Annotated in this window: 54 protein-coding genes and 1 riboswitch (2 of these 55 running past the window's edge); of the genes, 22 read left to right on the top strand and 32 right to left on the bottom strand. The window is 60.8% G+C overall.

What is annotated here, in order from left to right:
• Both ACOYO3_RS03385 and ACOYO3_RS03380 read left to right on the top strand, forming a co-directional pair.
• Positions 1-277: the 3' portion of an acetyl/propionyl/methylcrotonyl-CoA carboxylase subunit alpha gene (locus ACOYO3_RS03385; RefSeq protein ID WP_002525676.1), read on the top strand. It extends 1,493 nt beyond the left edge of the window; the window shows 277 of its 1,770 coding nt (coding positions 1,494-1,770); the start codon falls outside the window, past its left edge; its stop codon occupies positions 275-277.
• Positions 278-333: 56 nt separating this feature from the next.
• Positions 334-1,056 carry a hypothetical protein gene (locus ACOYO3_RS03380; RefSeq protein WP_002519601.1) on the top strand — a complete coding sequence of 241 codons (723 nt, stop codon included), beginning with the start codon at positions 334-336 and terminating at the stop codon, positions 1,054-1,056.
• A gap of 38 nt (positions 1,057-1,094) precedes the next feature.
• On the opposite strand, the gene ACOYO3_RS03375 is transcribed toward ACOYO3_RS03380, so the two are convergent.
• Positions 1,095-2,474, bottom strand: a complete 1,380-nt coding sequence (locus ACOYO3_RS03375; protein WP_002525116.1) for an NAD(P)H-quinone dehydrogenase — start codon at positions 2,472-2,474, stop codon at positions 1,095-1,097.
• A gap of 188 nt (positions 2,475-2,662) precedes the next feature.
• Between ACOYO3_RS03375 and ACOYO3_RS03370 the strand changes: the two genes are divergently transcribed.
• Complete coding sequence (locus tag ACOYO3_RS03370; protein WP_002519602.1) at positions 2,663-3,475, top strand: purine-nucleoside phosphorylase; 813 nt, start codon at positions 2,663-2,665, stop codon at positions 3,473-3,475.
• Positions 3,476-3,501: 26 nt separating this feature from the next.
• A complete protein-coding gene (locus ACOYO3_RS03365) occupies positions 3,502-5,178 on the top strand; it encodes a phospho-sugar mutase (RefSeq protein ID WP_002516528.1) in 1,677 nt (558 codons plus the stop codon).
• Positions 5,179-5,209: 31 nt separating this feature from the next.
• Here ACOYO3_RS03365 and ACOYO3_RS03360 read toward each other — a convergent pair whose 3' ends face one another.
• The gene (locus ACOYO3_RS03360; RefSeq protein ID WP_002519603.1) at positions 5,210-7,033 is read right to left on the bottom strand and encodes a class I adenylate-forming enzyme family protein; all 1,824 of its coding nucleotides are present in this window, start codon (positions 7,031-7,033) and stop codon (positions 5,210-5,212) included.
• Positions 7,034-7,068: 35 nt separating this feature from the next.
• On the opposite strand from ACOYO3_RS03360, the gene ACOYO3_RS03355 reads away from it, so the two are divergent.
• The 3 genes from ACOYO3_RS03355 (at position 7,069) to ACOYO3_RS03345 (ending at position 10,374) form a co-directional block, all read left to right on the top strand.
• Positions 7,069-7,719 (top strand): uridine kinase family protein, encoded by a 651-nt coding sequence (locus ACOYO3_RS03355; protein WP_002519604.1) that lies wholly within the window; start codon positions 7,069-7,071, stop codon positions 7,717-7,719.
• 80 nt (positions 7,720-7,799) lie between these two features.
• Positions 7,800-9,452, top strand: coding sequence for an MFS transporter (locus ACOYO3_RS03350; protein ID WP_002525118.1), 1,653 nt, complete (start codon positions 7,800-7,802; stop codon positions 9,450-9,452).
• A gap of 289 nt (positions 9,453-9,741) precedes the next feature.
• Positions 9,742-10,374 carry a 3'-5' exonuclease gene (locus ACOYO3_RS03345; RefSeq protein ID WP_002516003.1) on the top strand — a complete coding sequence of 211 codons (633 nt, stop codon included), beginning with the start codon at positions 9,742-9,744 and terminating at the stop codon, positions 10,372-10,374.
• Between the two features lies 1 nt (position 10,375).
• Here ACOYO3_RS03345 and metG read toward each other — a convergent pair whose 3' ends face one another.
• From metG to ACOYO3_RS03310, 7 genes are all read right to left on the bottom strand, one after another.
• Positions 10,376-12,181: a methionine--tRNA ligase gene (gene metG, locus ACOYO3_RS03340; RefSeq protein WP_002516002.1), complete on the bottom strand. Its 1,806-nt coding sequence runs from the start codon at positions 12,179-12,181 to the stop codon at positions 10,376-10,378.
• A gap of 82 nt (positions 12,182-12,263) precedes the next feature.
• The gene (locus ACOYO3_RS03335) at positions 12,264-13,166 is read right to left on the bottom strand and encodes an RNase H family protein (RefSeq protein ID WP_002515996.1); all 903 of its coding nucleotides are present in this window, start codon (positions 13,164-13,166) and stop codon (positions 12,264-12,266) included.
• Positions 13,163-13,576 carry a cytidine deaminase gene (locus ACOYO3_RS03330; RefSeq protein WP_002514731.1) on the bottom strand — a complete coding sequence of 138 codons (414 nt, stop codon included), beginning with the start codon at positions 13,574-13,576 and terminating at the stop codon, positions 13,163-13,165. Before ACOYO3_RS03330 ends, ACOYO3_RS03335 begins: the two co-directional genes overlap by 4 nt.
• Position 13,577: 1 nt before the next feature.
• Positions 13,578-14,936: an ABC transporter permease gene (locus tag ACOYO3_RS03325; protein ID WP_002517660.1), complete on the bottom strand. Its 1,359-nt coding sequence runs from the start codon at positions 14,934-14,936 to the stop codon at positions 13,578-13,580.
• Positions 14,933-16,204, bottom strand: a complete 1,272-nt coding sequence (locus ACOYO3_RS03320; RefSeq protein WP_002516083.1) for an ABC transporter permease — start codon at positions 16,202-16,204, stop codon at positions 14,933-14,935. Before ACOYO3_RS03320 ends, ACOYO3_RS03325 begins: the two co-directional genes overlap by 4 nt.
• Positions 16,201-17,790 (bottom strand): ABC transporter ATP-binding protein, encoded by a 1,590-nt coding sequence (locus ACOYO3_RS03315; RefSeq protein ID WP_002516055.1) that lies wholly within the window; start codon positions 17,788-17,790, stop codon positions 16,201-16,203. The genes ACOYO3_RS03320 and ACOYO3_RS03315 overlap by 4 nt, the downstream gene beginning before the upstream one ends.
• A gap of 135 nt (positions 17,791-17,925) precedes the next feature.
• Positions 17,926-18,996, bottom strand: a complete 1,071-nt coding sequence (locus tag ACOYO3_RS03310) for a BMP family lipoprotein (protein WP_156197726.1) — start codon at positions 18,994-18,996, stop codon at positions 17,926-17,928.
• Here ACOYO3_RS03310 and ACOYO3_RS03305 point away from each other — a divergent pair.
• On the top strand, positions 18,905-19,126 hold the full coding sequence (locus tag ACOYO3_RS03305) for a hypothetical protein (RefSeq protein ID WP_002519606.1): 222 nt from the start codon (positions 18,905-18,907) through the stop codon (positions 19,124-19,126). The two genes, ACOYO3_RS03310 and ACOYO3_RS03305, sit on opposite strands and share 92 nt — an antisense overlap.
• Before the next feature lie 125 nt (positions 19,127-19,251).
• Here ACOYO3_RS03305 and ACOYO3_RS03300 read toward each other — a convergent pair whose 3' ends face one another.
• The 4 genes from ACOYO3_RS03300 to ACOYO3_RS03285 form a co-directional block, all read right to left on the bottom strand.
• A complete protein-coding gene (locus ACOYO3_RS03300; RefSeq protein WP_002516046.1) occupies positions 19,252-20,493 on the bottom strand; it encodes an aminoglycoside phosphotransferase family protein in 1,242 nt (413 codons plus the stop codon).
• Complete coding sequence (locus ACOYO3_RS03295; RefSeq protein WP_002515997.1) at positions 20,490-21,896, bottom strand: hemolysin family protein; 1,407 nt, start codon at positions 21,894-21,896, stop codon at positions 20,490-20,492. Before ACOYO3_RS03295 ends, ACOYO3_RS03300 begins: the two co-directional genes overlap by 4 nt.
• A gap of 127 nt (positions 21,897-22,023) precedes the next feature.
• A complete protein-coding gene (locus ACOYO3_RS03290; RefSeq protein WP_002519607.1) occupies positions 22,024-23,172 on the bottom strand; it encodes a hypothetical protein in 1,149 nt (382 codons plus the stop codon).
• Positions 23,169-25,373: an NADP-dependent isocitrate dehydrogenase gene (locus ACOYO3_RS03285; RefSeq protein ID WP_002515976.1), complete on the bottom strand. Its 2,205-nt coding sequence runs from the start codon at positions 25,371-25,373 to the stop codon at positions 23,169-23,171. The genes ACOYO3_RS03290 and ACOYO3_RS03285 overlap by 4 nt, the downstream gene beginning before the upstream one ends.
• 195 nt (positions 25,374-25,568) lie before the next feature.
• Here ACOYO3_RS03285 and ACOYO3_RS03280 point away from each other — a divergent pair, with 195 nt between their 5' ends.
• Complete coding sequence (locus ACOYO3_RS03280; RefSeq protein ID WP_002516034.1) at positions 25,569-26,420, top strand: formyltetrahydrofolate deformylase; 852 nt, start codon at positions 25,569-25,571, stop codon at positions 26,418-26,420.
• On the opposite strand, the gene ACOYO3_RS03275 is transcribed toward ACOYO3_RS03280, so the two are convergent.
• Positions 26,407-26,568 carry a hypothetical protein gene (locus ACOYO3_RS03275; RefSeq protein ID WP_154708484.1) on the bottom strand — a complete coding sequence of 54 codons (162 nt, stop codon included), beginning with the start codon at positions 26,566-26,568 and terminating at the stop codon, positions 26,407-26,409. The two genes, ACOYO3_RS03280 and ACOYO3_RS03275, sit on opposite strands and share 14 nt — an antisense overlap.
• Positions 26,569-26,598: 30 nt before the next feature.
• Between ACOYO3_RS03275 and ACOYO3_RS03270 the strand changes: the two genes are divergently transcribed.
• Together ACOYO3_RS03270 and ACOYO3_RS03265 are read left to right on the top strand one after the other, a co-directional pair.
• Positions 26,599-27,582: a malate dehydrogenase gene (locus ACOYO3_RS03270; RefSeq protein ID WP_002516051.1), complete on the top strand. Its 984-nt coding sequence runs from the start codon at positions 26,599-26,601 to the stop codon at positions 27,580-27,582.
• A 427-nt stretch (positions 27,583-28,009) separates the two neighbouring features.
• Positions 28,010-29,353 carry an aldehyde dehydrogenase EutE gene (locus ACOYO3_RS03265; RefSeq protein ID WP_002516030.1) on the top strand — a complete coding sequence of 448 codons (1,344 nt, stop codon included), beginning with the start codon at positions 28,010-28,012 and terminating at the stop codon, positions 29,351-29,353.
• A gap of 74 nt (positions 29,354-29,427) precedes the next feature.
• On the opposite strand, the gene ACOYO3_RS03260 is transcribed toward ACOYO3_RS03265, so the two are convergent.
• The 4 genes from ACOYO3_RS03260 to ACOYO3_RS03245 are packed head-to-tail and all read right to left on the bottom strand — an operon-like array spanning position 29,428 to position 31,837.
• Positions 29,428-29,766, bottom strand: coding sequence for a DUF3017 domain-containing protein (locus tag ACOYO3_RS03260; protein ID WP_002550377.1), 339 nt, complete (start codon positions 29,764-29,766; stop codon positions 29,428-29,430).
• A complete protein-coding gene (locus ACOYO3_RS03255) occupies positions 29,763-30,626 on the bottom strand; it encodes a bifunctional methylenetetrahydrofolate dehydrogenase/methenyltetrahydrofolate cyclohydrolase (protein ID WP_002517677.1) in 864 nt (287 codons plus the stop codon). The genes ACOYO3_RS03260 and ACOYO3_RS03255 overlap by 4 nt, the downstream gene beginning before the upstream one ends.
• 14 nt (positions 30,627-30,640) lie before the next feature.
• On the bottom strand, positions 30,641-31,606 hold the full coding sequence (locus ACOYO3_RS03250) for a hypothetical protein (protein ID WP_002519611.1): 966 nt from the start codon (positions 31,604-31,606) through the stop codon (positions 30,641-30,643).
• Positions 31,607-31,657: 51 nt separating this feature from the next.
• Positions 31,658-31,837 carry a hypothetical protein gene (locus tag ACOYO3_RS03245; protein WP_002517670.1) on the bottom strand — a complete coding sequence of 60 codons (180 nt, stop codon included), beginning with the start codon at positions 31,835-31,837 and terminating at the stop codon, positions 31,658-31,660.
• Here ACOYO3_RS03245 and ACOYO3_RS03240 point away from each other — a divergent pair.
• Complete coding sequence (locus ACOYO3_RS03240) at positions 31,836-34,262, top strand: alkaline phosphatase family protein (RefSeq protein ID WP_002515998.1); 2,427 nt, start codon at positions 31,836-31,838, stop codon at positions 34,260-34,262. The two genes, ACOYO3_RS03245 and ACOYO3_RS03240, sit on opposite strands and share 2 nt — an antisense overlap.
• 317 nt (positions 34,263-34,579) lie before the next feature.
• Complete coding sequence (locus ACOYO3_RS03235) at positions 34,580-34,900, top strand: hypothetical protein (protein ID WP_002520628.1); 321 nt, start codon at positions 34,580-34,582, stop codon at positions 34,898-34,900.
• A 77-nt stretch (positions 34,901-34,977) separates the two neighbouring features.
• On the opposite strand, the gene purH is transcribed toward ACOYO3_RS03235, so the two are convergent.
• From purH to sucC, 9 genes are all read right to left on the bottom strand, one after another.
• Positions 34,978-36,528, bottom strand: a complete 1,551-nt coding sequence (purH, locus tag ACOYO3_RS03230) for a bifunctional phosphoribosylaminoimidazolecarboxamide formyltransferase/IMP cyclohydrolase (protein ID WP_002516039.1) — start codon at positions 36,526-36,528, stop codon at positions 34,978-34,980.
• On the bottom strand, positions 36,525-37,148 hold the full coding sequence (gene purN, locus ACOYO3_RS03225; protein ID WP_002515979.1) for a phosphoribosylglycinamide formyltransferase: 624 nt from the start codon (positions 37,146-37,148) through the stop codon (positions 36,525-36,527). Before purN ends, purH begins: the two co-directional genes overlap by 4 nt.
• A gap of 24 nt (positions 37,149-37,172) precedes the next feature.
• A complete protein-coding gene (gene ribH / locus ACOYO3_RS03220; protein ID WP_002516069.1) occupies positions 37,173-37,673 on the bottom strand; it encodes a 6,7-dimethyl-8-ribityllumazine synthase in 501 nt (166 codons plus the stop codon).
• Positions 37,670-38,986, bottom strand: a complete 1,317-nt coding sequence (gene ribB, locus ACOYO3_RS03215) for a 3,4-dihydroxy-2-butanone-4-phosphate synthase (protein WP_002515974.1) — start codon at positions 38,984-38,986, stop codon at positions 37,670-37,672. Before ribB ends, ribH begins: the two co-directional genes overlap by 4 nt.
• Positions 38,980-39,594, bottom strand: coding sequence for a riboflavin synthase (locus ACOYO3_RS03210; RefSeq protein WP_002525122.1), 615 nt, complete (start codon positions 39,592-39,594; stop codon positions 38,980-38,982). Before ACOYO3_RS03210 ends, ribB begins: the two co-directional genes overlap by 7 nt.
• Positions 39,587-40,582: a bifunctional diaminohydroxyphosphoribosylaminopyrimidine deaminase/5-amino-6-(5-phosphoribosylamino)uracil reductase RibD gene (gene ribD, locus ACOYO3_RS03205; RefSeq protein WP_002517645.1), complete on the bottom strand. Its 996-nt coding sequence runs from the start codon at positions 40,580-40,582 to the stop codon at positions 39,587-39,589. The genes ACOYO3_RS03210 and ribD overlap by 8 nt, the downstream gene beginning before the upstream one ends.
• Positions 40,583-40,655: 73 nt before the next feature.
• Positions 40,656-40,790: riboswitch (FMN riboswitch) on the bottom strand.
• Positions 40,791-40,867: 77 nt separating this feature from the next.
• Positions 40,868-42,361: a cell division protein PerM gene (locus tag ACOYO3_RS03200; protein ID WP_002520626.1), complete on the bottom strand. Its 1,494-nt coding sequence runs from the start codon at positions 42,359-42,361 to the stop codon at positions 40,868-40,870.
• A gap of 149 nt (positions 42,362-42,510) precedes the next feature.
• Positions 42,511-43,404, bottom strand: coding sequence for a succinate--CoA ligase subunit alpha (gene sucD, locus ACOYO3_RS03195; RefSeq protein WP_002517641.1), 894 nt, complete (start codon positions 43,402-43,404; stop codon positions 42,511-42,513).
• Between the two features lie 3 nt (positions 43,405-43,407).
• Positions 43,408-44,583, bottom strand: a complete 1,176-nt coding sequence (gene sucC, locus ACOYO3_RS03190) for an ADP-forming succinate--CoA ligase subunit beta (protein WP_002516025.1) — start codon at positions 44,581-44,583, stop codon at positions 43,408-43,410.
• Here sucC and ACOYO3_RS03185 point away from each other — a divergent pair.
• The gene (locus tag ACOYO3_RS03185) at positions 44,563-44,853 is read left to right on the top strand and encodes a hypothetical protein (protein ID WP_002515987.1); all 291 of its coding nucleotides are present in this window, start codon (positions 44,563-44,565) and stop codon (positions 44,851-44,853) included. The genes sucC and ACOYO3_RS03185 overlap by 21 nt on opposite strands.
• Here ACOYO3_RS03185 and pcrA read toward each other — a convergent pair.
• On the bottom strand, positions 44,810-47,242 hold the full coding sequence (gene pcrA, locus ACOYO3_RS03180; protein ID WP_002516056.1) for a DNA helicase PcrA: 2,433 nt from the start codon (positions 47,240-47,242) through the stop codon (positions 44,810-44,812). The two genes, ACOYO3_RS03185 and pcrA, sit on opposite strands and share 44 nt — an antisense overlap.
• Positions 47,243-47,688: 446 nt before the next feature.
• Between pcrA and ACOYO3_RS03175 the strand changes: the two genes are divergently transcribed.
• From ACOYO3_RS03175 to ACOYO3_RS03150, 6 genes are all read left to right on the top strand, one after another.
• On the top strand, positions 47,689-48,651 hold the full coding sequence (locus ACOYO3_RS03175; RefSeq protein ID WP_002515988.1) for a MetQ/NlpA family ABC transporter substrate-binding protein: 963 nt from the start codon (positions 47,689-47,691) through the stop codon (positions 48,649-48,651).
• A gap of 31 nt (positions 48,652-48,682) precedes the next feature.
• The gene (locus ACOYO3_RS03170) at positions 48,683-49,780 is read left to right on the top strand and encodes a methionine ABC transporter ATP-binding protein (protein WP_427305760.1); all 1,098 of its coding nucleotides are present in this window, start codon (positions 48,683-48,685) and stop codon (positions 49,778-49,780) included.
• On the top strand, positions 49,780-50,433 hold the full coding sequence (locus ACOYO3_RS03165) for a methionine ABC transporter permease (RefSeq protein WP_002516054.1): 654 nt from the start codon (positions 49,780-49,782) through the stop codon (positions 50,431-50,433). Before ACOYO3_RS03170 ends, ACOYO3_RS03165 begins: the two co-directional genes overlap by 1 nt.
• 96 nt (positions 50,434-50,529) lie before the next feature.
• Positions 50,530-51,792 (top strand): phospholipase D-like domain-containing protein, encoded by a 1,263-nt coding sequence (locus tag ACOYO3_RS03160; RefSeq protein WP_002523514.1) that lies wholly within the window; start codon positions 50,530-50,532, stop codon positions 51,790-51,792.
• Positions 51,793-51,922: 130 nt separating this feature from the next.
• Entirely contained in the window at positions 51,923-52,201 is a 279-nt protein-coding gene (locus tag ACOYO3_RS03155) for a GlsB/YeaQ/YmgE family stress response membrane protein (protein WP_002519616.1), read from the top strand.
• A 232-nt stretch (positions 52,202-52,433) separates the two neighbouring features.
• Positions 52,434-52,718: a PspC domain-containing protein gene (locus tag ACOYO3_RS03150; RefSeq protein ID WP_002516064.1), complete on the top strand. Its 285-nt coding sequence runs from the start codon at positions 52,434-52,436 to the stop codon at positions 52,716-52,718.
• Positions 52,719-52,983: 265 nt separating this feature from the next.
• Here ACOYO3_RS03150 and guaA read toward each other — a convergent pair whose 3' ends face one another.
• Positions 52,984-54,537, bottom strand: coding sequence for a glutamine-hydrolyzing GMP synthase (gene guaA / locus ACOYO3_RS03145; RefSeq protein WP_002525124.1), 1,554 nt, complete (start codon positions 54,535-54,537; stop codon positions 52,984-52,986).
• Positions 54,538-54,549: 12 nt separating this feature from the next.
• Between guaA and ACOYO3_RS03140 the strand changes: the two genes are divergently transcribed.
• A complete protein-coding gene (locus tag ACOYO3_RS03140) occupies positions 54,550-54,744 on the top strand; it encodes a hypothetical protein (protein ID WP_002515983.1) in 195 nt (64 codons plus the stop codon).
• A complete protein-coding gene (gene cysE, locus ACOYO3_RS03135; protein WP_002515970.1) occupies positions 54,734-55,306 on the top strand; it encodes a serine O-acetyltransferase in 573 nt (190 codons plus the stop codon). The genes ACOYO3_RS03140 and cysE overlap by 11 nt, the downstream gene beginning before the upstream one ends.
• 8 nt (positions 55,307-55,314) lie before the next feature.
• On the opposite strand, the gene ACOYO3_RS03130 is transcribed toward cysE, so the two are convergent.
• The 3 genes in view from ACOYO3_RS03130 to guaB are tightly spaced (at most 57 nt apart) and all read right to left on the bottom strand, a layout consistent with a single transcriptional unit that may run on beyond the window.
• Positions 55,315-55,662: a chorismate mutase gene (locus ACOYO3_RS03130; protein WP_002516071.1), complete on the bottom strand. Its 348-nt coding sequence runs from the start codon at positions 55,660-55,662 to the stop codon at positions 55,315-55,317.
• Between the two features lie 57 nt (positions 55,663-55,719).
• Positions 55,720-56,823, bottom strand: coding sequence for a GuaB3 family IMP dehydrogenase-related protein (locus ACOYO3_RS03125; protein WP_002514772.1), 1,104 nt, complete (start codon positions 56,821-56,823; stop codon positions 55,720-55,722).
• A 33-nt stretch (positions 56,824-56,856) separates the two neighbouring features.
• On the bottom strand, positions 56,857-57,163 hold the end of the coding sequence (guaB, locus tag ACOYO3_RS03120) for an IMP dehydrogenase (RefSeq protein ID WP_427305759.1). Its footprint extends 1,208 nt past the window's final position; only the last 307 of its 1,515 coding nucleotides appear in the window; its start codon lies off the right edge, out of view — the gene reads right to left on this strand; the stop codon is at positions 56,857-56,859.

Below are 57,163 nucleotides of genomic sequence, written 5' to 3'. Positions count from 1 at the left end.
CACCAAATCTCACCGACCTACCCGTCGCAACCGCGCCGGTCGCCGCGCCGCAGCGACCGGCAACTCTGTGGCCTGCCCGATGCAGGGAACAATCATCAAGGTTAATGTCGTAGAGGGAGAAGAGGTCAACGAAGGCGACCAGATCGTCGTCATGGAGGCCATGAAGATGGAGCAGCCTATCGCTGCCCATCGCAGCGGCATTGTTCGCAACCTCAACGCCATGGTCGGCTCAACGGTCTCCTCAGGTGAGGTCGTGTGTGAAATTATTGATGAGTGAGGGTCAGAACATGGTTTCGCTTGTGAGTGTCGCTTCGAGGCGGCATTCTGGTCATCATGTCCGGTAACCTCCTGCTGTTCCTCCTCTTCTTTGTGGGGCTCGTGGCGACGACAACATCACTTATGCGTGCCCAGCGTCAGTCCCGCGAGTTGGAGGCTCAGCGGGCGAAAGCCATTCAGGCCAAGGTCTCCCAGATGCGGCAGGAAACAGAAGAGGACGTCACCACCTTCGGCGAGGCCTTACGAGACCTCGACATGGAAATGGTTGGCAAGGATATATCGGCTGACGGTCGCAAGGACTGGAATATGGCCCTTGATTGCTATGACCGCGCCAAGACACTGATGGCCCAGGACAAGAGCACCCGCTCGATCCCGCTCGTAACTGAAACCCTCGAGGAGGGGCGGCACGCCATCGCCTGCGTGCAAGCTCGCGCTAACGGTGAGCCGATCCCCGAGGTGCGTCCACCGTGTTTCTTTGATCCGGCACATGGCCCGTCGACGACTGACGTCATGTATTCGCCCGACGGCGGGGTGGCGCGCAAGGTTCCCGCATGCGCCGCCGATGCCCAGCGCGTTCAACAGGGTCGTTCCCCATGGATTCGTACCGTCGACGTCAATGGCGCCCAGCTGCCTTACTGGCAGGCGGGCCCCGACTATGCCCCGTGGGTACAGGGATACTACCGCCGCTACGAATCTGACCCCGTCATCAGCGGCCTCGCTGTTGGCGGTCTTGGCCTAGTCGGGCTGGGTCTATTCTCTGCTCTCTTTGACGATTTCTGATCCGCCCGGATACTCGCGCCCCGGGGCTACGGGCGAATTCACGCGACGAAGGTCTGCAACCGGCGTGCCGCCTCCGAAACCGATCCCGATAGGGATGGATAGACGGTGAAGTCATGCTGAAAAGCGTCGACGGGTATGCGTTCGGCTACTGCTACCGAAATGGGATGGATGAGCTCGCTAGCCCGCGGTGAGACGACCACTCCGCCAATGATGTTGCCAGTCGCTGGACGGCAGAAAAGCTTGACGAAACCGTCGTGAAGCCCCTGCATTTTGGCACGCGGGTTCGTCGACAAGTCCAGCCGAGTCGACCTTGCCTGCACCTTCCCGGAATCGACGTCAGTTTGCGTCACACCAACTGTGGCAATCTCGGGAGAGGTAAAAACGTTGGAACACACCAAGGACAAGTCCAGCGGTTGGAGTGCCTGACCCAGCGCGTGCCACACCGCAATGCGTCCCTGCATCGCTGCCACAGACGCCAGGGCGAAGACGCCGGTGCAGTCTCCGGCAGCATAGATACCCGGAACGTTGGTACGCGAAACTTTGTCGACGGTGATGTGGCCGCGCGGACCAACAGCTACACCGACCTCTTCCAAACCGAGATCAGCGCTGTTGGGGGTCGACCCGACTGCCATCAGGACGTGGGATCCACGAACAGTCCGGCCGTCCTCCAGCCCGACCACGACTCCGTCCCCGTCGCGGATCGCGGACACTGCGCGGGAGCGCGACAAGATCTCCATGCCGCGAGACTCGAAGACCTGCTGCAACACCTGGGCCGCGTCGGGGTCTTCGCCGGGGAGAACCTGATCGCGTGACGACACCAGCGTTACTGGGCATCCCAACGAATCGTAGGCCGACGCGAACTCCGCACCAGTGACGCCAGATCCCACCACGATGAGGTGTTCGGGTACCTCCCGCATCGAGTACACCTGTTTCCAGGTAAGGATGCGCTCCCCGTCACAGCGAGCCGCGGGCAGCTCGCGCGGAGTGGTCCCGGTGGCTAGCAGCACAATGTCGGCGTCGATTGTCTCATCGTCATTGATAACAACCCGATGCAGGTGACCAGGAGCACCTGTCGCCAACCGCGCCCGCCCGCTGATCAGCCGCACTCCTTTGCGCTCCAGTCCGCGGCTAATGTCGTCAGACTGGGCTTGAGCAAGCTGACGCACCCGAGAGTTAACGGCGTCGAGGTCAACCTCGAACGTCTCGGTGTGACGTAATCCGAGCTCAGCTGCGCGGCGCAAGGTCGATGTGACCTCCGCAGTGGCGATGAGGGTTTTCGACGGGACGCAGTCGGTGAGGACAGCAGCTCCTCCGATACCAGTTTCCTCAACGACAGTGACTTCAACGCCACCAGCTGCTGCAACGCTGGCGGCCTCGTATCCTCCAGGCCCTGCCCCAATGATCACCATAGACGTCATGGCGGCATTCTTTCAGTCGCGACGGCTCATCTGTCGACATCGAGAGAAATCTCCGGTGTGAGGAAACCCTCGATTCATCACGCATTTCGACACTGAACACCCCAAACGGCTATCCCAGCTGACGAAAATCGCAGCACATGGCCAGGGCTGGCACTCCCGAAACAGCGAAAACCTCTAGGGTTAACCCCATGACGTCACCGGAGTTCACCGATCCCCAGGCCATCGCCCGCAATGCTGCCGATGCCATCCGTTCCCGCCTATCTCTGACCAGCGTCGACATGGGCCTCGTCCTTGGTTCAGGATGGTCTGCTGGAGTTGATCGCCTGGGCACGACTCTTGGGAGGATCCCGCTGAGTGAACTGCCCGGATTCTTTGCACCTGTTGTTGCCGGACACGGCGGCGACCTCGTAGCCGTGGCCCTGCCCAGCGGAAAGACCGCCGTTGTGCTCACTGGCCGCACTCATTTTTATGAAGGCCGTGGGGTCGAGCCGGTGGTCCACGGAGTGCGCACTGTCGCCGCGCTGGGTGCCACCACGATGATCCTCACGAATGGTTGCGGCGGATTAGACCCGTCGTGGGGCCCGGGAACCATCGTCGCTATTCGTGACCACATCAACCTCACCGGTGCCACCCCGCTGCGCGGCGCCACTTTCATTGATATGTCGACGGCGTGGACCCCACGCCTGCTGGAGGTCACCGAGAGGGTTGCCCCTGGCACTCCAACCGGTGTTTACGCTCAGTTCCGCGGCCCCCAGTACGAGACCCCAGCTGAGGTTCGCATGGCTCGCACCATCGGCGCCGACCTTGTGGGAATGTCAACCGCCCTTGAGGCCATTGCCGCCCGCGAAGCCGGTCTCGACCTACTTGGGCTGTCCCTGGTCACCAACCATGCAGCCGGGGTCACTGATGCCCCACTTGACCATGCCGAAGTTATCGCTGCTGGCAAGCAGGCCGCCCCTCGACTAGCTAGCCTTCTCGCCGATATCACGGCTGCCATCTGATCCATCCCACAGCCCATCGAGGAACCATGACCACCACCCGCCCTGAAAGGCTTAGCCCCGAACTCGTCGCAGAAGTTCAGTCCTGGCTCGACCAAGACCCCGACGAGGCCACGCGCACCGAACTGTCCGATTTGCTCGTCCGCGCCCAGTCTGGTGAAGCTGAAGCCATCGCAGCGGTGAAGTCGGCCTTCGCCGGACCATTGACCTTCGGCACCGCTGGTCTACGCGCGGCACTCGGTCCCGGCCCGTCCCGCATGAACCGAGTCGTTGTCCAGCGTGCCGCTGCCGGTTTCGCTTCCTGGTTGCGCTCCCACAGCAGCCGAGGAGGGACCGTCGTCATCGGTTTCGACGCTCGTCACAATTCTGACGTCTTCGCCCGCGATACCGCCGAGATCATGGCCGGGGCAGGTTTCCACGCCCTGCTGGCCGACTCCCCCATTCCGACCCCGGTGACGGCTTTCGCTATCAAGCATTATGGGGCAGTCGCCGGTATCATGGTGACGGCCTCCCACAATCCTCCCGCTGATAACGGGTACAAGGTCTATCTGGGGGACGGTTCCCAGATCGTTCCACCCACCGACGCCGAGATTGCCCACGAAATCGAGGTCGTGTCTGAAGAGCCCGTGGGTGCGATTGCTCGCGGTGACGACATTGAGTTCATCGGCGACGAGCTCATTGATGCCTATGTCTGTCGCGCCGCCAAGCTGACTACGGCCAATCCCGACGTCACCTGGGTTTATACCGCCATGCACGGGGTCGGAACACGGGTCGTGCGTCGTCTCGTTGAGAAGGCTGGCTTACCCGAATTTATCGGGGTGACCGAGCAGCTCAATCCAGACCCGGATTTCCCGACTGTAGCCTTCCCGAACCCCGAGGAGCCCGGCGCCATCGATCTGGCCATTGCTCAAGCCCGCAAGCACGACGCCGACGTCGTTATCGCCTCTGACCCCGACGCCGACCGCTGCGCCGTAGCAGCCGTTATTGACGGGGACTGGCGGATGCTTACCGGCGACGAACTGGGCACTCTTCTTGGTGACGATGCCCTGCGTCGTGGTCTCGACGGTGTTTACGCCAACTCGGTGGTTTCATCGACCTGTCTGGGACGGATGGCTAAGGCTGCCGGACGCAAGCACCACATGACTTTGACCGGGTTCAAGTGGATCGGCCGTGTACCTGGACTCGTCTTCGGCTATGAGGAAGCCATTGGTTACTGCTGCGATCCTTCCCACGTACCCGACAAGGACGGCATCACCGCCTTGGCAACGATCCTGCGTCTGGTCGGTGAACTCAAGGCCTCCGGCACCACCATCGCCGAACGTCTCGACGAAATCTGGGCCGCCCATGGTCTACACCGCACTTCCCAGCTCGCGGTGCGCGTCACCACCATGTCGATCATCTCCCAGGCCATGGACCGCTTGCGCAACCAGCCCCCCGCAACCCTGCTAGGTGATCGCGTCGATGTCTGCGACCTCGACGATCCCAGCAATGGGTCCGGGCTACCACAGCAGAACGCGATCGAGCTGACCGGACCTCGCGTTCACGTTGTCACTCGTCCCTCAGGCACCGAGCCGAAGCTCAAGTGCTACCTCGAGGTACGCGCAACCCCAGCGGAATCGGCCGCCGATCTGTCAGCCACCAAGGCCCGTCTTGACGCAGACATGACGACCCTACGAGACGAGATGTCCCAGGCTCTCGGAATCTGAGCGTCCCTGCGACCCGGACGATGCGTCCTCGTCAGTAATGACGGGGACGCACGAATGTGTCGGCCTCCCGGCATGCCATAGCGGTGGCCTCAACATGCTTCTTCTTGCCTGTCGGCGTCATCGGCAACTTGTCAACGAAGCGGTAGGCGCGAGGTCGTTTGAACCGGGCCAGGTCCTCACTAGCCAGGCAGTGAGCCTCCAGCTCATCAGCTGTCACTGCAGCAGCGTCAGGATCGGCCACCACGTAGGCAACGACCAGCTGCCCCCATTCCGGATCAGGCAGACCCACCACGATCGACTCCAGGACGCTCGGGTGGGATTCCAGCACGGACTCCACCTGGGTTGGGAACACGTTCTCACCACCGCTGATAATCATCTCGTCTTTACGTCCGACGATGGTGACGAACTCATGCTCGTCCCAAGTCGCGAGGTCACCCGGGTAGAACCATCCGGCATGGAACTTCGGATCCTTCGAGCCAGTCTCGCCGGAGTAGGACATACCGCACTTGGGACTGCGCATCGCGACCTCACCGACCTCAACGCCGTCCTTGGCGGCCAGCTCGTCGGGCTCAGCGATACGGTCGTCAAAAACCTTGACCACCTCGACGTCGTCATCAGTGCTGGCCCGACCAGCTGTACCAGCCATTCCCGGCAGATCGAAGGGACGCAGGAAGGTGTTCCAGAAGGTCTCAGTGGTGCCGTACCCGTTCGAGATATTGGGGGTGAGAACCTCCATATACCGCCGGGCCGAACCGGCGTCGAGTGGAGATCCCATAGTGACGATGCCCTTCAATCCCGACAGGTCACGCGCATTTTTCTCCTGGGCGCGGGCCAGACGCTCCAGGGCCGTCGGTGCGCCGATGAGGAAGGTGATTTGGTAACGGCCCACCCAGTCGAGCACGGTGTCGGCGTCGAACTCGCGCATCGGCACCACTGATCCCCCGACGTAGAAGGTGGGGTTAGGACCGCCAGAGTGCAGGCCACCACGGTGGAACCACGGGGTCATGTTAAGGGTGCGGTCTTGTGGAGTGAGCGGGAAATGCATGATGACATCGTGCGCACTCATGACCTCCACGAAGGACGGCAGCGGGACACCTTTCGGCAGGCCGGTCGTCCCTGAGGTGTAGAGACGGATGACCTCGTCGTAGGTGCTGAGATTCGACGGACGATCCGGGGCCCTTCCATCGGCCTGGGACAAAGCGGTGTCGAAGTCGACGGCGCCGTCGGGCAGGTCCGGTGAGGTGCCAGCCGGAGCCACCTGGATGAGCGAGGGTGTCGGGGTCTCGCGCTCCGGAGCGACCTCCTCAAGTGCCGGCAGCACTCGAGAAGTGACCTCGGCATCGTAGACCAGCACCTTGGGGCGGGCATCACGCAGGGCACAGGCCAACTCGCCGGGAGCGAGCCGACAGTTGAGGACAGTTCCCACCGCCCCCAGACGGTGAGCGGCAAGATAGCAGATCGCGAACTGCGAGGTGTTGAACAGTTCGAAGGCGAACGTGTCCCCGGGACCGACACCATGCTGGGAGAGCACGACGGCGAAGCGTTCGACGTCGGCGGCCAGTTCGCGATAGGTCCAGCTGCGATCGGCCACCGGGTCGATCATGGCGGGTGAGTCGCCGAATCGGTGCAGGTTACGCTCCAGCCCTGCCACGTAGGTGAAGTTGTGTTCAACGTATGCGCGCAGCGGCTGCGAATCAAAGCCCATGAAAGAAACCTCTCTGCCAACGTTTAGACGTAATCGCCACGTTACGCCGGTCACGGTCAGCTTCTCAGCGTGGTGGGTGATAAGTGACGCTGGCCTTTGTTTATCGCCCAACCGCGCCGACTCACGCCCGAGGGCTGAGGAGGCTCCCATGGAGCCATGAGAGCATCAGACATTGTGATGCTTGGATGCCCCGCTTTTTCGCAAGGGCCGAGTCGGCGTACGTTCCGGATACGTTCCCGATAGACTCGGCAGCCGTGGCGCGCACGATCATCCTATTGGCAGGACCCTCTGGATCCGGGAAATCCCGTCTCACTCATATGGCGGATTTACCCGAGCTACGCCTCGACGACTTCTACCGAGATCACGACGAACCCGGACTACCCATGGTGCGCGACATGGTCGACTGGGACGACGTCTCCTCCTGGAATCTTCCGGTCGCTGTCGAAGCCCTCGGAGAACTCGCCACCACAGGGCATACCGTCGTCCCTTGCTATGACATCTCACGGTCGCGAGCCGACGGCAACCACGTCGTCGAGGTTGGGGACGCACGGGCAGTCGTTGCGGAGGGAATTTTTGCCCCCGACTTGCTGGAGCCATGTCTGCAGGCGGGCCTCAACGTGCTACCGATCTGGTTGGACCGACCTCGCTGGCTGAACTTTGCCCGGCGTCTCGTCCGAGATTTGCGACAGCACCGTAAGTCTCCACCCGTGCTGATCCGTCGCGGTCTCACTTTATGTCAGGCTGAACCGGCTCTGCGGTCACGAGCGATCGTCATGGGATTTCAGCCTATGAGTATGAGGCGAGCAAGTACCACTGTCGCCGCTCTGATGGGCTGAACGTAGGAGAGGTTTTCAACCTTTTGGTCGATGCCGATGGACCATCGCCTTCGTAATGTCGACAAGTCGAAAGGAATGCCGTGTCAGACGCCAGCTCCGCCGCCACTGCGGCCCAGCCCTTCCCCGGGCGCTGGAAAGCCCTCGCCATCCTCGCCGCAGGGCTCTCCCTCATCATCTTGGATGGCACAATCGTCGGTGTTGCCCTACCGACGATGATTTCGGCCCTCAACCTGAACCTCACCGACGCTCAGTGGGTCAACGCCATATACAACGTCATCTTCGCTGCTCTCCTACTCGGAGCCGGTCGCCTCGGCGACCGAATCGGGCGCCGCACCACCTTCGCGACTGGCGTGGTCCTCTTCGTCGGAGGGTCTCTGCTGGCCGCGACGGCGTCGGGCCCTGGCTCCCTCATCGCCTCGCGTACCGTCCAGGGTGTGGGAGGCGCGCTTGTGTTGCCGTCCACCCTGTCATCAGTGAACTCGCTCTTCCAGGGCAAGGATCGCGCCGCCGCTTTCGGCATCTGGGGCGCCGTCATGAGTGGCATGGCAGCCCTCGGCCCACTGCTGGGCGGAGTCTTGACTGAATACGCGTCATGGCGTTGGATCTTCTGGGTCAACCTTCCGTTGGGACTGCTGGTACTGGCTGGAATTGCCGCATGGGTGCCACAGACTCGCGGCAAACCTGCTGACAAAGGCGTCGACGTCGACGGTGTGCTCACCTCAGCCATCGGCTTTGGCCTGCTCATCTTTGGGCTCATTGAGGCCACCACCCTGGGATGGTGGGATAAGAAAGAAACCTTCAAAATATTCGGGTGGGAATGGCCGGCCAGTTGGTCGATGTCCCCCGTGCCGTGGGCGATCGCTATCGGCCTGGTTTTCATCATGCTATTCATCGCCTGGGAGCATCACCGCGCCAAGGTCGGCCGCGACGCCCTACTCGACCTGACTCTGTTCCGGGTAGGGACGTTCTCCTGGGGTAATCTCACTGCCGCCACGGTGGCCATCGGCGAGTTTTCCCTCACATTCGTGCTACCGCTGTTCCTAGTGAACTCGCTTGGTCTCTCGACGGTGCGTACTGGCATCGTGCTCGCCGCAATGGCCTTGGGAGCATTCTTCTCCGGGGCGTCGGCACGTCACCTAGCCGCGAGGATGGGTGCCACCGGGGTGGTGGTCCTCGGGCTGGCCCTCGAGGTCATCGGCGTCGGGTTGCTGGCCTGGGTCGTCGGTATGCAGGGATCCACCTGGCTGAGTGTTCTTACTCTCATTGTCTACGGTGTTGGGCTCGGCCTGGCCTCGGCCCAACTGACCTCGACGGTGTTGCACGACATTCCTGCCGACCAGTCCGGGGCAGGATCGGCCACCCAATCGACGGTGCGTCAGCTGGGTTCGGCCCTCGGCGCCGCCATCGCCGGGACAGCGCTGGGATCGGCCATGAACCACACCATTCCCGACGCGGTGGCCTCGATTAGCGCAGTACCGACCAGAGTCCTCGACAAGCTCGTTCACACCACTGAGGACTCAGCCGGTTCGGCCATTCCAGGACTTCGCAATGCGTCCCCCAATAGCCCCTTCCTTCGCCCGCTCGGTGAATCCCGCGGTGCCGTCATCAGCAGTCTCGAGACCGGTTTCGCTCACGCAGCAGCGTGGTCGATCGGGTTGTCGTCGCTGTTTCTGGTTATCGGTCTGCTCGGGGCGATCATGGTGAGGTACGAGGCACGCAGGCAGGTCGGCTAGCAGCTCCATAACGGTACCGCCACAGGAGAACAGCTCCTATTCCCAAGTATCTTGCATTCATTTACACCGAAACGTTCCAGTAAATGCAGCAGGCACACTGATCGATTTCCCTCGAGCTGCTGGCGGTCCCAACACATTGCCTCAATTGACAGCACCACTGCCCGACGTCACTTCAACCAAACCCTACCGACGCCGCTGTAGAGGATCGCCAGTGTCGCAGGTGGGAACTATTCTGACGCCAGTCGCTTTCCGCGGATAGGGAAGCAAGAGGGTTAAAGCGGAGGTACAAATGGCGTTGCAGAAATGGCCCAACCGAGGCGCGAGCAACGCCACACCGGCAGACTTCATGTCGACCCGGAGGACTCAGCGTCGGTCCTTCTTCGTCCCCTCCCCCTCGCAGATCGCCGAGCCGAGTTTCGTCGCGGTGGACTTCGAGACAGCCAACCGAATGGGCGGAGTATCGGCCTGCCAGGTGGCCATGGTGAAGGTGCTTGACGGACAGATCGTCGACAGGTTAAACACCCTGATCCGTCCGCCCAAAGGGTGGGACTCGTTTGAGTTCACCTATCTGCATGGCATCTCAGCAGCCGACGTCGCGGACGCCCCCGGCTGGATCAACATTGCCGACACCGTCTCCCACTTTGTGGATGGGGCGACCGTATACGCCCACAACGCCGCTTTCGACTCCCGGGTGTGGCGACAGCTCGACGAGCACTTCGGCACCACCACCCTGCCCGCACCGTTCTTCTGCTCTTACCGGACAGCGCAGCGCCTCATCCCGGGGTTACCCAACTACAAGCTCCCCACGGTGCTTCACGCTTGTGCCCCGAACTACCAGCTCAACCATCATCGAGCCGACTCCGACGCCGAAGCCTGCGCCCTCATCGTCTGCGAGTTACAGAGACGGGCGCAGACAAGCTGACTTACTGCGGGTTGACCGGGGCCCATTGCGGACCGGTCTGGGCGAGCTTAGCGTCAAGCTTCCGGAAGATGGGCGAAGGTTTGGACAGCGGAGTACCTACCGCGATTTCATGACGGCCCCATGACGCCTGCTCGGTGGCGTAATCCCCCATGAGGATCGGTGCCCCATCGGTCTCAATGAGCTCAGGCTGGGCCGCCCACACACCCTCGCCACCAAGGGCCTCATAAATCTTCTGCGCCGAATGAGGCATGAACGGGGTCATCATGGTGTTAACGTCACTCACGACCTGCAAAGCCACATGCAGCACGGTGTCACGGCGCTCAGGGTTGTCCTTGAGTTTCCAGGGTTCCTCAGCAGAGATATAGGCATTAGCTAGCCCAACGATCCTCATCGCCTCAGTAATGGCAGCCTTGAATCTGGCGTGGGCAAGCAACCCGCCCACGGTGTCAAACCCAGTAGCAGCGGCATCCAGCAACTCACGGTCAGCGTCTGTCAGCTCACCAGCAGCCGGAATCTCGTGGCAATTCTTGAACGCCATCGAAATCGACCTGTTAACGAGGTTGCCCCACTCGTTGGCGAGCTCAAAATTCACCCGGCGGACAAACTCTTCCCAGGTGAAATCAGTGTCCTGATTCTCCGGACCGGCAACCGCGATGAAGTAGCGCAGGGCGTCGGGGCCGAACTCATGGAGGAAGTCTCCGACAAAAATGGTGGCGCCACGAGAGTTCGACACCTTTGAACCACTCATCGTCAGAAACTCGCTGGAAACAATCTCGGTGGGAAGGTTAAGGGTTCCAAGTTCCTCGGATGGCTCGCCACCCTTATCACCACGTCCATTTGTACCCAGCAGGATGCCGGGCCAAATAACCGAGTGGAACACAATGTTGTCCTTACCCATGAAGTAGTACGAACGGGCATCCTCGTCATTCCAGAACTCACGCCACGCATCAGGCCTACCAATACGGCGCGCCCACTCAATCGAGGCAGACAGGTATCCGATGACAGCGTCGAACCACACGTAGATCGACTTCATCGGGTTGTCCTGCCAGCCTTCTACTGGCACGCGAATGCCCCAGTCGAGATCGCGGGTAATAGCGCGCGGACGCAACTCCTCAAGCAGGTTGTGGGAAAACTTCAAGACATTGGGACGCCAATCGGTGCGAGTGTCAATCCACGACGCCAACGACTCGGCCAGGGCAGGAAGGTCGAGAAAGAAGTGCTCGGTCTCGCGAAACTCGGGAGCGGCCCCTGTGGTCTTTGATCTGGGGTCGATAAGGTCGGCCGGGTCGAGCTGACGGCCACAGTTATCGCACTGGTCACCGCGGGCATCGTCGTATCCACACACCGGACAGGTGCCCTCAATGTAACGGTCCGGAAGGGTACGTCCGGTCGATGGCTCGAACGCCCCCATCTCGGACCTCTTGACGACGTAGCCGTTTTCGTGGAGGCGAGTAAAGATCTCCTGGGTGACGTCAGCGTGGTTGTCGGTCAGCGTCGACGTGTACAGATCGTAGGACAACCCGAGCCCCTGCAAGCCTGCCGCGATGATGCGGTGATACTTCTCAGCGCACTCTTGAGCCGTCACGCCCTCCTGATCAGCCTTGACTGAAATAGCGGTGCCATGACAATCCGAGCCGGAAACCATGAGGACTCGGTGACCCGACATTCGCATGTACCGGGCAAAGACGTCAGAGGGGACACCGAATCCGGAAACATGGCCGATATGTCGAGGCCCATTAGCGTAAGGCCACGCGACGGCGGCAAGAACGTTGGCACACATAAGGTTAACTCTATCGGTAGCCGGCATCGAGGACGTCAGTGATTGAAGCAGCCTAGGCCGATGCTAAGTACCGATCGAGGTCATCGTGATTCATGACCCGAGCAACTTTTCAGCGCACCGGGGTGATTTGGTGGAATCTCAACTGCCAGCCCCTATCTGGGTCGCGATGCCATAGCGAAACCCGCACGCTTACCCGTGATCCTGCCCGTGCCCGCCACCGCAGCAGGACATCCTGTGGGCCGATCCTTACCATTCCGAGAATCTCAATACTGGCCCTCACCTCGGGGACCGGCATGTCGGCCAAGGCCCGGCCTCGCGTCCACAGTCGGCCATTCCCGTCATGTTCGATGAAGTCAGGGGCGGCAAGCTCCTCCAGAGCGCTGCGATGGGCGATCGCATCGGTCTCCAGGAAGCGGCGCTCCTTGTCGGTGAGGATGCCGATAAGCTCCTGGTCAGGGGTGGCAGGGCGCTCGGGTAGATCAAACAACCGCTCTTGCTCATCACCGTTCCCAGGTCTCGGCACATCCTCTTGCGGCTGCGGATCGCGGTCGACCCTGCCGAACCCAGGCCCGTGATCGACTGGGGTGCCGTCGCGGAAGGCCGTGGCGGCAGCGCGAGCACGCTGATCGGCAGCCTCGTTCATAGCATGGCCAGCGTGCCCTTTCACCCACTCAAAGGTGACGTCACGGCCGTCGAGCTCTTCATCAATGGGCTCGAGGAGGTCCCGGTTGAGTACAGGCTTGCCGTCACGTTTGCGCCATCCTTTACGTTTCCATCCCGGAATCCACTTCGTGCAGCAGTTAATGGCGTACTGAGAGTCACACAAAATCGTCAGTGGCTCGTCGGCGTCACGAGTGGCGCGCAACACGTCGAGAACAGCCTTGAGCTCGCCCATGTTATTCGTACCGCGTGGCCAGCCGCCGGCAGCCCAGGTGTCGTCGTCGATATACCAGGCCCAGCCGGCTGGCCCCGGATTGTTGAGGGAGGACCCGTCAGCTGCGGCCACTATCATGACTTCTCCTGCTGGTTGGCGACACGATCAAGGTTGTCGACGCCGAAGGCCTGCGGTAGCACCTCGGTCATCGTTTGCACCCCGGCTGGGGTGTCGATGAGCATCGTCGGGCCACCATGTTCCCACAGCAGTTGGCGACAACGCCCACACGGCATGATCGTCTCACCCATAGCGTCCACGCAGCAGAAGGCGAGAAGGTGCCCACCACCCCCGGCCACGAGGTCACTGATAAGCCCGCACTCTGCACACAAGGTGACGCCATAACCAGCGTTTTCCACATTGCATCCGACGACGACGCGACCATCCTCGGCAAGCCCGGCTGCTCCCACTGGGAAGTGGGAGTACGGCACGTAAGCTCGTTTCGTCAGTTCGTGAGCTCGACAGCGTAACGCGTCCCAGTCGACGTCCACGTCACTCCTTGATGTAAGGGGTGCCATCGGAGGCAGGTGCCCTCACCTTGCCAACCAGACCAGCCACAGCGACGATCGTCGCAATGTATGGCAATATGAGCAGGAACTGCGAGGGCATCGGGGCGCTGATCGTCGACAGCTCGGTGGACAGCTGGGTTACGAAGCTGAAAAACAGCGCCATGACGGCGGCTAAACCTGGACGCCAACGACCCATGATGAGAGCGGCAAGAGCGATGAAGCCGTTACCCACCGTGATGTCCTTCGAAAACGACCCGACGGTACCAATCGTGAAGTAAGCGCCACCCAGGCCAGCAAAAACGCCACCGACGAGCACTGCAGACCAGCGCACTCCAGCAACCGAGATACCCACAGTGTCAGCGGCCTCGGGATGCTCGCCAACAGACCGGACCCGCAGCCCCCACTTAGTGCGCCACAGCAGGAACCACACCAGCGGAATGCAGAGGAACCCGATATATACCAGCACAGTCTGGTCGAAGAAAATCGGGCCAAAGAACGGAATCTTCGACAGCCCCGGGATCGCGACTGCTTCCATGATCGGTGCCGTGTTGTATTCCTCGGCGTTCGGAGAAAGCAACTGGGTGTAGAAGAAGCCCGTTAGACCAGATGCAAAAAGGTTGACGACCACGCCCATAACGACTTGGTCGACAAAATATTTGATGGTAAAGACAGCCAGCAACGCGGCAGTCAGCACAGACGCAACGATCCCTACAACAATGGCGGCAAAAATAGACTTCGTTATGGATCCGACGAGGGCTGCCGCAAAGGCTGCCGTGAGCATCTCGCCCTCGATAGCGACGTTGACGACGCCAGCACGCTCACACATGACGCCGCACAGCGCGCCGAGGACCAGCGGAGTGGCCACAGACAAGGTGCCCTGAAGTTGGCCTGCGACCTGGAACGGCAAGCCACGTCCAGCAGCGGCCCAGCTCAGGAACCCGACGATGATGGCGATTCCGGCAACGACACCGGCAGTAACCGTGAGAGTGTGACGGCTGCGCCCCATAAAGAAAGCCCCAGCCGCCAGTAAACACGCGATAGCGCTGACGAGCACAACTGGGAACCCAGACACACTCATAGTGCCCAATTCCTTCCCGGCGAGGGCGTCAGTAAAGGCGAAGTGTGCTTCGCCTGACGTTTTGGTCACCAGGATGAACAGCACCAACGCCATGATGCCGATGAGTACACCCGTGGATAGTCGATGCGTACGGGCCTCACGCGATTCCACCTGTTCAAACTCCAGTTCCCTATCGAGGGCCTCACTGGCTTCAGCGGGGAGCTCGATACCGATCTTGGTGATATCAGAGGTGGTGGGCCGGGGAAAACGCGATGTTGGGCTCATGCCAGGGCTCCCTTCGTGGTGGTGTCGGCTGGGACCGGCCCACGGTCACGTTTCTTAGTGCGCTTTTCTCTGCGCGTTTTGAGGAAGGGCAGGATCGTCTTGACCAGCATCGGAGCGGCCACAAACATGACGATCACCGCCTGGATGACCCGAACGAGGTCCAAGGAGGTCTGGGTCATGGCCTGCATACGCAAACCGCCCTGGTTCATAGCGCCCCAGAACAGACCAGCGAGAACGATGCCGAGCGGCTTAGAACGACCCAACAGAGCCACCGTGATGGCGTCGAAGCCGATGGTTCCGACCAGGCCGATAGACAGCTGAGTTGGAGTGGCACCAGAGATCGGACCCAAAGCCACCTCGACACCGGCCATACCGGCCAAGCCGCCGGAGATAATCATCGTCCACGCGATAATGGAGTTGGTATTCATACCAGCGGTAGCCGAGGCATTCGGATTGGATCCGACCGCACGGATCTGGAAGCCCAAAGGAGTTCGATCAAGCAACCACCAGGTGCCCACGGCAAGTAGCAGGGCCAGGAAGAATCCGAGGTGCAACTGAGATCCGGCCATCCGCGGGAACGTGGCGTTCCAGTCGACAATAGGGGCGATCGGGTCGGTACGGCCAGGCATCTGAAAGGCCTTGGTCGTCAGCAACCAAGCCAGCAGACCACCAGCAATGTAGTTAAGCATGATCGTCACGATGACCTCGTTGGCACCAGCGCGGGCCTTGAGGATGCCAGCGATGCCACCCCAGATCGCTCCGCCAATGAATCCGGCAATCACTGCAAAGAGCAGGTGAACCGGCAGCGGCAGCGAGTGGAAATTAAACCCAACCCAAGCGGCCAATGTTGCTCCGGCAATCGCCTGGCCCTGACCACCAATATTAAACAGGCCAGCCTTGAAACCCAGACCAATGGCAAGGCCGCCACAAATGAGGGGAGCCGACTGGGCCGTCGTCGCAGTAAGAGCCTGCCAGGATCCGAAAGCTCCCTGGAACAGGGCCGCGTAGGCCGAAGAAATCTGAGCCCACGAGTCACTCAAAGCGTCAGGACGAGAGAAGAGGTAGCTCCACTCCTTGTTGATCGCGGGATCGGCGGCCACCATAACGATGGCCGAGACGATGAAAGCCAGCACAAACGCTGCGACCGTCACCCACAGATCATTCCAGGGGAAGGAACGGTGCGAGGTAGCCTCAGTCTGGGAAGCGGTAGCTGCCGTCGGAGAGGTGGCCTCTTTCGACGCAGCGGGCTTCAAGGATTCAGTGCTCATTCCGAGACCTCCTTGTGTCCCTTGGCGACGCTGTCACACGCCTCGTCATAACTGAATCCGGCCATCATGAGGCCGAGAACATCGCGGGGAGTTCCCGCCGGCGCGATGCCGACGATGCGACCGCGGTACATCACCGCAATGCGGTCCGATAGCGCCTCGATTTCGTCAAGCTCAGTGGAGACGATGAGCACCGCTGTGCCGTTGTCACGCTCCTCGACTACCCGCTTGTGCAAGAACTCGATAGCACCGACGTCGACACCGCGGGTGGGCTGAGAAGCCACCAGAACACTCAACGAACGCGAAAGTTCGCGCGCCAACACGACCTTCTGCTGGTTACCACCCGACAATGAAGACACCGGCAACGAAGCCGACGGGGTACGAATGTCGAACTCCTCGACACGGTCACGTGCATTGTCAGCGATCCGCCTGAGCTGAAGGTTACCGTGCTTGGAGTACGCGCCAACCTGATTCAGCACGAGGTTCTCAGCGATGGAGAACTCGCCAACAAAACCGTCCCGCTGACGATCCTCAGGCACGAATCCGAGTCCGGCCTCAATAACCTTGGCGGGGGCCGCGCCCGTGGTGTCCTTGCCATCAATGCGGATCGTTCCCGACGTCGGCTTAATGAGTCCAAGCAGGGAGGAAGCGAGTTCCGTCTGACCATTACCCTGCACTCCGGCGACGCCGAGAATCTCACCCCCCGCAACGGACAATGACACGCCGTCGACAACGACTGAGCCGCGGTCGTCAGCCACGGTGAGGTCCTTGATGTCCAGGCGAGAACCGGTCGGCTTAGCCTCGTCCTTATCGACGACGAGCTTGACGGCCCGTCCCACCATCATCTCAGCAAGTTCAGCCTCGGACTGGTCCGCGCTGGCCTTGCCTACGATGCGGCCACGTCGGACCACAGTGATGTCGTCAGCGATGGCGCGAACCTCACGCAGCTTGTGGGTAATGAAAACGATGGCCCGGCCCTCGTCACGCAAGGTCTTCATAACAGCCATGAGCTCGTCGATTTCCTGCGGGGTAAGCACAGCAGTGGGTTCGTCAAAGATGAGGTACTGAGCGTCGTTGGCTAGGGACTTCAGGATCTCGACACGCTGCTGGACGCCAACCGGCAGGTTCTCGATGACCGAGTCTGGATTGACGTCAAAGTGGTAGCGATCAGACAATTCGCGCACCTTTGCGCGAGCCCGTCGCATCGACAGGATGCCAGCGGTCGATTCTTCCCGCCCCAACGCAATGTTCTCAGCCACCGTGAATACGTTGACGAGCATGAAGTGTTGGTGAACCATTCCAATACCGGCCGCCATGGCCTGCTTGGAATTATCGAAGTGTTGCTCCACCCCGTCGATGTAGACCTGCCCTTCATCGGAAGGCAGCAAGCCGTACAGAATGTTCATCAGGGTTGACTTGCCGGCACCGTTTTCACCGAGCAAGCAGTGGATTCGCCCGGGAACGATGTCGAGGTCAATGTGGTCGTTGGCCGTGAGGGTCCCGAATCTCTTCGTGACGCCGCGCAGGCTCAGCCCATCTTTGAGGGGTGCATTGTCACCGGGTGGGGCGACGGTGGTGTTGGTGGTCACGGGGCAGATCCTTCCACGTCTGGTCCCTGATGTCGCGTGCGCCGACGACGCGCCGACCTCCACAGGAAGTCGGCGCGTCGTCGTCTCACGTGGTTGGCCGCACAGCGGCTGAGCGAACCGAGTTCGCGCTCAGACTCACTTAGGCTGGGCCTTTGAGGTGATTGTGATCTTGCCGGAGTTGATGTCGTCCTTGATCGCCTTCAGCTCGTTCTTAACGTCAGCGGGGATCTTGGAGTCGAACTCGTGGAACGGGGACAGGCCGGTGCCACCGTCTTCCAGGGAGCCGACGTACGGCTTGTTATCGAATTTGCCGTCCTTGGCAGCCTTAACCGCATCGAAGACGGCAACATCCATGCCCTTGAACACCGAGGTGATGATATTCGAGCAGTAGGCCGGCTGGGTCTTGCAGCCATCACCGTCAACCCAGATGGCATTGGCCTTTCCGCCAGAGGACTTCACAGCTTGCAGCGCACCGTTTCCAGCATTGCCCGCCACCGGCAGAATGATATCGGCACCCTGGTTGAGCAGTGCTTGAGCAGTAGCCTTACCACCAGAGACGTTCTGGAACGGGTTGGGCTGCGGGACGAACTGACCGTCCTGCTTCTTGACATCCCAACCGATAGCCTGAACCGACTTGTGCTTCTGCTTGTTGTAGTAGTCAACGCCCTGGGAAAAACCATCCATGAAGATGGTGACGGTCGGGATCTTCATGCCGCCGAAGGTGGCAACCTTGCCGGTCTTGGTCAGTGCGGAAGCCAGGTAGCCGGCCTCAAAGGAAGACTGGGCAGTGTTGAAGATCAGCGGTTTAAGGTTCTCAGGAGGATTCGCCGGGTTGTCGTCAACGATGGCGAACTTGACGTTCGGGTTTGCTTTGGCAGCAGCGAGGGTGGGCTTCTCGAGCAGGAACCCAACGGAGACGATGATCGAGCACTTGGCGTCCACCATGGACTGCAGGTTGGTGGCGTAGTCCTTATCGTCCTTCGACTCGACCTTGGCGGTCTTCACGCCGAGATCGCTCGCAGCCTTGTTGAGACCCTGAAGAGAGGTCTCGTTGAAGGATTTGTCGTTAAAACCAGCAGAGTCGGAGACCATACAGGCCTTAAACTCACCGGAGTTGGAGTTATCCTTCCCAGCAGCAGACGTGGAGGAACCCGCCGAGGAGCCCGTGGACGCGTCCGGAGCCTGCGCGCAGGCCGACAGTGACAAGGCTGCGGCAGCGAAAACGGCGGGAATAGCGAGGTGTAACTTCTTCACGGACTGCCTCCTGGAGCAGACGATGATCCAACGGTGGAAAACCCGTGGGGCATGTGTCGCCGATCGGGCCATAAAACTGTAACCCCTTCGTGGAGAAATCGACACCTTAACGGTCAAACTGGCCCCAAGAAGCGGGAGCATATCGCCTCGACCTTGGGTGGCGCCAGCAATTCATAGGGCGAGCGGGTCCATAGAGCGAACCGGGCTTCAGGCCACCTGATTGACCAGCGCTTCAGCCGCGTCAACGATTGATAAGGTTTCGGCCTGCCAATTGTCCTCTTGACTGCGATAAGGCCCGGTAGCCAGCGAAATCGCGACCGCCGCAGAGCGCAGTCTCAACTCAATCGGATCGACCCGCGAATCAAAGACCGGAACCCACGCTGTCAAAATCTGCCGCATGCGATCGGCCTGGGGCACATTCATACGCTGCACCGTAGACAGGTGGGCAACAAGACACGCGAGATCATCGGCCCGGCGTCCTGGCCCGACGGTGTCGACATCGAGGATTCCGCACACGTGGCCATTCCACACGTGGATCTGGCCTTCGTGAAAATCTCCATGGGTGGGTTCGTTCCCTGCCGGCACATCTGACAGCCCCTCGGTAATGATCTGGGCCATCCTTTCTAACCGTTCACTCTGGTCCGGCAGGGCAGCTGCGACCATACGGCAGTAGTGAGCAACCGATTCACTCCACGGTGACCGGCGCGGAAGGTCGCACACCTGCGGAGGTAACTGGTCGAGTAAACTAACAAGGCTCTCGGCGGTGCACGGACTTCCTGGTTCAAATAGCGCCTTGCTAAGTGGGCATCCCGGCAATTCGGTAAGAAAAAGCAGGTTGTCCTCGGTGACGCCGGCCACCCTCGGGCTCGGCACTGACGCGCGGGTCAGCAAGTCGTGGCGCGCCAGCGTCGCCTGGAAGATGCCGTCACGCAACACCTTGACATAGAAGCGTCGATTGTTGACCTCAGCGCACAGCACCGCCCGACGTCGCGGCCGATATCCGATCATGTGCAGATTGATCTGCTGGGCGCTCACCCGGGCGCCAACCAAGTTAAGGTCAGAGATGATGGCTGCCATTTGTTCGGGGTACGCCGCGCGAGAAAGTCCCGGGAGATCAGGGTCGTCAGGATAACGCCAGACGGCGACCTCCCGGGATCCGTCAACATAAATGTCAGCGCGTGAATCAGTCACTGCCGGGCCACTCGCTCGAGCACTCATGCCGAAGAGTTCTTCTCGCTCCCCCGCAGGCCACTGCACCCGAGCCTGATAGGTCGCCGTCGTGGACTGACCAGGGTTCGCGTCAACGTGGTCGAGGTGCCAATCGACGAGCCCTCCACCAGCGTGCCCGACAGCTGCTTTCAACAACTCGCCGGCCTCCGGGCCAGTCAGCAAGACCGCTCCGTCGGCATCTTTTCCGGGACCGCCGAGCCATGCGGGTCGCCTCCTCACGCGCTTGCCGCCTCCCGCTCAGGGCGCGGGATTGTCGACGTCCCCGCTGGCACCGTTGACGCGCCAGGCGCATCTAAGCGACGAATCCTCAGCCACGCTGCACGTAGACCATCAACCTCGGTAACCGTCAGCTCAATATTGGGATCGGGTTCAACATCCTCGTCGTTTTCATCGGGCACGTATCCAACCGGATCGAGGTGAACGTCGACCTGGGCACCCTTAGTGGGCACCTCACCGGTCTGAGCCATGAAATACCCCGCGAGAGTGTCGTAAGGCCCCTCGGGCAGTACCAGGCCAACCTTGTCGGAAAACTCTTCGAGCGTGGTTAGGCCGTCAATATCGCGCTGCCTGACGTGAGCCAGATCAGACGGTTCAACGGTGTCATACTCATCGGTAATATCGCCAACTATCTCCTCGACGAGATCCTCCAAAGTGACGATGCCAGCCGTGCCACCGTATTCGTCGAGCACAATCGCCAAATGAGCATTAGTGCGACGCATCTCGGTCAGCGCCTTAAGCGCTTTGACGGTATCGGGTAGGGAGACGACGGCACGTACCAGTTGGGATACCCGACTGGTACGAATCTGAGGGTTGAGTTCGAGCAGATCTCGAACGTGAACGAATCCAAGCACCCGATCCGCCGATCCGTCGATAACCGGATACCGAGAATGGGACCCGTCGCGAACCACCTGAGCCGCCTGGACAGCCTTCATTGATCCCTGCAGAAAGTCGACCTCGGTGCGCGGAACCATTACCTCGCGCAGGGACTTCTCTCCCACGGCGAAGACCTCGTCAAGGATGGTGCGCTCCTCGTCCCCCAACGTCGCCGAGGAGACGACCATGGAACGAATCTCCTCGTCGGTCACCTCTTCGCGAGCCGCAGTTGGATCACCGCCAAGGATCTTAACGACAAGGTCTGTCGAAACCCCCAGAAACCAAATGATGGGCCGGAACAGGGTAGCAATGCCATTTACCATCGGACCAAGCGCCACGGAGAATCCCTCTGCACGCTGCATCGCCAAACGCTTAGCTACAAGCTCACCTAACACGATCGAAAAGTAGGAAATAATGACCGTGATAGTGACGAGGGCGACCGTTGCAGCCACTGACGCCGACATTCCCCAGGACTCGAATACTGGCGCGAGCTCGCTGGCCAGCGTCGCACCACCAAAGGCCGAGGCGAGGAAGCCTGACAAGGTGACGCCGATTTGCACCGCAGAAAGGAAACGATTGGGATTTGATTGCAGCTTTTGAATGGAACGACCGCGAGATCCGCGGGTCGCCGCCAACTGCTTGATCTGGGAATCGCGGAGGCTCACCAGCGCCATCTCGGCAGCCGAAAACACCCCGCCCACGAGGATGAACAAGAGAATAAGGGCGGCGTTCTCAAAGACCTCAGCCACGGGCCTTCACCATTCCTCTCTTCACAGAGGCAATAACGAAGGTGGCGTGACTATCGCCCTCCCGGTCATCGTTGTGCATAAGACAAGAATAGGAGCTCAGCCCGGCAGAACTCCACGGCAGGACGCCTCAGGGTGAGAGGTTGTGTCCTAAGATGTCCAGGCTCCACCACGTCGATACTGCCGAGATGACGAGGACGAACACCGCTTGAAACCATCTCGGACTCCGGTCAAGCAATCTCGCCACTGGCAGAAATGCCGGAAAAGCGGGCAGCAGAAATCGGGCCTTGGAGTTGAAGTACCCCTGCATGTGACCAACGAAGATCACGGTCACAAGCACGTATCCCGTCAACCACACCTGTTCGCGTCGAACTGCCATGACGATGCCAAGGGCGAGATACATGCACCAGGTCAGGGCGACCAAGCCGGTATACCGCCAGTCGAACGGAACGTGATCCATCCGCGAATGAAGGTCTTCCCACGTGTCAAGCAGGGTCCCCATCTCGCTCCCCCACGCCTTCTGAACAAGCAGGTAACCATTCCATCTACCAGTGCGATGAGCGACGATAACAAACCAGGTCAGCAATCCCAGCGGGCTCAACGCCATCCCGACGAAACGACGCCACCGCTGCCCCGCTTCAGCCTTCGTACACAGGCTCGTCAACCACGCGATACCGAGGACGATGCACACCGGGGCGACGGATGCCCGGAACAGACCGGCGACGCCAACGAATACGCCCGCGAGGATCCACCGTCCCGACAGGATGGCAAGCAGCCCGAGCCCAACAAGGGCGATGAACCAGCCCTCGGTGTATCCCATCGATTCAACGACAGCACGAGGCGCAGCGCCCCAGCACGCCACCAACAGCACCGCTGCGGTCGGTCCTGCCACTCGGTGTCCGACCGCTGTGATGACCGCAGCGGCTGTGAGGAAACCCATCTGCGCGGCAATGAGGATCGCTAAATACGGCGACATACCGGTGACAAGGATGATCACCCTGCCAAGAGCTGGCAGCCCTGGCAAAAACGCCAGATCGGATATCCAGGGATCGGTATGGCCAAACATGGGGTTGGGCCAGTGATAACCCCCAGCCGCAATGACGGAATACCACCTTCCGTCCCATCGAGTCAGCCTCGGAACGACCGGTCCGTCCGAAGCCATCGCCGCTATGAGGGCCAGGCGTTGAGCCACCCACACGGCAAGACCGATGCCGATGGTGATGAACCACCGACGTCGGTCCACATCCTCATGACCGGCCGAAATCGGGGCTGCACTCACAGGGATTCAATGATCGCGTTAAAAGTGGTGCTGGGACGCATGGCCTCCGCGACGAGCTCCTCGTCAGGGTGGTAGTACCCGCCCATATCGACCGGGCTGCCCTGGACCCCGTTGAGCTCCTTCAGGATTTGGTCCTCACGAGCAGCCAGCTCGGTCGCGACATCGGAGAATCGGTCGGCAAGTTCAGCATCATCATGCTGAGCAGCCAGCTCGGAAGCCCAATAGCGGGCAAGCCAGTAATGAGACCCCCGGTTGTCGCTCTGTCCGAGTTTGCGGGCCGGGGAGCGGTCGTTCTCGAGGAAAGCACCGATAGCCTTGTCAAGGGTCGCCGCAAGTATTCCCGCTTTGGTGCCCTCGCTGGTCTGGTCGATGTGCTCAAGGCAAGCACCTAGAGCGCAGAACTCGCCCAGGGAATCCCACCGCAGGTAGTCCTCAGCGACGAACTGGGCGACATGCTTGGGCGCCGAGCCTCCGGCACCAGTTTCGAACAAGCCGCCACCGGCCAGCAGTGGGACGACCGAGAGCATCTTGGCACTAGTGCCAATTTCCAGAATCGGGAAGACATCAGTGAGGTAGTCGCGCAGCACGTTGCCGGTTACCGAAATAGTGTCCTCCCCGCGGCGGATCCGCGCCAGGGTGAACTTCATAGCGTCGGCAGGGGCCAGGATGCGAATATCCAACCCCTCGTGCTCCGGCAGATAGGCCTTGACCTTCTCAATGACGCGGGCGTCATGAGCACGGTTCTTATCGAGCCAAAATACCGCCGGGGTATTGGTGATGCGTGCCCGCTCAATGGCCAAGCGCACCCAATCGCGCACCGGGATGTCACGCACCCGGCTCATGCGCCACACGTCACCGGCTTCGACCTGCTGGTTCGTCAACACCTCGTCACCACAGCGCACCTCAACGCGGCCGTCATGGGGGACGATGAACGTGGTGGGGTGGGAGCCGTATTCCTCCGCCTTCTGAGCCATCAGACCGACGTTCGGGACATCACCCATGGTGGCCGGGTCGAGGGCGCCATGCTCGCGGCAGTCGTCCATAATCGCGGCGTACATGGTGGCGTAGCTGCGATCGGGGATGCAGGCTAGCGTCTCCTGACGCTTACCTTCGGCGTTCCACATACATCCGGAATCGCGGACGACAGTTGGCATGGAAGCGTCGATAATGACGAGATTTCCGGCATGCAGATTGGTAATGCCATTGTCGGAGTCGACCATGGCCAGGGCCGGGCGAGCAGCGAAGGCAGAATCGATGGCCGCCTTAATTGCAGTCGCGCGTTCTGCGGGAAGTTTTTCGAGACGGGTATAAAGATCGCCCAGTCCAAGATCGGGATTGACGCCTACCGAGTTGAGGTCGTCACCGTATTTATCGAAGACGTCGACTAGGAAAGTGCGCACTGCATGGCCAAAGAGGACCGGATCGGAGACTTTCATCATCGTCGCTTTGAGGTGAACCGACCACAGTAGATCCTCTTCGTTGGCCTGAGCTAGGGAAGAAGCGTAGAACTCGTCAAGGGCATCAACGGACATAAAGGTGGCATCAACGATCTCACCGTCGAGAGTCTTGATGCCGCTGGCCAAGGTCGTCTCGGAACCATCGGTCCCGATGAGCACAACGTCGAGATCCTGCCCCCGGGAGACGAAGGACTCCTCGTGGTCGAAGAAGTCTCCGTGATCCATATGCGCGACTCGGGCCTTGACCTGGTCAGTCCACTGACCCATCCGGTGCGGGTGAGCCTTGGCGTATGCCTTGACTGCGGTGGGAGCGCGACGATCGGAGTTCCCCTGACGCAATACGGGGTTTACCGCCGAACCGAGCACGGTGGCATAGCGAGCAGCGATTTCCCTCTCCTCATCGGTGGAAGGCTTGTCTGGGAAGTCCGGAAGCTCGTAGCCCTGGGACTGCAGCTCGGCAATAGCAGCCTTAAGCTGCGGGACCGATGCCGAGATATTGGGCAGCTTGATGATGTTGGCATCCGGGGAACCGGTGAGCTCACCCAGCTCAGCTAGGTGGTCGGCAACTTTCTGATCTTCGTTCAGACGATCCGGAAACTGGGCCAGGATGCGCCCCGCCAACGAAATATCCGAAGTCGTGATGTCAATACCCGACCCGTCGAGGAATCCCTCCACGATGGGAAGTAAGGAATATGATGCGAGGGCGGGGGCCTCGTCGATCTTGGTCCAGACGATGGTAGGCATGCACGAACTCCTGTGATCGAGGGGAACGCCGCTGTGCAACCCGTCAGGGCGTCTAGCGGCACTTCGTCTTAAGAATAGTGGAGGTGGTGGACATTTCTGACACACCGAAAAGGAACACCGTAGAACACCGAATTGCCGTCATCCAGTTCGCGAGATATCGCATCCGGTGTGACGAGGCCGACTACTGTACCGGTCATGTCGGAATCCCATGAGCTCGTTGTCACCTGGACTAGCCCGGATCGCCCCGGACTTGTCCATGCCGTTACCGGGGCGTGCGCCCAGGTGGGCGGAAACCTCACAGAGTGTCAGCAATTCACTAGCACCGACACCGGAAACTTCTTCATCCGGTTGCAGGTCGAGTCAGCGAGCAGCCGCGCCGACCTCGAGTCGGCCGTCAGCGAGCTCGCCGGAAAGTGCAACGCTACTGTCCACGTCGACGAGTTGGGGCGTCCCGTCCGTACCCTCATCTTGGCCTCCAAAGCGTCCCATTGTCTGTCTCACTTGCTGTTTAACCGGGACGCTGGTCGGCTGCCAATCGACGTTGTCCAGGTCATGGCGAATCATCCTGACCTCGCCGACTTGACTGCTTTCCATAAGGTTCCGTTCCGGTGGCAAAAAGTCGACCGCGAGTCCAAGACGTCTTTCGAGCAGGAGGTATTGCGCACCGTCGGGGACCTTGACGTCGAGCTCGTCGTATTGGCTCGCTATATGCAGATCCTTTCTCCTGAACTGTGTGAGCAACTATCAGGACGGTGCATCAACATTCATCATTCTTTCCTGCCCGGTTTCAAAGGTGCCAACCCGTACCGCCAAGCCCATTCCCGCGGGGTCAAGCTCATTGGCGCGACGGCCCACTTCGTCACTGTCGACCTCGACGAGGGCCCCATCATCGAACAGCGAGTGCAACGGGTCAACCATTCTCAGACGGTGGCTCAACTCACCGCCGTCGGCCAGGACACCGAATCTGCCACCCTTAACGAGGCCGTCCGTCTGTTCGCTGAGCACCGCACTTTCCTAGACGGAATGCGCACCGTCATCTTGCAGTAGCGGTACCTCCTGACGCCTCCACCAGGGCCGTCACCCGATCCCACATGGGGGCCACCACCTGGCCCCCATGGGCGAGGTCATTCTTGATACGAATAAGTCCCCCGGCCAACTTCGCGTCGTCACCGCGAGTAGGCTTCAAAATAGCCAAGTGTCATCGAGGACTTTCAAGGAGAGATCCATGACCCAGACCCCAGTCAAGATTGCCGTCACCGGAGCTGCTGGCCAGATTTGCTACAGCTTGTTGTTCCGCATTGCTTCCGGTTCGCTGCTCGGAGACACTCCTATCGAGCTTCGCCTTCTCGAGATCACCCCGGCCCTCAAAGCCCTTGAGGGCGTCGTCATGGAGCTTGACGACTGCGCCTTCGGCAATCTCGTGAATATCGAGATCGGTGACGATCCGAAGAAGGTCTTTGACGGAGTTAACGCCGCCTTCCTCGTCGGCGCCATGCCCCGCAAGGCGGGTATGGAGCGTTCCGATCTGCTCACCAAGAACGGGGCTATCTTCACCGCCCAAGGCAAGGCCCTCAACGACGTCGCCGCCGACGACGTCCGCGTTCTCGTCACCGGTAACCCCGCTAACACCAACGCCCTCATCGCTGCTACCAACGCGGTCGACATCCCGAACAACCACTTCGCCGCCTTGACTCGTCTAGATCACAACCGCGCCAAGACGCAGCTTGCCCGCAAGACCGGAAAGACTGTCAATGACGTCCGTCACATGACCATCTGGGGCAACCACTCCTCCACCCAGTACCCCGACGTCTTCCACGCCGAGGTCGCCGGCCAGAAGGCAACCAACCTGGTGAACGAAGCTTGGATCGAGAACGAGTTCATCCCAACCGTCGCCAAACGTGGCGCTGCCATCATCGACGCGCGCGGCGCCTCCTCGGCTGCCTCGGCCGCTAACGCCACCGTCGAGTGCATGCGCGACTGGATGGGCTCCACTCCTGAGGGAGACTGGGTGTCCATGGCGATTCCGTCTGACGGCTCTTACGGCGTGCCCGAGGGCCTCATCTCTTCCTTCCCGGTGACCATCACCAACGGCAAGGTCGAGATTGTTCAGGGTCTTGACATCGACGACTTCTCGCGCGCCAAGATCGACGCCTCTGCCAAGGAGCTGGCCGACGAACGTGACGCCGTCAAGGAACTCGGCCTCATCTGATCGACCCGACGAACGGGCCCGGAAAACGTCAAGTTTCCGGGCCCGTTCTGCGCGTCACGGCGTGAAACTTCGATGGTTTCGGCCGGTAACCGAGCGTCGAGAGAGATGCACCACACTTGTGCACGAATGTGCAGTACATCGTGGTTCCTGAGTTGTCGATAATGATGCTTACTACACTGCCATAAAGCGGTTTTAAGCCTTATCTAAAGGGTTAGCGCGCAGTGGCAAAGGCCACAATTAAGGCATCCGCAGAAATGCACATTAGTGCACACACAGGCATGCCTTAACTGCACCTCGGACCCGTTCTAGTTGTTGCTCTAGACGAGCGACTACCACCATTTCTATGGTCGATGCATCAGATGTCCTGATGTCCACCGCAAGGAGGCGGATCTCCCCCAGGACTCCACACCCGAAGGAGCCAGCAGCCATGACCACTACAGCAGTCCCTCCCACCAGCACTCAACTCTGCGGAGTGTTCGCCGACGTCAACGCCGCAGTGGCTGCCGCCCGTGAGGCCTTCCTCGCCTTCTCTGACTGTTCCTTGGCGCAGCGCCGTACCTTCATCAATGCCGTGCGCGAAGCAGCCAGTCAGCAGGAACGTCTGGAATACATGGCCACGGCTGCTGTCGAGGAGACCGGGATGGGCAATGCCCACCACAAGGTTCTCAAGAATCTCTATGCGGCAACCCGCACCCCTGGTGTCGAAGATCTCGTCATGGAGGCACGTCAAGGCGACGACGGCTTGACCACCCTCGAATACTCCCCCTACGGAGTCATTGGCGCCATTACGCCGACGACGAATCCCACTGAGACGATCATCTGCAACACCGTCGGAATGTTGGCTGCCGGTAATACCGTCGTCTTCAGCCCCCATCCGCGAGCCCGTCATCTCAGCGCATGGCTCGTTGACGTTCTCAATCGCGCGATGGTCGAGGCAGGGGCTCCCGACAACCTCATCACTGTCATCACTGAGCCGACTCCAGACACCACCAAAGCTCTCATCAACCACCCCGACATCACGATGCTTGTAGCGACCGGCGGGCCGCAAATCGTCAACATGGTGCTGTCGAGCGGCAAGAAAGCGATTGGCGCCGGATCGGGCAACCCGCCTGCCGTCGTCGACGAAACCGCTGATGTGGCCAAGGCCGCCAGCGACATCGTCCAGGGAGCCAGCTTCGATAACAACCTGCCGTGCACCGCCGAGAAGGAAGTCATCGTCGTCGCCGAAGTGCTGCCCCAGCTCATGACAGCCATGACGGCCAATGGCGCGCAGGTTGTCAGTGATCCTGAAGAGCTCGCCAAGCTGCGTTCTTTACTGCTCGACACTTCTGGTACTCGACCGAATACCGCATGGGTTGGTCAGGACGCCCAGAAGATCCTGCGAACTGCGGGGATTGAGCCTCATCAGGACACCCGCTTGGTGACAATGGTTACTGATCCGTCGGACCCGTTCGTGCAAGTCGAGATGCTCATGCCAGTGGTGCCGGTGGTCCCCGTCACCGATTACCTGACCGCCATCGACTTGGCTGTCGAGCTGGAACACGGCAACCGTCACACTGCAATCATGCACTCCAAGGATGTTTCGCGGTTGGACCTCATGGCCCGACGCATCCAGACGACGATCTTCGTCAAGAATGGGCCATCTTTCGCCGGCATTGGGATCAACGGGGAAGGGTTCGCCACTTTCACTATCGCGGGGCCAACCGGTGAGGGGCTGACCTCGGCCCGCAGCTTCGCTCGTCGGCGGCGTTGCGTCCTGGACGCACATTAAGTTCTGCGTCCTGGGCAAGACCCTGCGCGATGTCCCACCCACGCCACTAGTGAGGCATCGCACAGGTGAGTACGTCACCTCGTGAGGATGACGACGACCATCACCGCCCCTAGCCCTAACAGGAGAACCGAATCAATCCACCGTGTCCGGACAGCTAATAACCCGGCACTTTGTTCGGGCAGCACTACCCGCAAAATCCCCGCCATAAGCACCGATGCCGCAAAGACCATCGCGCCGCGACGCCAATGTCCCGTGCCCATGACAATTGCTGAGGCAGCAACCCCGAGCAAACAGACCGTGAGCGCCCACCAAGATTGAAGATGCTCCTTAGATTCAGCGCAACGCTCGCTCCGTCGAGCATGTCGAGTCGCGGTACTGACGGGCGCCTCAGCAGCGTGGCGCGGCTGCCTCATGAAGGATCCGCGGTGAGCCGTTCAGCCCGGTCTACCACGTTAGATAGCAACATGGCGCGGGTCATCGGTCCAACGCCACCGGGGTTCGGAGAGACCCACGCGGCCTTCTCCCACACGTCGGCAGTAAAATCGCCCTGGATCTTCCCCTCGGGGGTCCGTGACACACCGACATCCACGAGGACTGCCCCTTCACGGATCATGTCGGCATTAATGAGTCCCGGCGACCCAGCAGCGCCGATAATGATGTCGGCCTGCCGGGTGTGTTCGGCAAGGTTACGGGTCCCGGTGTGACACAGGGTGACGGTGCAGTTCTCGGAACGACGGGTCAGCAGCAGCCCGAGCGGACGTCCCACCGTCGTACCGCGTCCGACCACGCAGACGTTGGCACCCGGCAGCTCGATGCCATGACGGGTCAGCAACTCGACGATGCCGCGCGGGGTGCACGGTAGCGGGGCCGGCTCGTTGAGGACAAGACGCCCCAGTGATGCCGGGGTCAAGCCGTCGGCGTCCTTGTTAGGGTCGATGAGGTTAAGCGCCCAGTTCGTGTCGATATGACGTGGCAGCGGTAGCTGAACAATGTAACCGGTGCAATGCGGGTTGGCATTGAGCCCGCGGATCTTTTGAGCAAGTTCCTCCTCGGTGACGTCGGCAGGCAAATCAACACGAATCGATTCAATGCCTACTTGCGCGCAGTCGCGATGTTTGCCAGCGACGTACTGGTGCGAAGCCGGGTCCTCCCCGACGAGCACGGTGCCCAGTCCCGGTACGACACCTTGATCGCGCAGAGCTGCTACGCGTTCGGCCAGTTCGGACTTGATCGCGGCGGCAGTGGCCTTGCCGTCGAGTTTCTGGGCGGTCATGGATCCTCCTTGTGTCACGGCCTCAACAGGTCCCTATCTTTCCACGAGAACCGCGCTCCCTCGACCACCATCGTGGCCACGTCAATAACCCGATCAATCGTGGTCTCGTTCATCACCGGAGGCAGACTGACGAGGTCGTCGGGCCAGTCGACGTCTAAATGCTGCGGCCGATCCCAGTGCAATGGCCCAACCACGCCGACGTTACGCAGCCGATCTGCCAACTCATCGGCGGCCGGGTGTGAAAGCACCATCGCGCAGCGGGCACTCGGATTGACGATCTGGGCCACCTCCAAGCCGCTCAGGAGGGCAGCGCGGGTCTGGTCCACCCGGCGAGAGAACTCAGCAAGGTTAAACCCTTCAAATTCAGCTCGGGCGTCATCGTCAGGAGGAACTGGAACCCAGCAGTCGTCAGCCAGGTTTTCAGCCTCTTCGAAGGTGTCGAGGCCTCGATCCTTCAAAAACCGACGCCGGGCGCTCGTCAGAAACACGTCTTTGTTGTCTCGCGTTCCAACGAGTTCCGAAAGGTCTTCGTCTGCTTGCACCCATGCGACCTCGGTCAGGGGAAGAAGCTTGCGAGTACTGACCACCTCAATGTCAGCAGGGGTCCGGGACGGCGCGAGAAAAGAATGAGTACGATCGACGATAACTGGCACACCGTCACGACGGGCCTGCTTGAGCACCTCGATGAGCTTCGAACTCGGCTGAATTCCGAAGGTCTCGCAGGTCAACACCGCTGGGTGTTCACCTTGGCGTCGGCAGGCGGCAAGGGCATTAGCAAGAGCGTCCGCGTCGAGCTGGAAGTTGTGGCCGACCGGCAGCCTGTGCACCCGGTATCCTTCTAATTGCCATGGAGTGATCATCGTCTGGCAGGAAAACCAGGGCACTACCAGGCTGTTTGAGCGGCCCCTCTTGCCGCTACAGAGTCCGTCGCGAAGCCATCTGGCGGTCACCGCAAGCGCTTGCCGACCGAGCGCCGTCATCGTCGTCACTGTCACACCATCACCACACATTCACCAGCAATTTTCGCGCTGTTAACCAGCTACTCTCCCAGCCTCCGACTGCCATCGGTAGACCGGTGTCATGCATGCAACACGTCGCCACCTCACCAGTACGGTGGACACCTCGACCGGCGCCTCGACATCAGTCCCGGTTAACACCATTTCACCAAAACCCCACAAATCTCTCTTTGCCGGGTATAGACCTGTCGTCATGCACATCCACAGACGATTCACGAAGGCTGTCGGAGCCGCCGTCGCCGCCGGCCTCCTTGCATTTGGGTTGTCAACCCCCGCCCCAGGGCTTGCCCTGCCCGCCGAGGGAGTTCCTGTGAAGGCCGGGAACGCCCCCGCTCACACCACCATCACGACGACGAATCCTGCCACCGGCAAGATCAAGCACGTGTGGCTTATCATCCTGGAGAACAAGTCCTACGACGAGAACTTCACCGGGCTCAACCAGAACTCCTATCTGTGGAAGGAACTCCCCCGCCAGGGGGCTCTCCTTAACCACTACTACGGCACCGGTCACTATTCCCAGGACAACTACATCACCCTCGTTTCGGGCCAGGCGCCGCAGATGGACCTGCAAGAGGATTGCGGGGACGTCAATTCGAACTTCGGGTCTAATTCCTCAATTATCCGTACCCACACCGGCAAGGAATTCGGACGCAATGACAATTACGGTCAGGCAATGTCTCTCGCCGGGCCGAATGCTCCAGCCGGAAAGAATGGCTGCACCTACCCCAAGGATATTCCCACCCTGTTCAACCAGTTCGATGCCGCAGGGGTGACGTGGAAGGGATACGCCCAGGACCTGCGCAACCACCCGGGCCGTGAGGATGGCCTGGCCGGGTCGCCAGGCACCCTCGCCAACACCCCCGACAAGAACCCCAAGGTCATGAAGACGAACGCGCAGGACGAGGCCAGAGGGATCACCTCGTACACCGGCGCCCAGGCTGACGACCAATACGTCGCCAAGCACTTCCCTTTCGTGTGGTTCCACTCCATCATCGGCAATGACGGCACCGGCAAGGACGCACTGACCCATCCGATTGACGGCGGTACCCCCTCCGACACCAAGCACATCGTCAATCTTGACGATCACTCCCGCGGTCTGGTGAGCGATCTGTCTCGACCCGCCGACCAGGTGCCAGCCTTCAACTGGATCACCCCGAACAACTGCTCAGACGCCCACGACGCTACATGCAAGGGCAACAACCTGTCCGGTCTCTTCGACGCCCACGGTAGCCCGGACTACTCCAAGCCCCTGACAACCCCACCGAAGAACCACACCGGTGGCCTCTACGCCGCCGACCTGTGGCTGCGCTACTACATCCCCCTCATCGAGAAATCGGCCGCCTTCAAGGACGGCGGTCTCATCGACGTCACCTTCGACGAGGCCAACCCGCCCTTCGCGAACCTGTCGTTCAACAACGCGACCGACAACACTGACGTCGCCAAGGCTGCTCGCCGACACGAGCTGTACAACTATTCCCCCCAGACGGTGAAGGACCTCGCCCCCGGCTACCAGAAGTACGCGCCCGGCACCTTCCCCGGCGCCACAACGACGGCCAGGAACTACCTCAAGGCCGACCTCGCCGGGCAGAACATCAACGGCAGGAACGTCGACTGGGAGCCCACCGGCCCGAACTCCACCCTGGCCACCGATAAGCACGGCAACCAGCTCTTCCCCGGACCGGGAGGAAACGGCTTTATCACCCGGCCCCCGTCGTGTGAGCAGGACACCAAGCTCGTCAACGCCGACAAGTCCAACTGTGTCCATGGTGCGAAGAACACCGGGGCGAGCTGGGGGTATTCGCAGGCGTCAACCCTCAAAGCCTCCGCCACCGCCGGCAGCTCGACGGTCCAAGCTGACGTCACGTTCGCCGACATCGGACGCCGGGTCACCGGCAACGGTATTCCCGAGGGGGCCCACGTCGGGAACGTGACCAACCTTGGACCGAACATGGTCGCGTCGGCCTCGGACCCCGTCACAAAGGGCATGTTCACCTTGGTCGATAAGAATGACAACCCCTTGACCACAACCGGTGTTGTGTCGTCCGTCAAACTTTCGGCCACTGGCGTCCCAGGCCACCTGGCTGAGGGGGAAACTCCGGCGTCGACCTTCGACGCACACGACGCCACCCCGGGAGGCGGCATCACCGGATCGATCCTCATCTCCCCCTACATCAAGCCCGGAACCGTCAGCTCCACCCACTACAACCACTTCTCCTGGCTGCGGACGATGGAGGACATTTTCTCCGTCTCCAAGGGTAAGGACACTCGTCAGCTTGAGGCTGGCACCGTTTCCGGTGGCCTCGACGGAGCCGGACACCTCGGCTTCGCTGCCCAGGCCGGATTGGGAACCTTCGGGAAGGACGTCTTCACCAACGTGTCCACCGGCGACGAACCCCACCCGAGTGCCAGCACCACCGCGGGTGCCCCGAGTAGCCACCCATCCCTCGCACCTTCCCGCGGCCCGGCCACTCACCCCTCACGGTCAGGCAAGCCCAGTCTGCCCCGCACCGGGGCCGAGGGCACAGTTGACCCGGTATCCGACAGCCATGCCTCGATGGAAACCGGCCTGGCAGTCATCGGTGCAGCCCTGGACACACGGACCTGGCACCGCCACCACTGAACGGGAAGAACATGAGTCGTCGCACCACGCCCCGACGAGGGCGCCGCACCAGCATCCGTAGGGTCAGTTGCCAGGTTGCCGTGCTCGGATTGTGTACTGCAACAGGCCTGCTCGCAGGCTGTTCCTTCTCCGACCACACGACCCCGGCACCGTCCGACTCCCGTCCCCCGGCCCAGCAGCTGGCGTCCCAACCACTGCCATCGTGGATCCCCAGCCCGACCACTGGGCGCAAAGCCACCGGAAGTGTCCAGCGTCCCGCCCTGTCGTACCAAGGTGTTGAAGTGCGGGTCGATCTCGACCGGGGCAATAGCGTGACGATGAATGTCCACGGCCCGACCGCCCCTGCGGGGACGAAGGTGGGTGCCGAGGCTGCCGATCTCACCTGGACCGTCACCGTCAGTGACGCCACCGGCACGATTCCGCTGTCGATCACACAGTTCAACGTGCAAGACGAGGCCGGAAAATACCACTGGGCTCAGCCAGTCAAAGGATCCCCGGTCCCGGCCAAGATCAGCAAAGGTCAGAAGGTGACCTTCACGATCCACACCGTCGCCTCCGCGGGCGAAGGCATGGTTCGATGGGCGCCTGACGGCAAGCATGTCGTCGCCCTATGGGACTACATCGCCGAGCTTGACTGACCCCTCAGAACCGTCAGGGGGTCCGAACCATCGGACCCCCTGACGTGTTCCAAGAAACCTCTATGAGGAGCGCGGAATCAGTGGAAGAAGTGGCGAGTCCCGGTAAAGTAGAGTGGGACGCCGGCCGTACGGCAGACCTCGATCGTCTGGTCGTCACGAATGGAACCACCCGGCTCGACGATCGCAGCGATATGGGCGTCAATGAGCACCTGGGGACCGTCGGCAAATGGGAAAAAAGCGTCGGAAGCGGCGACCGATCCGGCGGCACGATCTCCGGCCCGCTCCACGGCGAGCCTGCAGGAGTCGACCCGGTTCACTTGCCCCATACCGACACCCACTGAGGCGCCGTCGTGGGCCAGCAAAATGGCGTTGGACCTCACCGAACGGCATGCCCGCCAGGCGAAGGACAGGTCGGCCAAGGTGACATCATCAACCGGGTCACCTGCCGCCAGAGTCCAGTTGGCCGGATCGTCGCCGTCGGCCTGGAAGAGGTCGGTCTCCATGGCCAGCAGGCCACCGTCGATCTGACGCAGCTCCCAACCGGCCAGGTGCGGGGCAGGGCACTCCAACAGCCGGATGTTCTTCTTGCGAGACAGGATCTCGACCGCACCATCCTCATAGCCGGGAGCGACGACGACCTCGGTGAAGATCTCGGCAACCTGCTCGGCCATCTCCACGCTGACCGGGCGATTAGTGGCGATAACGCCACCGAAAGCGCTCAGAGAGTCACAGGCGTGAGCCTTGCGATGGGCTTCGGCAATGTCGGAGCCGGTAGCGATGCCGCACGGATTCGAGTGCTTGATGACGGCCACGCAGGGGGCCTCGAAGTCGAAGGCCGCCCGCCGCGCCGAGTTGGTGTCGACATAGTTGTTGTAGCTCATGGCCTTGCCATGGAGTTGGCGGGCTCCGGCCAGGCCGGGCTCGCCGGAGCTACGGTATACGGCTGCGGCCTGGTGGGAGTTCTCGCCATAGCGCAACGGGTGGGACAGCTCCCCGGTCGTACCGACGAAGGTGGGAACGCCGTCAACGGCCACCCCATCACGACTGCCGAACCAGGTGGCCACCGCGACGTCATAGGCAGCGGTGTGGGCGAAGGCACGGGCCGCCAGCACGCGACGCTCCTCCATGGTGTACCCGCCTTCGGACAGGGCCCGGGCAAGGTCTTCGTACTGGTCCGGGTTGGTCAGGACCGCCACATTGGCGTGATTCTTAGCAGCGGCACGCACCATCGACGGGCCACCGATGTCGATCTTCTCAATGCACTCATCGAAATCTCCCCCTTGCGCTACGGTCTCGGCGAAGGGGTACAGATTGCACACGACGAGGTCAAAGGGCTTCACTTCTAAAGCAGTCAGCTGCTCACGATGGGACGTCAAGCGGCGGTCGGCGAGGATCCCGGCGTGCACCTTCGGGTGCAGGGTCTTGACACGTCCGTCGAGGCACTCCGGGAACCCCGTAATCTCACTAACCTCAGTCACCGTCACCCCATGAGAGGCCAGCTCTTTAGCGGTTGACCCCGTCGAGACCACCTCGACCTGCGCGTCAATAAGGGCCTTGGCCAACTGGTCAAGACCAGACTTGTCGTAGACGGAGACGAGGGCCCGACGGATGGGTTGACGTTCGCTCACTGGGGATCCTTTCGAGACGATTCGGTGCCGAGTTCTTCCATGCCGGGACGCACCCCGGCAAGTTCTGTGACCACCGTGACAAGCATTTCGCGTTCCTTCACCTTGATGCGTTCGTGAAGGGACTCGACGGTGTCGTCGGTGAGGACGGGCACAGCCCGTTGGGCGAGGATTCGGCCGGTGTCAACTCCGGCGTCAACCATAAAGACAGTAGCCCCGGTAATTTTGACCCCGTATTCCAAAGCATCGCGGGGGCCGTGGATTCCTGGGAAAGACGGCAACAGGGCTGGGTGGGAGTTAATGGTGCGTCCACCGAACCGGTCCAGGAAAGTCTGTCCGAGCAACTTCATGAATCCGGCGCAGACGACCAAGTCAGGATCGAAACGAGCGACAGCGTCAGTCAGACGAGTATCCCAAGCCGCGCGCATAGTCGTCTGCGCATCGCTGCGCGGTAGCGGCTCGGCGAAGGTCGGGATGCCGACTGCCTGGGCTCGTTGCAGGGCGACAGCATCGGGCTGGTCAGAACCGACGGCGACGATGCTCACCTGCTCGGGCAGGTTGTCGATGAGGGACTGCAAGAGGGTTCCGGTACCTGAGACGAGGACGACGACGCGAAAGGCCACAACCCCACCTTAAGCCCTCTGGGTCTACGATGGGCCAGACGCAAGGGCAGTGGACAACGCGGTGAGGGTAGCGATAGCTGCTTGGGCAGCCTCATAACCCTTGTCTTCGTGGGATCCCTCGAGCCCGGCACGGTCGAGGGCTTGGGCTTCATCGTCACAGGTAAGAATGCCGAAACCGATAGGGGTCTTGGTACGCACCGCGACGTCTGTAATACCGCGGGTAGCAGCGTCACAGACATAGTCGAAGTGCGGGGTTCCTCCCCGGATAATCACTCCGAGGGCGACGAGAGCGTCAAAGTGATCGGCCAAGGAGGCACAGGCCACCGGCAGCTCGAAGGATCCTGGTACTCGGATGACGGCGGGGTCGTGTACTCCGGAATCGACCAGTCCGCGCAAGGCACCGTCAAGTAGCCCAGTCATCACTGTGCCGTGCCACTGGGCTGCGACGACCGCAACCTTAAGACCGCTGCCATCGAGGCCGCTGAGGTCGGGTGCGGAGAGGCCGAGGGTGGTGCGTGAACTCATGGTCGGTCTCCTTTGATGGTCAGGGCGGGCGTGGTGGATGTCGTGTGGCTACTAGCCAGGGGCTGCGTGGACATCTCGGACGGGCTGACGCCGAGTGTCAGCGCGTGTCCCATCCGATCGCGTTTCGTGCGCAGGTAACGTTCGTCCTCAGGACGAGTCGAGGTCTCGAGGGGGGACATCGTCACCTCAAGTCCCCCATCGCGCAGCGCCTCAGCTTTAGCCGGGTTGTTTGTAAGTAGCCGGACGCTCGTAATCCCAATATTCGCCAGGATTGCGACGGCTGCCCCGTACTCGCGGGCATCGACGGGCAAACCGAGGTGGGTCTGAGCGTCGACGGTGTCCAGACCGCCATCCTGGGCTTTGTAGGCCGCAATTTTGTTGAGTAAGCCGGTAGCACGTCCCTCATGGTCACGCAGCAGGATGATTGCCCCACCATGGCGGCAGACGTGCTGCTGGGCGGCCGCCAACTGGTCGCCACAGTCACAGCGCAACGACCCCAAGGCGTCCCCGGTGAGACATTCCGAGTGCACCCTCACCCAGGCGGGACCACCGTCGTCAGCGTCGATTCCCTTCTCGCCTACCAGCAGCACATGCTCGACCCCGGTACAATTATCCCGGTAGCCAGTTATCGCGAACTGACCGTGACGGGTCGGCAAGTGAGCGCTGGCCAGTGCTGTCACTCGCTGGGTCGGGACGGCCGGGCCCGGATCATGGGCCTGACGCCATTGGGCGAGCTGGTCGATGGTAGTCAAAGCCAAGCCCTCAGTGCGGGCCAGATCAGCAATCGCGTCAGCACGCAGGCACATGCCGTCATCTCCGACAAGTTCACCGATGAGACCGACAGGTTCTAGACCCGCCAGCCGCGCCAGATCGACGGCAGCCTCAGTGTGGCCGCGCCTCTCCAACACTCCCCCAGCCCGAGCCCGCAGAGGCAGCACGTGACCGGGACGCACCAAGTCCGACGGGGTGGAGGAAGGATCGGCCAGGACCCGGGCGGTACGGGCACGCTGGACGGCGTCGATCCCTGTGGTGATCCCGTGGGCCGCGTCGACAGCAACGGTGTAGCGAGTGCGCAATGGGTCCTGGCTCGCCGGCCACATGAGGGGCAGATCGAGCTGATCGGCCCTTTCCTCGGTCATGGGTGCACACAAGTAGCCGGAAGTGTGGCGCACCATCCAGCCGACCCAGCGCGGATCAGCGAGTTCTGCGGCCAGGATGGCGTCCCCCTCGTTCTCCCGGTCGGCATCGTCGGTAACGAGCACCGGTCGTCCGGCACGTAGCTCAGCCAGGACCTCCTCAATAGTGTTCAGCATGACCTCTCCTTGTTCGTCAGGGCTTCCAAGTACTTTGCAATGATGTCGACTTCGACGTTGACCTCATCACCGGGCGACAGCGCCCCCAAGACGGTTCCGGTAAGGGTAGCCGGAATGAGACTCACCTCAAACCACTCCGGGGCCACCGCGCAGACGGTCAAAGATGTGCCGTTGATCGCAATCGATCCTTTTTCGACGACATAGCGCGACACAGCGGCGGGGAGGGCGAATCGGAATACCTCCCAATGGTCTCCGGGGGTACGGAACACAAGCTTGGCGAGCCCGTCGACATGTCCCTGGACGATGTGCCCGCCGAGTCGATCCCCTACTGGCACCGGGCGCTCCAGATTGACCCTGCTACCTGGAGCTAGGCCTCCTAGTGCGGTCCGGTTAAGGGTCTCGGCCATGACGTCACAGCCGAAGGAGGCCTCGTCAAGGTCGGTGACCGTCAGGCAGGTGCCGTTAACGGCGATAGACGACCCAAGCCGAGCATCCGAGCAGACCAGCGGCCCGCGGATGGCGAGTCGGGCGGAGTCCCGTCCCTTCTCGATGGCGAGCACCTCGCCGATTTCCTCGATGATTCCGGTGAACATGGTATCCTCACTCATGATGTGCGTGAATCTGGATGTCGGGGCCCAACTGGGTCACGTCGTCGATGACGAAGTGGTGTGCCTGGGACAAAGTGGCGACGGTGGGGTCGACGACTGCTGCTCGACCGCCTCCCAACACCGTCGGTGCCATGTGGGCGATGACCTCGTCGACCAGGTTGGCCGCGAGGAAGGCTCCGGCCAGTTGTGGTCCGCCCTCCAGCCAGACACGGTGAACACCGCGGCACCACAGGAGGTCCAGCACCTCAGCAGGGTCGTGGCTGGGAATGTGCAAGGTCGAGGCCGAGTCGTCACGCAAATGACACCCAGCAGGCGGTTCTCGCATGCCCACCACGACTCGTAGGGGTTGGTGGGTGACGCCGGGCAGCCGAACCGTCAGCCTCGGGTTATCGGCCAAGGCAGTTCCGGTGCCGACGATGATCGCCCCGCACCGAGCCCGGCCGAGCTGCACCTGGTGGCGGGCCTGTTCCCCGGTGATCCACTGGCTGGTTCCGTCGGGGGCAGCGCTGCGTCCGTCGAGGCTCGCGGCGTACTTCCAGCACACCCGGGGGCGTCGGTGGATCTGGCTGAAGGTCCAATCGGCGTTGAGGGCTGTGGCTTCCTCGGAAAGAACCCCGGTGACCACCTCGACGCCGTGGGTACGCAGCCACTGTTCTCCCCCGGATGCCACCGGGTTGGGATCCGACTGGGCGATGACAACCCGGGCAATCCCGGCGTCGACCAGGGCATGGCTGCACGGTCCGGTACGCCCGGTGTGATGACAGGGCTCCAAGGTGACGACGGCGGTGGCTCCCCTGGCATCATCGCCAGCCTGGCGCAGTGCCTCCACCTCAGCGTGTGGAGTTCCCGCTCCGCGGTGCCAACCCTGACCTATCACCCGGTCCTCAGCGACAATGACACAGCCGACACGCGGGTTCGGATCCGGGCATGGTGATTTCGCGGCCATATCCAAGGCGAGCGCCATAGCGTCGTCCCATCGCTGATCCATGGTCCTCCTGAGCTGTTGCGGCTCCGGGGGTGCGCAAGGACGACACACAGGGCTGACGGCGACGCCAGCCACTTTCCGTGCTACCTCCCATCCGGACTTTTACCGTCGGTACCGGAATTTCACCGATTCAACCTCACCGCCACGAGGACGGCTCGGGTCGCGGACTATCACCGCCGGTTCGGACTTTCACCGACCCCGGAGCACGTGTGCTTGCTGATAAGTATGCACCTGTTCGCCATGGGGTGCGACATCATCTCACTGGTTTGTTACCGCAGACGGTCCAGCTCAAGGTCGGTCCGTGGTGTCGCCATCGTCAGGGGCGTCCTGGTTGTGTTGAATGGAGTCGTATATGTCGTGACCGATTGCCTCATCGTCGACCGGCTCTGCGGTGGCATTCTCGGGGGCAACCTTGTCCTGTTTAGCTTCAGCTTCTCGCTTGTCAGCTGCCGCCTTCTGCTCAGCTTTTGCCTTCTTCTTAGCGGCGCGGTTGCGAGCTTTTTTCTCGGCTTTGACGGCGTGGTTCTTCTTGCGCTCCTGACGGCGCTCCGCGCGCCCCTGACGCGACTCTTCGGACCTCAAACGTCGAGACAAGCCGATGACGAAACCGCACAGCATCGTCACCAGGGTCAAGACACCAACGGCACACCCGCCAGTAGCCGGCATGATCGTGCCGACCTCACTCAGTCGCCCATCTCCGAGATTTCCGCTGCTGAGCGACCCCAAGGCACCGAGCACAAGCCCTGATAGCAGGCCCGATAGGGCGCCGAGCCCACACCCGATCTCGAATTCGGCCTCCGGAAGAGACCTCATAACAAGGATTCCACCGACGATCGCAGCGACGACCGGTACAGCGAGCCATACACAAGCTGCCGGGTTTAACGGACCATTAGGCGGTAGTGCACCAAGCACCGGCAGGGCCGGAACGATACCAAGGTGGCTTCCCAGCGGGGATACGAAGGTTCCGGTACCGAAGGCGAAGCCTGGACTCATCGTCCATGCGGTGCCCCACAGCGCCATCGTCGGTAGCCATGCCAACTGCAGGAGGATGAGGCAGAACCCACCCCACCCGGTGGCCCCGATCTGCTGATGCAGATGAATGACCCGGTCTGCATGAACTAACAGCGCCACGGCAAGCGCCGCTGCCCCGCCAGCCAGACAGACGGCAACGGTTGCCCCGACGGCTTTCGGTAATCCTCGGGCCCAGTGTGGTAATCGACTCAGGGGATTGATGTGGGCGCCACGACATGCCCCGACGATCCCTGAACACAGCCCGATGAGCAATGCCCCGACCATGGCTGCCAGCCAATGGGGCGTCGTTGCGCCAGCCGCCATCACGACGGCCGCTAGCAGCTCAATTGTAGTGTGGAGGGCTACCGCCTCACCGACGTGTCGACGTGCTGGTCTTTTATCGTGTCGGTGCCATAGAACGCGAGCACCGTATCGGCAGGCTTCTTCGCCGAGTAGCAGGCTAACGCAGGTTAGACCGAGCGGAATGAGGCCAATGTGCACCCCGATGATGTCAACGGGCACCCCATGCCCGCTCAGCCACAAACTCGACGCTGCTGCCAGGATGCTAGGAAATGAGCGTCCGTTACTGGCCAGCCATTCCGGAACGATAATTCCGGCGAAAGCGAGCCATTGCACCAGGATCGCTGCCGCCGCGGCCACCACGACGACGACTGGCCACGGCCATGGCACGCGCGGTTCTCGGGATTCGTCGGCCTTGGAGGACTCGATGACGAACCTCGCCGAGGTCGATGTCGAGCCTGATCTGACCATGCGGGAATCCTGTTCGGTTTGGGGAAGGAAGTTATAGGGAACCCTACCGTCCACCAACAACTTTTTCGGTTACCACACCAGGGCCGTCTGAATGCATGGAGCCCGGTCCCACGTGGGACCGGGCTCCATGCATTCAGACGGTCAAGGCGTCACTTCTTGAGGGACTCCATCGCCTCGTGGGCCAGCCGGGCGGTCTCAGTCGGGGTCTTGCCAACGCGGACGCCGACGGCCTCAAGGGCCTCCTTCTTGGCAGCCGCGGTACCCGAGGACCCAGACACGATGGCGCCGGCGTGGCCCATCGTCTTGCCCTCAGGAGCGGTGAACCCAGCTACATAAGCAACTACCGGTTTGGTGATGTGCTCAGAGATGTATTTAGCGGCACGCTCCTCAGCGTCACCACCGATCTCACCGATCATGACGATGATGTCGGTCTCCGGGTCATCCTGGAAGGCCTGTAGGGCATCGATGTGGGTGGTGCCGATGATCGGGTCACCACCGATGCCAATTGCCGTCGAGATACCCAGGTCACGCACCTCGTACATGAGCTGGTAGGTCAGGGTGCCCGACTTCGACACCAGGCCCACACGACCGGGGCCAGTGATGTCGGCCGGGACGATGCCGGCATTGGACTTCCCGGGGCTAATGATGCCCGGGCAGTTCGGGCCGATGATACGAGTCTTGCCGGAGCGCTGGGCAGCGGTGAAGAACTCCGCGGTGTCCTTGACCGGTACACCCTCGGTGATACAGACCACCAATGGCATCTCGGCCTCGATGGCCTCCATAACGGCCGACTTGGTGAACTTGGCCGGGACGAAGATGACGGACACGTTGGCGCCGGTAGCCTCAACGGCCTGCTTGACGCTGCCGTAGACGGGGACGGTAGTGCCACCGTTGAAGTCAACGGTGGTACCGGCCTTGCGCGGGTTGACGCCGCCGACGACGGCAGTACCGGAGTCGAGCATGCGCTGGGTGTGCTTCATGCCCTCCGAGCCGGTCATGCCCTGAACGATGATTTTGGAGTTCTGGTCGAGAATGATCGCCATGTCTCAGGCCTCCTTGGATGCGAGCTCGGCGGCCTTGCTGGCGGCCTCGTCCATGGTCGAGACCATGGTCACGAGCGGGTGGTTGAATTCCTCGAGAATCTTGCGGCCCTCGGCCACAGCGTTGCCGTCCAGACGGACGACGAGCGGCTTCACGGCCTTGTCGCCCAACTTCTCGAGAGCGCCCTTGATACCAAGCGCCACCTGGTCACAGGCGGTGATACCGCCAAAGACGTTGACGAACACGGAACGCACCTGCTCGTCACTCATGATGAGGTCAAGGCCGTTGGCCATGATCTCGGCCGAGGCACCGCCACCGATGTCGAGGAAGTTAGCGGGAGCCGGAGATCCCGGGAAGTTCTCACCGGCGTAAGCAACGCAGTCAAGGGTGCTCATAACCAGTCCAGCACCGTTTCCGATGACGCCGACGTTGCCGTCGAGCTTGACGTAGTTGAGACCGAGCTCGCCGGCACGCAACTCGAGCGGGTCGGTGGTGGCGCGATCCACCAGGCCGGCATGGTCAGGCTGACGGAAGGACGCGTTGTTGTCAACAGTCATCTTGCCGTCGATAGCCAGGATGCGTCCATCGCCGGTCTTGATCATCGGGTTGACTTCGACGAGGGTGGCATCCTCGTCACGGTAGGTCTCCCACAGCTTGAGAACAGCCGGGACGATAGCGTCCTGCTCAGAGTCGGGGAACCCTGCCTCGCTAAGGATCTCGCGGGCTTTAGCATCGTCAACGCCGTCAATCGGGTCGACCGGCACCTTGGCGAGAGCCTCGGGGCGCTCCTTAGCAAGGGTCTCGATGTCCATGCCACCCTCACGCGAGCACATCGCAAGGTAGCGACGCTCTCCACGGTCGAGCAAGATCGAGAAGTAGTATTCCTCGGCAATGTCAGCACCTTCAGCGACCATCACCTTGTGAACGGTGTGACCCTTGATGTCCATACCGAGGATGGCCTCGGCGCGTTCAGCCGCCTCGGCCGGGGACTTAGCGATCTTTACACCGCCAGCCTTGCCACGGCCACCCACTTTGACCTGCGCCTTGACGGCGACGACGGGGGTACCGAGCTTCGCTGCAGCCTCGGACGCCTGCTCTGGAGTCTCCGCGACGATGCCTCGAAGTACGGGCACGCCGTGCTTCTCAAACAGGTCGCGGGCTTGGTATTCATACAGGTCCACAATCTCTCCACTCTGCGAGTCGACCGGCCGTTGACGGGCCGGGGAACTGGGCGACGGCAGCTGTCTCGACTTCACAGCACAAGAACGTTCACAGCGAAGCGGACGCAGCTGGTCGTTTGCCCACCAATGAACAGACTAACAACCCCGGAGGCCCGATGCCCACCTGATCTCACGACGTCGAGCAATCTGATCTTTCGTAGCGACCGAAGACTACGTCAGCATCCACTTACAGCTTCTCCAGTGGAGCGAACCTCAACGCCAACCTCTTGAGCCCCGCTGACCCGAAGTCGACATCAGCCTTGGCATTGTCGCCCTGGCCTGACGTGGCTTTGACGGTCCCCAGCCCGAAGGTCGAGTGAAGCACTTTATCCCCTACCGACAGCGCGAGGGTGCGTCCCTTGAGCGCACTTGCTGACCCTCGTCCAGAACCGAAGGCCGGAGTGTCGTCGCGAAGGGCCCCGCGTGCTGATTGCGAGCGGCCACTCGCCGAAGTTGACCATCCCACCGAGGCCTGGCCGATTCTCTCCCACTCAATGAGGTGTTCAGGGATCTCGTCGATGAATCGGCTCGGTGGGTTGTACTGAGCCTGGCCCCACATCGTGCGCACAGAGGCCCGCGACACAAACAGCTGTTTGCGAGCGCGAGTGATACCGACGTAAGCCAGCCGTCTCTCCTCAGACAATTCAGTGGCGTCGGCAAGAGACCTCATGTGAGGGAAGACACCGTCCTCAAATCCAGTGATGAAAACTGTGTCGAACTCCAAACCTTTGGCGGTGTGCAGGGTCATGAGGGTGACGACTCCATCGGAGTCGGCTGGTACCTGGTCGGAATCGGCGACCAAGGCGATCTGCTCCAGGAAGGCCGGCAAAGAGTCGTCGCCGGACAATTCGAGGTCTTCGACATTGCCCTGCTCAGCCTCGTCAATATCGACAGCATGAACTCTGGCAACGAATTCCTGAGCCACCGAAACAAGCTCGACGAGGTTTTCCAGCCTCGTCTCATCCTGCGGGTCTTTGGAGTTCTCCAGCTCGGTGATGTAACCGGATTCTTTCAGGATCGAGTTGGCGATCTCGTCGGCCCGTTTCCCCTGCCCCACCATGGCGATATGGTCATCCATGAGGCTAACGAAAGCTCGAATTTGATTGACCGATCTGGTTGCTAGACCGTCGATTTCATCGATCCGTTTCAGAGCTTCCCAGAAGCTAATTCTGCGAGCAGTAGCAAACATCTCGACGGCTGCTTCAGCTCGCGCCCCGATGCCACGGCGCGGAGTATTGAGGATGCGACGCAGGGAAACGTCATCGGAGGGGTTAGCGATCGCGCGCAGGTAACTGACGGCGTCCCGGACTTCTTTGCGCTCGTAGAACCTCACACCGCCGACGACACGGTAGGGCAAGCCAGTGCGAATAAAGACATCCTCGAAGGCCCTCGATTGGGCGTTGGTACGGTAAAAAACGGCTACTTGTCCATAGCTGGTACGTCCCTCATCGACGAGTTCGTCAATACGTCGGGCCACCCAGGCGGCCTCGTCATGTTCAGTATCAGCAACATACCCGACGATTTTGTCGCCATCGCCCTGATCAGTCCACAAGTTTTTGGCGGGACGATTTAGATTGACCTTAATGAGATTGTTTGCAGCGGTAAGAATCGTCTGAGTCGAGCGATAATTCTGCTCCAGGAGAATCGTCCTAGCCCCCGGAAAATCCTTTTCAAAGTCAATGATGTTACGGATCGTCGCGCCACGAAATGCGTAAATCGACTGATCTGAATCGCCAACCACCATGAGCTCCGGCGGATCGACACTGCGAGCACCGTCATCTAGCTCGACTGGGTCATCCCCACACAGCTCACGAATGAACTGATATTGGGCGGTGTTAGTGTCCTGATACTCATCAACGAGTACATGCCGAAACCGACGTCGATACTGTTCGCGAACCTCAGGGAACTGCCTCAACACGGTGACGGTACACATAATAAGATCATCGAAATCCAGCGCATTGGCAGCTCGTAGTCTGCGTTGGTACTCGACATAGACGTCACCATTAATTCGATCATTTCCGCTTTTGGCAGCCGCGACTGCTTGATCCGGGGCAATGAGCTCGTTTTTTTGATGTGAGATCCAGTTCATGATAGCGCGAGGCTGGAACTTCTTAGGATCCAGATTCTGGTCACGGGTAACGAGAGTGATAAGCCTTTTAGCGTCCGTATCGTCATAGATTGAGAAATTACGGGAAATGCCCAGACGGTCAATGTCGGTGCGTAGTATTCTCACCGCAGCAGAATGGAAGGTTGACACCCACATCGGTTTAGCGCGATTTCCCACCAGGTCAACGACGCGCGCCTTCATCTCGGCCGCCGCTTTATTGGTGAAGGTGATCGCCAAAATCGACCCAGGATGAACGCCTCGGTCCCCCACCAGGTGAGCGATGCGTCGCGTGAGAACTCTCGTCTTTCCCGAGCCTGCCCCCGCGACAACGAGGACCGGCGAACCGGCGTGCAACACCGCCTCACGTTGGGGCTCGTTGAGATCAACCAGTAAGTCAGCAGGAGAGGCTGCTCCGGCCGTCACGGGGGCATAGGTCGGCAAAACCCCTGGCTCAACAGAGCTGCGTCTCTCATGAGCCGATTCGAAAAACGAAAACAGATCCGGTGTCGTCATGGCGACTCACAGCCTACCGGCCCATAGCCGTCCTCAGCCGACCGCAGATGACATAACCCATCGCATGTTCACACGGCAAACCAGCGGCCCCGTATTGACAGTGATCCTCAAAGGTCCTAGATTCAAGGGTAATTCGGCCCGATGAGGGCCGTCATCGAATCCAGGAGCACTACCATGACCGCGGCCATCAGCCACACCGTCGACGCCGACCTTCGCGCGGCCTCGATGATGATGTGCCGCCTGTGCTGCTTGCGAATGCTCGGCACCTGCTGACGGCGGATTCATCTCCGCTGGCAGGACTTCCGCCTCCTTTCCCACTGGTTTGAGCCAGTAGTCGATCTATGCCCATGTCTGCGTCGCTACGCATACCGACATGTCACCCTGCACGATCCCACGATCGATGACCGTTCGCCACACCTCTCTGCGACATTTCCAGGAGACCTACTATGAGCACGCCTATATCCTCAGCTTCCACCCCTGAGGCACTTCCCGAAAAACCCGGAGGACGCCACACCGGCCTCATCATCGCAGCAATCATCATCGTGCTTGCGATCATTGCCAGCATTATCTTCGCGGTAACCAAGAACACGGGACAGGACTCCGCAGCTGATGGCAAGACGACCGTCAAGATCGGCACGACTGAGGCAGCCAACGATTACTGGAACGTCATCAAGAAAAAGGCCGCTGCTGAGAGCATCAACATCGAAGTCGTCAGCTTTAACGACTACACCCAGCCTAACGTGGCGCTGTCCCAGGGACAGATCGACCTCAACGCCTTCCAGCACCTGCTCTTTCTGGCTGATTACGACGTCAAAAATAACGACAACATCACCGCGCTAGCTGCGACCTACATCGTCCCGCTAAATATCTACTCGAAAAAGTACCAGCGGCTCTCCCAGCTGCCCGCCGGGGCAACTATCGCCATCCCGAATGACGCCACCAATCAGGGACGCGCCCTGTTAGTGTTGCAGGAAGCTGGCTTGTTGAAGCTACGGGGTAACGGTTCAGCGTTATCCACCCCCGCTGATGTCATCACCAACCAGTCCAAGGTGAAGGTTAAGGCGATCGATGCAGCCCAAACTGCTGCCTCCCTCGAAGGCGTCGATGGTGCCGTCGTCAATAACAACTTTGCCACAGATGCCGGACTGGACCGCAACAAGGTTCTCTACCAAGATGATGCCGCCGGCAAGTCGGCCGATCCATACCTCAACATCATCGCAGTCAAGGACGCTGACAAGGACAACCCGACCTATAAAAAGGTCGCTAAGCTGTGGTCCGATCCCGACGTCAAAAATGCTATCGTCAAACAATCTGGCGGCACCGCCAAGATCGTCTCCAACCACTCCAAGGCCGATTTAGACAAGATACTTAGTGGCCTAACTACCGACATCAAGAAGTCGAATTCCTGATCCACATCCGATTTCTAGCGAGGCCTTCCACATGGCAACAGATATCACGCCTTCCTCGGCGCCGCAGTGTCCCGACCACATCGTCTTTGAACACGTCACTAAAGAATTTCGTACCCGCTCCGGCACAGTACGAGCCCTTGACGATGTGAGCCTGGCTATTAAGAGGGGTTCCATTTCAGCCGTTATCGGGCACTCCGGAGCTGGCAAATCCACCCTGGTTCGCCTCATCAACGGATTAGAGACTCCCACGCGTGGCCGCGTCTTGGTAGACGGCACCGACGTCTCGCAGCTCTCGGACAAAGCGATGCGCCCGCTACGCGCAGACATCGGGATGATCTTCCAACAGTTCAACCTATTCGGCTCAAGGACCATCTACGACAACGTTGCCTATCCACTCAAGCTGGCTCATTGGAAGAAAGCAGACGAGAAGAAGCGCGTCACCGAATTGCTGAGCTTCGTCGGGTTGACGAGCAAAGCCTGGGACCATCCAGACCAGCTCTCGGGCGGACAGAAACAGCGGGTTGGTATTGCCCGAGCGCTAGCAACTAAACCATCGATTTTGTTGGCTGACGAGTCCACCTCGGCGCTGGATCCAGAAACGACAGCTGATGTCCTATCCCTGCTCAAGCGGGTCAATGCGGAACTAGGGGTGACGGTCGTCGTCATCACCCACGAGATGGAGGTCGTCCGCTCGATTGCCCAGCAGGTCTCGGTACTAGCAGCTGGCCATCTCGTCGAGTCTGGAAGCGCCCGGCAGGTCTTCACTCATCCACAGTCAGAGACCACCCAGCGTTTCCTGGCGACGATTATCGGCCAGCACCCGAGTGGGGAGGAACAGGCACGGTTGCAGTCGGAAAACCCAGATGCACGACTCCTCGACGTCAGTTCGGTGGCCAGTCACTCGTTCGGTGACGCGTTAGCCCGTATAAGCCGTACCGGGGCGTCCTTCCAGATCGTCCACGGCGGCGTCATTGAAGTACACGACGGCTCGCTGGGCAATTACACGGTGGCCTTGTCTGGTCCAGCTCAGGCCGTCGAGCAGGCGGCTCGGATCCTCGACGAGGTATCCAATTCGGCGGCACCAACCGCATCCGCAACCGTCCCGACGCCCACTGAGGAGGCCCATTGATGAACGACTATTTGCGCCCCATCTATCTTCAGTCGATTTGGGAAACCCTCTTCATGGCCCTTATCACCCTCGTCATTGGGGGAATCTGCGGCCTGGTACTGGGAATCTTGCTGTATGCCACCCGGCGTGGTGGCCTGCTGGCCAACAAGATCGTTCACACCATCCTCAACGTCATCGTCAACATCATCAGGCCGATCCCGTTCATTATCTTTATGACGGCGATCGCTCCCCTCACCCTCAAGGTCATCGGCACCACCATCGGGGTGCGGGCGGCCACCTTCCCTCTGTGCATCGCAGCGACCTTCGCCATCTCCCGGATTGTTGAGCAGAATCTTGTCACCGTCGATCCTGGGGTTATTGAGGCGGCCCGCGCGATGGGGGCCGGGCCGTGGCGGATCCTCTTTGACGTCGTTGCCCGGGAGGCGCTAGGGCCGCTGATTCTCGGTTACACCTACATCCTCATTGCGATCGTCGATATGACGGCCATCGCCGGCGCTTTGGGTGGCGGTGGTCTAGGTCAATTCGCTATTACTTACGGTTACCAGCGTTACAACTGGGCAGTCACAGCCGTCGCAGTGGTGACGATCATCATCGTCGTACAGTTGGCGCAGTTCCTGGGCAACTGGTTAGCTCGCCGCGCGCTACGGCGGTAAGCACTGTGGCGACCACCTATATCACCACATACCAATTCCGGACCCTGCCGCCGGCCGCCTCGTCGCCAGTGCACGAGGGCCCGATACTCTGTGCACATGACCTGGGCCCCTCGCCAGAGATTCACTGTTCGCCGCGCACTGCACTGGGTGGCAGGCGGGATAGTTGCCGCCCAGATGGCCACGATGGTCGGACTAGTCACCTTCAACGGCATTAAGCGACGAGGCCGTCGCCCATACCGTTTCCCCACTGCGCCGACGGAGCCCCTCAAGGTGTCTGGTCATCAGGTCGAGATCTTCGCTTTCGGACGTGATCTTTACGCGGCGATGATCGCCGACATCGAGTCAGCTCAACACACCGTCTACCTTGAGACCTTCATCTGGAAAAACGACGAAGTCGGGCGTCATTTTCGGCAGGCACTCGTAGAAGCCGCCGCACGCGGAGTCAAGGTCTATGCGATGTGGGACACCTTCGCCAACCTCGTTGTGGACCCACGATTCTTTCGGCAGCTCGAGGGGGTGCAGGTGCGAGCCCAACCTCTCGTAACTCCCTCATGGATACCGACGCTACGCAATCTGGGGCGAGACCACCGCAAGCTCCTCATCGTCGATTCCAAAGTCGCCTACATCGGTGGGTACAACATCGGCTCCCTCTACGCCGACCGCTGGCGTGACACCCATGCTCGTATTACCGGGCCTGCCGTCGGGGAGCTCGAAAGCGTCTTTGTTGACATGTGGAATCAACGCCCCAAGGGAGCCCTCATCCCCCGGCGCAACCAGCCCGTACTACCCACTCCCGGCGTCCGCTATTGGGATACCGCTTTCGCTGTACACCGCAATTCCCCCCGGATGGCGGTCTATCCCATCCGGAACATGTACCTGGAGGCCATCGATCGCGCGAGTGAGCGGATCTGGATGACCCAGGGCTACCTCATCCCCGATGACGACGTTGTCGCAGCCCTCCACCAAGCTGCATCTCGCGGGGTTGACGTTAGGATCGTCATTCCGGCTGAATCGAACCATGTCATCGCCGACTGGCTGAGCCGGGGCTATTACGACCGTCTCCTCCACCAGGGTGTGCGGCTGTTCCTTTACCAGGGAGCTATGGTCCACGCGAAGACCTGCACTATTGACGGCATTTGGTCGACGATTGGTACAGCGAACCTTGACCGGCTATCCCTCCAAGGTAACTATGAGGTAAACGTCGCTATCACTGACTCCACCGTCGCCCAACGAATGGCTGAGATTTTCGAGATCGACATGGCCAACTGTGTGGAACTGACCTTAGACGAATGGCAGTCGCGCTCTCACATAGCGAAACTCACTGAAGCTCTACTGTCACCTTGGCGACCATTTTTCTAGAATTCCGTCTGCAGCGTAATAAAAATACGTAATCCCTTGTCAAGGTATAGTTGACATTAGTCACATTAACTATATTTACAGTATTTTTCATCCGTTTCGACGGTAGTTACTGGACGGCTGACCCTCTGCAATGGAGGATAGGCCCATGGGATTCATCGGATGGATTGTTCTCGGCCTCATCGCAGGCGCCATCGCTAAGGCCATCATGCCGGGCAAGCAGGGCGGCGGGTTCCTCGTTACTCTGCTTCTCGGTGTCATCGGCGCGGTCCTCGGCGGCTGGCTCGGTTCCGCTATCTTCCACAAACCGCTCGGTAAATTCTGGAGCCCCTGGACCTGGCTCATTTCAATCGTTGGTGCTCTTATCGTCCTGTGGATTTGGGGCATCATCACCAAGAAGAAGGCACAGTAATCACCTGGCCTACCTCTACTCCGGCGAGGCCTCGTCATTGACGGGGCCTCGTTGCGTATCGCGCATTACCCGCCGTCGTCAAGACGGCACGGGAGGCCACGCGGAGTGTAAGCCTCGCATTGCGCTGTTCGCCAGAGTTGGGGAACAGCTTTGACGTGGCATCATGGGTGAAAATCGACCATCTGGAAGATCGACATGATCACGATCACGCACACCCCTCAGGAGGAATGACATGACCAAGCTCATACGCCCCAGCGAGGGGCGCATCATCGGCGGCGTCTGCCAAGGTATCGCTAACTCCCTCAATCTCGACCCCACCGTCGTCCGCGTCGTCGCGGCCCTCCTCATTCTCATGGCAGGTTCCGGACCGCTCATCTACCTCGTCCTATGGGCCATCATCCCCGACGAGGGCAGCGGATCGAGTATGGTGACAGACCTGGCCGACCGGACCCGTTCTCCGCACAAACCTGAAGGCACGCAAGGTTCCAGCGCCCCCTTCGACCCGTACAAGGATTGACGGTCGGGCCTGCGACGTCGCCCGGAACCATCACCATAACCCCGCTGAGTACCTCACCCCGTACGCACTTGAGCGTTTCCTCGCACGGCTTGCAGCCTCGGATTGCACGACACAGACCACGTACTTAAGGGTGGCATTCTCATGGCGGCGTTTACCGAACGCGGACTAACCCGAAACATCGATTTCACCGACATGACCGCACTAACACAGCATGGCCCGCACCAAAAAAGGTACGGGCCATGTCATGTTCACGGTGAGACGGGACTCACTCCCACTCGATGGTAGCCGGCGGCTTAGATGTGATGTCGAGTACCACCCGGTTGATTTGCGGACACGCATTCGTAATGCGAGTCGAGATCTTTTCCAGCACGTCGTACGGGATACGTGCCCAGTCCGCAGTCATGGCGTCCTCGCTCGTCACCGGGCGAAGCACAATGGGAGAACCATAAGTACGCCCGTCACCCTGTACCCCTACCGAATGGACATCACTGAGGAGGACGACCGGGCACTGCCATACCTTGCGATCCAGGCCCGCGGCCCCCATTTCCTCACGTGTGATGGCATCGGCAGTGCGTAACACCTCCAGACGCTCCGCGGTGACTTCGCCAATAATGCGGATAGCCAGCCCCGGGCCCGGGAAGGGCTGACGCCACACGATGTCCTCGGGCAGACCAAGTTCGAGTCCGACGGCTCGCACCTCGTCCTTAAAGAGGGTGCGCAATGGCTCAACGAGACTGAACTGGAGGTCGTCGGGGAGCCCACCAACATTATGGTGGCTCTTGATATTGGCAGCGCCCTCGCCGCCACCAGACTCGACGACGTCGGGATACAAAGTTCCCTGCACCAAGAAGTCGATCGGCTGGTCAGCGTTGAGACGCTTGGCAACATCCTCAAAGGTCCGAATGAACTCGCGTCCAATGATCTTGCGCTTGGTCTCAGGATCGGTGACCCCGGAGAGGGCATCCAGGAAGCGCTGCGACTCATCAGCCACCACCAAATCAGCGCCCGTGGCGGCGACGAAGTCATTCTTGACTTGCTCAGCCTCCCCTTGACGCAGCAGTCCGTGATCGACGAAAACGCAGGTGAGCTGGTCGCCCACAGCGCGCTGCACCAAAGCCGCAGCAACAGCAGAATCGACGCCGCCCGACAGTCCGCAGATGACGCGCCGGTCACCAACCTGACCACGAATCTGCGCGATCTGGTCGCCGACGATCGAGCTAGCATTCCAGTCAGGACGGCATCCGGCAATGTCGAAAAGGAAGTGCTCGAGCACCGTCTGTCCGGACTCCGTGTGGTGCACTTCGGGGTGCCACTGCACGCCAACGAGCCTGCGCTCAACGTCTTCAAACGCCGCCACCGGCGCACCCGCAGTGCGGGCCAACGTCGAAAATCCCTCCGGGGCACGGGAGACGGAATCGCCGTGACTCATCCACACGCTGATGGTGTGGGGAATACGGGACAGAAGCTGCCCCGCGGACGTAATGCACAGGCTGGTGCGTCCATACTCCGATGCTCCGGTATGAGCCACCTGACCGCCGAGAGCCTGGGCCATGGCCTGGAATCCATAGCAGATGCCCAGCACCGGCACACCAGCGTTAAACAACGCCGGGTCGACGCTCGGGGCGCCCTCTGCGTAGACCGAGGCCGGACCACCCGAAAGAATAATGGCGGCGGGTTCCTTAGCGAGCATGTCGCGCACTGGCATGTTATGCGGGACGATCTCGGAGTAAACATTCGCCTCACGCACCCGGCGGGCAATGAGCTGGGCGTACTGCGCGCCGAAGTCGACCACCAGAACGACGTCGTGAAGTTGTTCCATGAAGGCGAGTCTATGGCCCACGACCCCACCTGGCGCCACTCGCGGTCCCCATATCGGCGTGGATCCCTCATCGACCGTGTGACACGATGCCGCACAATGGCGTCAAACCACCTGTCCCCGTTGGCCGGAGGGCCACGGCTCGATATGGTTTGGTTCATCCACCGGCAGTATTCACCGGCAGAACCGAGGTTGACATATGAGCACTGAGACGACGGCCCTGCTCCGGACCCTCAAGCGATGCAAGGAACGTGCGATCGAGGACCTCGACGCCGCCATGCGCGAGGATCCCGCCGCTACCTCGAAGCTCATGGTCGCCATCGCCTACCAAGGTGTTCACGCCATCTGGGCGCATCGCCTAGCCCACGCCATGTGGGTCAAGAAGCCCGCGCTGCGACCACTAGCGCGGTTGTTGTCACAATTGTCTCGCCACATCACCGGCATTGAGATCCATCCGGGAGCGACGATTGGACGCCGGTTCTTCATCGACCACGGCATGGGCGTCGTTATTGGTGAGACGGCGGTCGTCGGTGACGACGTCCTCATGTATCACCAGGTGACCCTCGGCGGCCGCGCCCGCGGACAGTTCAAGCGTCACCCCACGATTGGCAACCGTGTCCTCATCGGTGCCGGAGCCAAGATCATTGGCAACATCACGGTTGGCGACGACTGCAAGATCGGCGCCAACGCGTTGGTCGTCAAGGATGTCGCCCCCGGCACAGTCGTCGTCGGAATCCCGTCGAAGGTGCACCAGGGCGACGTCATCGCCTGATCTGTAGCTCAGCTGCCCGACCCAGGGACATCCGCCTCCCCCGCATCCGCCACTCTAGAGTCGTCGCCAGACTCGTCAGCAATAGCTTCGTGGTGACGCACCACCTCGGCCACGATGAACGTGATGACCTTCTGCGCGAATTCGGGGTCGAGGTTCGACTCGACCGCTAACTGCCGCAACCGCGCGATTTGCTCAGCCTCACGGGCGGGGTCGGCCGGAGGTAGACCGCACTCAGCCTTGAGACGGCCTACCTCGCGGGTAATCCGGAACCTTTCGGCAAGCAGATGGATGAGGGCGGCGTCCATGTTGTCAATCGCGCCACGCAACACGACCAATTCATCGGGCACTTCACTCATGGCCGAAGGCTAGCTATCCACCCGCTCACCGGAACAACATTCTGCGTGGTGGGACGGTTAGCGAATCGTCAGCTCGATGCGCTGGAACTCCTTGACCTCCGAGTAACCAGTGGTGGCCATAGCCTGACGCAGCCCACCAACAAGGTTCATGGTGCCGTCCGGGACACGAGAAGGGCCATTAAGGACCTCAGCGAGGGTCCCCACCGGCTCAAAGTGAACCCGAGCACCACGCGGCAGGTCGGGGTGCCATGCCTCCGCTCCCCAGTGCCAACCCCTACCGGGAGCCTCAGTAGCCCGAGCTAACGGAGAACCGACCATGACAGCGTCAGCACCGCAGGCGATGGCCTTGGCAATGTCACCAGAACGACCCACCGAACCATCAGCGATGACGTGGACGTAGCGTCCCCCCGACTCATCCATGTAGTCACGACGCGCCTCAGCGACGTCGGCGATCGCAGATGCCATCGACACCTGAATGCCCAGCACCTGGCGGGTGGTATGGGTCGCTCCCCCACCGAAACCCACGAGGACGCCAGCAGCACCGGTGCGCATGAGATGCAGGGCTGCCTGGTAGGTGGCGCAGCCGCCAACGATCACGGGGACGTCGAGATCGTAAATGAACTTACGCAGGTCGAGAACGTCGTCACCGTTGGCCACGTGCTCCGCCGACACCGTCGTGCCACGGATGACGAAAAAGTCCGCCCCGGCATTGACCACCGTCTCGGAGAAACGCGAGGCATTCTTCGGTGACAGCGACCCCGCCACCGGCACCCCGGCGGCCCGGATCTCAGCCATCCGTTCGGTGATGAGCTCAGCCTTGATCGGCTCGGCGTAAATCTCTTGCATCCGACGGGTGGTGGCGACATCGTCGCTCAACCCGGCTAGCTCCTCGAGGTACGGGGTGGGATCCTCGTAACGGGTCCACAAACCCTCAAGGTTGAGCACACCAAGGCCGCCCAAACGCCCAAACTCAATAGCCGTTGCAGGGCTCATAACCGAGTCCATGGGGGCGGCCATGATGGGGAAGTCGAAGGTGAGTGCGTCGATGCGCCACTCCAGGTTCACCATCTCGGTGCCACGGGTGCGCCGGGAGGGAATGAGGGCGATGTCGTCCAGGCTGTAGGCCCGGGTGGCACGCTTGCTGCGTCCGATGTCGTACATGATTCCTTTCCTGCCGGATATCCGGCTCGCCCGTCAATGGGCAGAGTAATTAGGGGCTTCGACCGTCATCTGAATGTCGTGCGGATGAGATTCGCGCAGGCCCGCCGAGGTGATGCGCACGAAGCGGCCCCGCTCGTGCAACTCGTCGATAGTGCGAGCCCCGGTGTAGAACATCGACTGACGCAGCCCACCAACCAACTGGTAGGCCACTGCGCCAAGGGGCCCGCGGTAAGCGACCTGGCCCTCGATGCCCTCCGGGACGATCTTGTCGTTGGTCGTGACATCGCCCTGGAAATAGCGGTCCTTGGAGTAGGACAGCTTCTCGCCGCGCGCCGACATG

Source organism: Cutibacterium sp. KBN10P07758 (assembly GCF_050286205.1).
Lineage (GTDB): Bacteria > Actinomycetota > Actinomycetes > Propionibacteriales > Propionibacteriaceae > Cutibacterium > Cutibacterium acnes.
Note: the sequence above shows the minus strand (reverse complement) of the source record. Positions and strands in the feature narration are given on the sequence as shown.

What these genes read in the sequence shown, in the direction of transcription:
- ACOYO3_RS03160 (WP_002523514.1), top strand. Translation starts at nt 50,530, where the DNA reads ATGACCTGGGCCCCTCGCCAGAGATTCACTGTTCGCCGCGCACTGCAC.
- ACOYO3_RS03375 (WP_002525116.1), bottom strand. Translation starts at nt 2,474, where the DNA reads ATGACGTCTATGGTGATCATTGGGGCAGGGCCTGGAGGATACGAGGCC.
- ACOYO3_RS03175 (WP_002515988.1), top strand. Translation starts at nt 47,689, where the DNA reads ATGAGCACGCCTATATCCTCAGCTTCCACCCCTGAGGCACTTCCCGAA.
- ACOYO3_RS03165 (WP_002516054.1), top strand. Translation starts at nt 49,780, where the DNA reads ATGAACGACTATTTGCGCCCCATCTATCTTCAGTCGATTTGGGAAACC.
- ACOYO3_RS03265 (WP_002516030.1), top strand. Translation starts at nt 28,010, where the DNA reads ATGACCACTACAGCAGTCCCTCCCACCAGCACTCAACTCTGCGGAGTG.
- ACOYO3_RS03245 (WP_002517670.1), bottom strand. Translation starts at nt 31,837, where the DNA reads ATGACGACAGGTCTATACCCGGCAAAGAGAGATTTGTGGGGTTTTGGT.
- ACOYO3_RS03365 (WP_002516528.1), top strand. Translation starts at nt 3,502, where the DNA reads ATGACCACCACCCGCCCTGAAAGGCTTAGCCCCGAACTCGTCGCAGAA.
- ACOYO3_RS03260 (WP_002550377.1), bottom strand. Translation starts at nt 29,766, where the DNA reads ATGAGGCAGCCGCGCCACGCTGCTGAGGCGCCCGTCAGTACCGCGACT.
- ACOYO3_RS03255 (WP_002517677.1), bottom strand. Translation starts at nt 30,626, where the DNA reads ATGACCGCCCAGAAACTCGACGGCAAGGCCACTGCCGCCGCGATCAAG.
- ACOYO3_RS03155 (WP_002519616.1), top strand. Translation starts at nt 51,923, where the DNA reads ATGGAGGATAGGCCCATGGGATTCATCGGATGGATTGTTCTCGGCCTC.
- cysE (WP_002515970.1), top strand. Translation starts at nt 54,734, where the DNA reads ATGAGCACTGAGACGACGGCCCTGCTCCGGACCCTCAAGCGATGCAAG.
- guaA (WP_002525124.1), bottom strand. Translation starts at nt 54,537, where the DNA reads ATGGAACAACTTCACGACGTCGTTCTGGTGGTCGACTTCGGCGCGCAG.
- ACOYO3_RS03335 (WP_002515996.1), bottom strand. Translation starts at nt 13,166, where the DNA reads ATGATAGTGGCCGCAGCTGACGGGTCCTCCCTCAACAATCCGGGGCCA.
- ACOYO3_RS03240 (WP_002515998.1), top strand. Translation starts at nt 31,836, where the DNA reads ATGCACATCCACAGACGATTCACGAAGGCTGTCGGAGCCGCCGTCGCC.
- ribH (WP_002516069.1), bottom strand. Translation starts at nt 37,673, where the DNA reads ATGAGTTCACGCACCACCCTCGGCCTCTCCGCACCCGACCTCAGCGGC.
- ribB (WP_002515974.1), bottom strand. Translation starts at nt 38,986, where the DNA reads ATGCTGAACACTATTGAGGAGGTCCTGGCTGAGCTACGTGCCGGACGA.
- sucD (WP_002517641.1), bottom strand. Translation starts at nt 43,404, where the DNA reads ATGGCGATCATTCTCGACCAGAACTCCAAAATCATCGTTCAGGGCATG.
- ACOYO3_RS03150 (WP_002516064.1), top strand. Translation starts at nt 52,434, where the DNA reads ATGACCAAGCTCATACGCCCCAGCGAGGGGCGCATCATCGGCGGCGTC.
- ACOYO3_RS03360 (WP_002519603.1), bottom strand. Translation starts at nt 7,033, where the DNA reads ATGGGAGCCTCCTCAGCCCTCGGGCGTGAGTCGGCGCGGTTGGGCGAT.
- ACOYO3_RS03280 (WP_002516034.1), top strand. Translation starts at nt 25,569, where the DNA reads ATGTCGGAATCCCATGAGCTCGTTGTCACCTGGACTAGCCCGGATCGC.
- ACOYO3_RS03250 (WP_002519611.1), bottom strand. Translation starts at nt 31,606, where the DNA reads ATGACGGCGCTCGGTCGGCAAGCGCTTGCGGTGACCGCCAGATGGCTT.
- ACOYO3_RS03345 (WP_002516003.1), top strand. Translation starts at nt 9,742, where the DNA reads ATGGCGTTGCAGAAATGGCCCAACCGAGGCGCGAGCAACGCCACACCG.
- ACOYO3_RS03270 (WP_002516051.1), top strand. Translation starts at nt 26,599, where the DNA reads ATGACCCAGACCCCAGTCAAGATTGCCGTCACCGGAGCTGCTGGCCAG.
- metG (WP_002516002.1), bottom strand. Translation starts at nt 12,181, where the DNA reads ATGCCGGCTACCGATAGAGTTAACCTTATGTGTGCCAACGTTCTTGCC.
- ACOYO3_RS03125 (WP_002514772.1), bottom strand. Translation starts at nt 56,823, where the DNA reads ATGTACGACATCGGACGCAGCAAGCGTGCCACCCGGGCCTACAGCCTG.
- ACOYO3_RS03380 (WP_002519601.1), top strand. Translation starts at nt 334, where the DNA reads ATGTCCGGTAACCTCCTGCTGTTCCTCCTCTTCTTTGTGGGGCTCGTG.
- ribD (WP_002517645.1), bottom strand. Translation starts at nt 40,582, where the DNA reads ATGGATCAGCGATGGGACGACGCTATGGCGCTCGCCTTGGATATGGCC.
- ACOYO3_RS03370 (WP_002519602.1), top strand. Translation starts at nt 2,663, where the DNA reads ATGACGTCACCGGAGTTCACCGATCCCCAGGCCATCGCCCGCAATGCT.
- ACOYO3_RS03130 (WP_002516071.1), bottom strand. Translation starts at nt 55,662, where the DNA reads ATGAGTGAAGTGCCCGATGAATTGGTCGTGTTGCGTGGCGCGATTGAC.
- ACOYO3_RS03200 (WP_002520626.1), bottom strand. Translation starts at nt 42,361, where the DNA reads ATGGTCAGATCAGGCTCGACATCGACCTCGGCGAGGTTCGTCATCGAG.
- ACOYO3_RS03325 (WP_002517660.1), bottom strand. Translation starts at nt 14,936, where the DNA reads ATGAGCCCAACATCGCGTTTTCCCCGGCCCACCACCTCTGATATCACC.
- ACOYO3_RS03170 (WP_427305760.1), top strand. Translation starts at nt 48,683, where the DNA reads ATGGCAACAGATATCACGCCTTCCTCGGCGCCGCAGTGTCCCGACCAC.
- ACOYO3_RS03320 (WP_002516083.1), bottom strand. Translation starts at nt 16,204, where the DNA reads ATGAGCACTGAATCCTTGAAGCCCGCTGCGTCGAAAGAGGCCACCTCT.
- ACOYO3_RS03210 (WP_002525122.1), bottom strand. Translation starts at nt 39,594, where the DNA reads ATGAGTGAGGATACCATGTTCACCGGAATCATCGAGGAAATCGGCGAG.
- ACOYO3_RS03355 (WP_002519604.1), top strand. Translation starts at nt 7,069, where the DNA reads ATGCCCCGCTTTTTCGCAAGGGCCGAGTCGGCGTACGTTCCGGATACG.
- ACOYO3_RS03285 (WP_002515976.1), bottom strand. Translation starts at nt 25,373, where the DNA reads ATGCCTACCATCGTCTGGACCAAGATCGACGAGGCCCCCGCCCTCGCA.
- ACOYO3_RS03235 (WP_002520628.1), top strand. Translation starts at nt 34,580, where the DNA reads ATGAATGTCCACGGCCCGACCGCCCCTGCGGGGACGAAGGTGGGTGCC.
- pcrA (WP_002516056.1), bottom strand. Translation starts at nt 47,242, where the DNA reads ATGACGACACCGGATCTGTTTTCGTTTTTCGAATCGGCTCATGAGAGA.
- ACOYO3_RS03140 (WP_002515983.1), top strand. Translation starts at nt 54,550, where the DNA reads ATGGCCCACGACCCCACCTGGCGCCACTCGCGGTCCCCATATCGGCGT.